We start from the raw sequence: 55,298 nt of genomic DNA on the forward strand, positions 1-55,298 counted from the left end.
CTACGCAGACCGGCGGGAGCGTGCGGCGCGCATCGGCCGCCACTTCGACCGCGCACGCACATGGGGCGCGGTCGAAGACGCCGAGCGGCTGCACCAGGCCGAGAAGGACAGTCGTTGATCTACCTGCTCGACACGTCCGGCCTCGTCCGGCTGCTCGGCGACCCCGCGCTCCAGTCGGCCTGGTGGGACGCCGTCGACGCCGAGGCGATTGCCTCCTGTTACCCGCAGCGCACCGAGTTCCTGCACAGCGCTCGAAGCGCTCGGGAGTACGACGAGATCACGGAGATGTTCACCGACCTCTACCCCGACGTGGCGGTGCCCAAGAACGCGGGGCGGTGGATCGGCTCCGTGCAGCATCGGATGGCGAGGGCCGGGGAGCACAGGAGCGCCTCGGCCGTCGACCTGCTCATCGCCGCCACGGCGGCCCACCATGGGCTCACCGTCCTGCACGACGACGCCGACTACCGCACGGTCGCCCGACACGCGGCCGACCTCGGCGAGCACAACGTCAACGACATCCCGTAGAGGCCGCGGGAGGCCGCCGCCCGGGGAGCGACCTCCCTAGGGCACCCAGAGCCCCTCCGGGGTCAGGCCGAGCAGGTCGATCGCGTTGCCGCGGACGATCCGCTCGACCACGTCCGGTGCCAGGTGGCCCATCTGGGCCTCGCCGACCTCGCGGGACTTGGGCCAGGTGGAGTCCGAGTGGGGGTAGTCCGTCTCGTACAGGACGTTCCCGACGCCGATCGCGTCGAGGTTGCGCAGCCCGAAGGCGTCGTCGAAGAAGCAGCCGTAGACGTGGTCCGCGAAGAGCTCCGACGGCGGGCGCAGCACTTTGTCGGCGACCCCGCCCCAGCCGCGGTTCTCCTCCCAGACCACGTCCGCGCGCTCCAGGATGTAGGGGATCCAGCCGATCTGGCCCTCGGCGTACATCACCCGGAGGTTCGGGAAGCGCTCGAACTTGCCGCTCATCAGCCAGTCGACCATCGAGAAGCAGCAGTTGGCGAAGGTGATGGTGGAGCCGACGGCGGGCGGGGCGTCCGCGGAGGTGGAGGGCATCCGGCTGGACGAGCCGATGTGCATGGCGACCACGGTGCCGGTCTCGTCGCAGGCGCGCAGGAACGGGTCCCAGTAGTCGGTGTGCACCGACGGGAGCCCGAGGTGGGGCGGGATCTCGGAGAAGGCGACGGTGCGCACGCCCCGGGCGGCGTTGCGGCGGACCTCGGCGGCGGCGAGTTCGGCGTCCCAGAGCGGGATCAGCGTGAGGGGTATGAGCCGGCCGCCCGCCTCCGGCCCGCACCACTCCTCGACCATCCAGTCGTTGTAGGCGCGCACCCCGAGGAGGCCCAGCTCGCGGTCGCTCGCCTCGGTGAAGGTCTGCCCGCAGAAGCGGGGAAAGGTCGGGAAGCAGAGCGCGGACTGGACGTGGTTGACGTCCATGTCGGCCAGCCGGTCGGGCACCGCGTAGGAGCCCGGCCGCATCTGTTCGTAGGTGATCACTTCGAGTCTGATCTCGTCGCGGTCGTAGCCCACGGCGGTGTCGAGCCGGGTGAGCGGCCGGTGCAGGTCCTCGTACACCCACCAGTCGCCGATCGGCCCGTCGTCGCCCTTGGCGCCCATGACGGGCGCGAACTTCCCGCCCAGGAAGGTCATTTCCTTCAGGGGCGCGCGGACCACCCGGGGCCCGGAGTCGCGGTACCGGGACGGGAGCCGGTCCCGCCAGACGTGCGGGGGCTCCACGGTGTGGTCGTCCACCGAGATGATCCTGGGGAAGGTCTCCATGCGCTTCACGGTAGCGCCGATCTGACGGGTCGTCAGCTAGTCTGGGCGGGGTTCCTTCGGCGGGTCTTGTGCAGAGGGTCACCCGATGCTGACGCGCTCGCTCCGGACAAGGCAGACTGTCCAGGGCGAAACCAGCGGCAGGGCAGGGGGAGCTATGGACCGTGGAAACGGCCCGCGAGTTCCGGAGCAGCGGGCTCCGTCGACAGGTGGTCCCGACGACGTCGGCAACGACCTGCGCTTCGGCGTGCTCGGCCCGGTCCGCGCCTGGCGGGCCGGCGAAGCGCTCCCCTCCGGATCACCGCAGCAGCGGGCGCTCCTCGCGGCGCTGCTGCTGCGCGACGGGCGCACGGCCACGGCCGCCGAGCTGATCGACGCCATCTGGGGCGACGAACCGCCCTCGCAGGCGCTGGCGGCGGTCCGGACGTACGCCTCGCGGCTGCGCAAGGTCCTTCCCGCAGGCGTGCTGGTCAGCGAGTCCGGCGGCTACGCCGTACGCACCGGGCACTCCGCCGTCGACGTGAACGTCGCGGTCGACCTCGCCGCCGAGGCCGAGAAGCTGCGGGCGGCCGGGGACCGCCGCGGGGCCCGCGCCCTGATCGACAAGTCGCTCGGACTGTGGGACGGCGAGGCGCTGGCCTCCGTCCCGGGGCCGTACGCCGAGAACCAGCGCACCCGTCTCGAGGAGTGGCGCCTGCAGCTCCTGGAGACCCGGCTCGACATGGACCTGGAGGTCGGCGCGCACGCGGAGGCCGTCTCCGAGCTGACCGCGCTCACCGCCGCCCACCCGCTGCGGGAGCGGCTGCGCGAACTGCTCATGCTCGCGCTCTACCGCAGCGGACGGCAGGCGGAGGCGCTGGCCGTGTACGCGGACACCCGCCGGCTCCTCGCCGACGAGCTGGGGGTCGACCCCAACCCCGAGCTCTCCCGCCTCCAGCAGCGGATCCTGCGGGCGGACACCGAGCTGGCCCGCCCGGTCGAGGAACCGGCCCCCGCCCCCGCCGTCGCCCGGCCCGCGCAGCTCCCCGCCACCGTCCCGGACTTCACCGGCCGCGCCTCCTTCGTCCGCGAGCTGGGCGACCGGCTCGCCACGGCGGAGGGCTCCGTGATGGCGGTCTCGGCCCTCGCCGGCATCGGCGGCGTCGGCAAGACGACCCTCGCCGTCCACGTCGCGCACGAGGCCCGCCCGCACTTCCCCGACGGACAGCTCTACGTCGACCTCCAGGGCGCCGGCGCCCGGGCGGCGGCCCCGGAGACCGTCCTCGGCGCGTTCCTGCGCGCCCTGGGCACCCCCGACTCCGCCATCCCGGACTCCCTGGACGAGCGGGCGGCGCTCTACCGCTCGGCGCTCGACGGCCGCCGGATCCTGGTGCTCCTGGACAACGCCAGGGACGCGGCCCAGATCCGCCCGCTGCTGCCCGGCACGGCCGGCTGCGCCGCCCTGGTGACCAGCCGGATCCGGATGCTCGACCTGGCCGGCGCACACCTGGTGGACCTGGACGTGATGTCCCCCGAGGAGGCGCTCCAGCTCTTCACCCGGATCGTCGGCGCGGAGCGGGTCTCCGCCGAGCGCGAGGCGGCCCTGGACGTGGTCGCCGCCTGCGGCTTCCTCCCCCTCGCCATCCGCATCGCCGCCTCCCGCCTGGCGGCCCGGCGCACCTGGACCGTCGCCACCCTCGCGGCCAAGCTCGCCGACGAGCGCCGCCGCCTGGACGAGCTTCAGGCGGGCGACCTCGCGGTCAAGGCCACCTTCGAGCTCGGCTACGGCCAGCTGGAGCCCGCCCAGGCGCGCGCCTTCCGCCTGCTCGGCCTCGCGGACGGGCCCGACATCTCGCTCACGGCCGCCGCCGCGGTCCTGGACCTTCCGGCACGGGACACCGAGGACCTGCTGGAGGCCCTGGTCGACACGTCCCTGCTGGAGTCCGCGGCCCCGGGCCGCTACCGCTACCACGACCTGGTCCGCCTCTACGCCCGCGCCTGCGCCGAGCGGGACGAACAGCCGCCCTCGGAGCGCGGTGCGGCGCTCACCCGCCTGCTCGACTTCTACCTCTCGACGGCGTCACGGGTCTACGCCCTGGAACGGCCGGGCGACCGCCTGGTCGACCACCTGGAGCCGACGGAGTACCCCGGTCTCGCCTTCACCGACCGCCACACCGCCCAGGACTGGCTGTACGCCGAGGCGAACTGCCTGCTGGCGTGCGTGCGACAGGCGGCCGGGGCGGGGGCGCCCCGGCGCGCCGTCGACCTGCTCTGGGTCTGCCTGGACCTCGGCGAGTCGGGCGCGAACGCGAAGGAGTTCGAGGCGGTGGCCGCCGGCGTCCGGGACGCGGCCCGCGCCGGGGGCGACGGGCACGCGGAAGGCCGCGCGCTCATGGTCCTCGCGGGCATCCACCACACCGCGGGCCGCTTCCAGGAGGCGGACCGGGACGCCGAACTGGCCCTGCCCCACGCCGAGGCGGCCGGGGACCCGCTGCCGGCCTGCTGGTCCGCCAACGCGCGGGGGATCATAGCCCTGTACCAGAACCGCTTCGAGGAGGGCGAGCGGCACCTCGCGCAGGCCATCGAGCGGTTCCGCGCCATCGGGGACCGGCCGGGCGAGGCCAGCGCGCTGTGCAACCTCTCCCGCATTCACCTGGCCACGGACCGGACGGCGAGCGCGATCACCCTCGCCGAGCGGGGCACCGAGATCTACGACTCCATGGGGCACGCGCTGCGCGGTGCCAACGGCCGGTACGCCCTAGGGCTCGCGCTCACCCAGGACAACCAGCTCGTCGCGGCGGGCGAGCGGCTGCGGCAGGCCCTGGCGGTCTTCGAGGACAGCCGGCAGCGGCTCTGGGAGGGCATGACGCTCTTCCGGCTGTCGGAGGTCGACCTGGCGGCCCGGCGCCACGCCCAGGCCGCGTCCAACGCCGAGATGGCGCTGACCGTCCTGCGCGGCATCGGCGGCGAGTGGCGGCGCGGCAACGTCCTGACCGTGCTGGGCCGCGCCCTCTTCGGGATCGGCCAGACCGGGCGCGCACAGGTCTGCTGGCGGGAGGCGCTGGAGATCTTCGACGGGATCGGAGCCGCGGAGGCGGGCGAGGTGCGGGCCCTGCTGGCCCCGGTGGCCGCGGCCTGAGAGCCGCCGGACCCGCCTCCGGGCCGGCCTCGGGCCGGCCGGCGCGCCGCGTCCCGGCCGCGTACCGAACGCCTCCCAGCCCCTCCCGGCCCTCGGGGCCTGCGCGTTCATCGTTCGTTTATCGCCGCCCGGCAGTCTTCTTCTCATCGATCCGTCGCGTCGGGGGGCAGACGGGTCGGCGATGAGGCCGTCACTCGGACGCATTAGGGTGAGCGGCCCTGAGAGGCCCGTCCGGCCGTCCACGGGGGAACAGCCGGACGGGCTTCCCGAACCATCCGTCTATGCACAGGAGTTGACGAGCATGAGCGACGCCACCGAGAAGGAACCGGTCATCAAGCCGCAGGACATGCACGCCACGGGCGGCACCGAGGGCGACGTCACCACCAAGGACATGCACGCCACGGGCACCGGCGACGGCCTCGTCACCAAGGACATGCACGCCACGTCCGAGCCGTTCAAGCCGGTCAAGAACACCTGAGACCTTCGCGCGGGGGGAGCCGGCCGCGGCGGCGCCATCGGGGGAGCCGCCGGGGCCGTGAAGGTCCGGACGCCACACCGCGCGCGCTCGGGGGACGCCCGACGGGCCCTGGGGGGACCCGCCGGGTCGGGCGCGCCACGCGGCGACCGGACACGGGACGGAGGGGCCGGGCATCACGCCCGGCCCCTCCGTCCCGTGCGTGTCCCGCGCGGGACCCGGGGTCACCCCGCCGCGCCCCGCAGCACCCCCTTGACCACCTTCCCCGAGGCGTTGCGCGGAAGTTCGGGCACGAACTCGACCTGCCGGGGGACCTTGTAGTTCGCCATCTCCCGCCGCGCCCAGGCGATCAGGTCGTCCCCCGTCACGCGCGCCCCCGCCCGCCGGACCGCGAAGGCCTTGCCCACCTCGCCGAGGCGCGCGTCCGGGACGCCGATGACCGCCACGTCGGCGATGTCCGGGTGCAGACCCAGGAGTTGCTCGATCTCCGCCGGATAGGCGTTGAAGCCGCCGACGATGAACATGTCCTTCACACGGTCGGTGATGCGCAGATTGCCCGCCTCGTCGAGGACGCCCACGTCGCCGGTGCGGAGCCAGCCGTCCGGGTCGACGGCCCGGGCGGTCTCCTCCTCGTCCTCGAAGTACCCCCGCATGACGTGGTGGCCGCGGACCAGGATCTCCCCGGTCTCCGAGAGCCGGACCTCGGTGTCCGGGATCGGCCGGCCCGAGGTGGTCGCGATCACCTCCGCCGGATCGCCCCGGCGGCACATGGTGACGATGCCGCTCGCCTCGGAGAGGCCGTACGCCGTGAGGACCGTGCCGACGCCGAGTTCGCCGCGCAGCCGCTCGACCAGCCGGAGCGGGACGACGGCGGCGCCGGTCACGACGAGCCGGAGCGCGGAGAGGTCGTACGCCGAGCGGGACGGGTGGTCCAGGAGGGACTGGTGCAGCGTCGGCGGGCCGGGAAGGACCGAGACGCGCTCCGCGGCGATGTGGGCGAGGACCGTGTCCACGTTGAAGACGGGCTGCGGGATCATCACGGCGCCGCGCATCAGACAGGCGATGATCCCGGCCTTGTAGCCGAAGGTGTGGAAGAAGGGGTTCACGATCAGATAGCGGTCGCCGGTCCGCAGACCGGCGAGGTCCGACCAGACGCCGTAGCAGCGCAGGGTCTGGGCGTGGGTGATCACCGCGCCCTTCGGGGCGCCCGTGGTGCCCGAGGTGTAGATGATGTCGGAGGGCGCCGAGGGGTCGATGGCGTCGGCGCGCCGCCGCACCTCCGAGGACGGGACGCCGTCCCCGAGGGCCAGGAAGGACTTCCAGGTGAGGTAGTCGTCCGGGGCGGCATCGCCGAGGACCACCACCCGTTCCAGGTGCGGGAGTTCCACCACGGCCCGCCGCAGGGAGGCGACGTAGGAGGTGCCCAGGAAGGTGCCGGTGACGAAGAGCAGCCTGGCCCGGGAGCGGGCCAGGACGGAGGCCGCCTCCGTCCCTTTGAAGCGGGTGTTCAGCGGGACGAGGACGGCTCCCGCGGTGACCGCGCCGAGGGCCGAGACGATCCAGTCCAGGGTGTTCGGCGCCCAGACGGCGACCCGGTCGCCCGGCGCGACCCCGGAGGCCATGCAGGCGGCCGCCGCGCGCTCGACCCGGTCGCCCAACTCCGCGTAGGAAACGCGGGTCCGGCCCTCGACGACCGCCTCGGCGGGTCCGTACCGCTCGGCCGCCGAGCGCACCAGCCTCGGGATCGTTCCCCACTCCAGGTCTCCGCGCATGCGCCGTCCTCCCGGCTCGCCAGTAGCTGACTATCCGTCAGATTAGCGGTAGCCTGACGCGCTGTCAGCAGCTCGCGATCGTGGAGGTTGCAGTGCTCAAGGACGCCACCGCCATCGTCGGAATCGGGCAGACACCGTTCGCCAGACAGCTCCCCGAATCCGAGAAGACCCTCGCCTGCCGGGCGATCCTCGCCGCCCTCGACGACGCGGGCATCGCGCCCTCCGAGGTCGACGCCTTCGCCTCGTACACCATGGAGGAGACCGACGAGGTCGAGGTCGCCAAGGCCGTCGGCGCCGGCGACGTCACCTTCTTCAGCAAGGTCGGCTTCGGCGGCGGTGGTTCGTGCGCCACCGTCGGCCACCTCGCCGCCGCCCTCGCCACCGGCCAGGCCACCGTCGGCGTCGCCTGGCGGTCCCGGAAACGCGGCTCCGGGCCCCGGCCCTGGAAGAACACCCGGGCGCAGCTCCCGACCCCGGGACAGTGGACCCGGCCGTTCGGGCTCCTGCGCCCCTCCGACGAGATCGGCATGCTCGCCCGCCGCTACATGCACGAGTACGGCGCCACCCGCGACCACCTCTTCAACGTCGCCCTCGCCTGCCGCAACCGCGCCAACCAGAACCCGGCGGCCGTCATGTACGACCGCCCCCTGACCCGCGAGATGTACATGACCTCCCGCTGGATCAGCGAACCGCTCTGCCTCTTCGACAACTGCCTGGAGACCGACGGCGCCCTCGCCTGCGTCCTCGTCTCCGCGGAACGGGCGCGGGACTGCCGGCGGAGACCGGTCTACGTCCACTCCGTCGCCCAGGGACTGCCCGCCCAGCACCACGGCATGGTCAACTACTGGAACGACGACCCGCTCACCGGCCCCGCCTGGACCGCCGCCCGGCAGCTGTGGAAGCAGGCCGACTTCGGTCCCGAGGACGTCGACGTCGCCCAGATCTACGACGCCTTCACCCCGCTCATCCCCCTCTCCCTGGAGGGCTACGGCTTCTGCGGGCGGGGCGAGGGAGCCGCCTTCACCGAGGGCGGCGCCCTGGAGACCGGCGGCCGGCTGCCCCTCAACACCGGCGGCGGCGGCCTCTCCGAGGCGTACGTCCACGGCTTCAACCTCATCACCGAGGGCGTGAAGCAGCTCCGCGGCACCTCCACCGCCCAGGTCCCGGACGCCGCCACCTGCCTGGTCACGGCCGGCGAAGGCGTCCCCACCTCCGCCCTGCTCCTGAGGAGTTGATCCCGTCATGCTCACACCCGTCGTCGACGAGGACGGCGCGCCCTTCTGGGAGTACGCCGCCCGGGGCGAGCTGCGCGTCCAGGCCTGCGCCGGCCCGGCCTGCGGCGAACTGCGCTTCCCGCCCCGGCCCTGCTGCCCGCACTGCCACTCCTTCGACAGCGAGTGGCGGCTGATGTCCGGCCGGGGCCGGATCTGGTCGTACGTCCTGCCCCATCCGCCCCTGCTGCCCGACTACGCCGCCCAGGCCCCGTACAACGCCGTCCTCGTCGAGCTCGCCGAAGCGCCCCGCATCCGCCTCGTCGGCAATGTGGTCGCCGCCCCGGACGCCCCGCTCGACTCGGTCGACCCGGCGCGGCTGCGGATCGGGGCCGCCGTGAAGGTCGCGTTCACCGAGACCGGCGGCGTCACCGTGCCGCGCTGGCTCCTGGAGCGCGGATGAGCGTCACCGTCGACCTCGACAAGGAGACCGGCGTCGCCGTCGTCACCCTCGACCGGCCCGCGAAGCACAACGCGATCACCGTGGAGATGGCGCGCCGGCTCGGCGCGGTGTGGCGGGGTTTCCGGTACGAGGACGAGGTGCGGGCCGTCGTGGTCACCGGCGCGGGCGGCCGGGCCTTCTGCACCGGCATCGACCGCGCGGCGGCCGCCGAGGTCCCCCAGCCCTCCTCCCCGTACACGATCGACGATCCGCTCCTCGCCATCGGACCGAAGGCGAACGACCTGTGGAAGCCGGTCGTCGCCGCCGTGGAGGGCATGGCCTGCGGCGGGGCGTTCTACCTGCTCGGCGAGGCGGAGTTCGTCGTCGCCGGCGAGGGGGCGACCTTCTTCGACCCGCACACCGCCTACGGCATGGTCAGCGCCTTCGAGACCGTCCACATGGCCCAGAAGATGCCGTACGGGGAGGTGGCGCGGATGGCCCTGATGGGGACGGCCGAGCGGACCTCGGCCCGCCGGGCGTACGAGACGGGGCTCGTCTCCGAGCTGACCGAGACCGGCGGGGCGCTGGCCGCCGCCGTCCGGGCCGCCGCCGTCATCGCCTCGTACCCGACCGAGGCCGTCCAGGGCACGGTCCGCGCCCTCTGGTCGGCCCACGAGGCCGCCCGCGCCCAGGCCCTCGCCCACGCCCCGCACCTGGTGGCGCTGGGAAACCTGCCCCCGGAGCGGCAGGCGGAGCTGTTCACCCGACGGAGGGACGGCCACCGGACGCGGTAGCCGCCCCTGGGGCCGGGGCTGCCGGCCGCTACTGCTCGCGGACGGAGCCGACGACGCAGCTGCGCACCTTGTCGACGGCCTTCGGGGTGTCCATCTCCACCTCGAAGGTCTTCGTCTCGCCCGGCTCGACCGTGACCCTGGTGTCGGCGTCGTCGACCTCGGCGCCGCCGGCGTCCAGGAAGCCCAGCTCGACGTCGAAGGTCTCGGTGAAGGTCTCGCGCGAGGTGATCCGCACCGTGGCGGTCGTGTCCGCCGTGCGGGCCGGCTTGCCCTTGCGCTTCTTCCGCGCCGGCTCGACGCAGTCCACGACCACGACCTCCACCGCCGAGGTGGAGGAGGCCGAGGCGGTGACGGTGGGCGTCGGCTCGTAGGTGGAGGTGTCGCCGCCGGAGTCACCGCTCCCGTCGTAGTCGTCGTTCTTCTTCTTGGAGCTGGAGCAGCCGCCGCCGCTGTCGCCGCTCCCGCCGCCCGAACTGCTGGAGCCGCCCCGGCCCTTGCCGCTGCTCTTGCCCGCGTGTGCGCTCGTCTGGAAGCCCGTCAGCGCGAGCACCACCACCGTGAGCACCGCCGCGAGCCTGAGCCGTCGCCGCACCATCGTCTCTCCTGTCCCCCGCTGATTCTGTCGTGTCCGCGCCACCCTAGGGCATCTCCCGGGGGACGCCCCGCCCCGCGTGGCGTGGCGGGCGCCCGGTACCCGGCGTAGCGTCGAGACCGAGAGCCGGACCGAAGGAGGCCGATCGATGGTCCGCAACGTCATCGGTTCGATCCTGGCGCTCGCCGGAGCGACGGCCGCCGTCTGGAGCCCCTTCCGTGCCTGGTACGACGGCCGTCACGGCAGCGATTACCGCATCGAGGACCTGTTCGGCGGCATCACCGACGCGCGCGCCGACTTCTATGTGTCGCTCCTGCTCCCGTTCGCCTTCGCCGCGCTGCTGACCCTGATCGGGCTGGTCCTGCGTTCCCGCCCGCTGGTGGCGATCGCCGGCGTGGTCACGCTCGGCTTCGCCGTCCTGTGGATGGTGCGGGTCGCGCAGGTCGAGGACGGCCTGTCGGTCGACACCGACGGCACGGGGCTGGGCATCGGGGTCGCACTCGCCCTGGCGGGCGGGGTGCTGCTCCTGCTGGCCTCGGCGGTCATGTCGGGCCGCCGCACCCGCCGGATCCGGGTCGACGACCACCGGGACGGCCAGGACCGCCACCCCTATGACGACGGCCGGGACCGCCACCCCTATGACGCGGACGAACCGCGCTGGGACCAGGGACAGCAGCCGCACGGCCCGTACCCCGACCAGCACGGCCATCCCGACCAGGGCGGCTACGGCTACCCCGACCAGGGAGGCCAGGGACCGCATCCGGGGCAGGGCAGCCCTTACCCCGAGCAGCACGGCTACCCCGACCAGGGTGGTCAGGGGCCGTACCCGGACGAACCGCCGCCCCCGCGCCGCTGACCCTGAGCACCGCCCCGACCCTGAGCCCCGACCCGGCGCCCGGTGCGCCGGGTCAGGCGCGCGGGGCCGCCGCGCCCCGGCCCGTCGCCGTGCCCTTCACCGCGTCCAGGGCGTAGACGCAGCGGTCCTTGCTGCACGCGTACACCACGCCGCCCCGCGCCACCGGCGAGCCGGTGATCTCGCCGCCGGTCGCGAGCTTCCAGCGCAGCTGGCCGCCGGACGCGTCCAGGGTGTACAGGACGTGGTCCGCCGAGCCGAAGTGCACCCGGCCGTCGGCGACGACCGGGGAGCCGATCAGTTCGCCGCCGGCCGCGAACCGCCACTTCGGCGTGCCCGTCACCGCGTCCAGGGTGTAGAGCGCGCTGCCGCTGCCCACATGGACGTTGCCGTCGACGACGAGGACGGGCTCGACCGACTGGCGGGCCTCCGTCGCGATCCGCCAGCGGTCCTGGCCGGTGGTCGCGTCGAGCGCGTACACCGTGCCGAGGTAGTCGGCGAGATAGACCCCGCCGCCGGTGACCGCCGGTCCCGGGGCGAAGGCCGGCGGCGAGAGGAAGACGGCGGGCGCCTCGAAGTGCCAGCGGACGTGCCCGCTCGCGACGTCGACCGACAGCACGCGCGTACCGGCCGCGACGTACACGCAGCCGTCCTCCGCCTGGGTCACCCGGACCGGGACGTTGCCGCAGGAGGCCGCGTCGCCGATCGGGTACGACCAGCGCTCCACGCCCGTGCGCGCGTCCAGCGCCTGGAGCCGGGCGTCCCGCCACACGTACACCGTGTCGCCGTGCACCGCGGGCCCCGCCTCCGGGGTCTCGAAGTCGCTCTGCGCGCCGGTGACCTCCCACAGCTTGGCGCCGTTCGAGGCCTCCCAGCCCTGTACCCCGCCGCCCCGGGTGCCGGTGACGACCGTGCCCCGGTCGACCTTCAGCGAGTACACCCAGGCGTCCGTCTGGAGCCGCCACCGCTCGCCGCCGTCGGTCGCGTCCAGCGCGTAGAGCGTCGGTCCGTCGGAGGCGTGGATACGGCCCTGCGAGACGGCCATCGCCCAGGCCACGTCCCGTGTCTTGAACTGGCGGCGGCCGCTCGCCACGTCGAGGGCGTGCACCTCGAAGGAGGTGACGTAGAGCAGGTCGCCGGCGACGACCGGGGTGCCCCAGACGTCGTTCGACATGCGGAAGCGCCAGGGCCGCCAGTGCCCCGGCTCGGGCGCGGCCTGGGCCCCGGGGGCGGCCGAGGGCGCGGGCAGCGGGCGGGAGCCGGGCGGCGGACCGGGTTCGGTGCCGTTCGCCCCGCCGGGCGGCCGGATCCAGCCGGTGGCCGGGCCCGCGTCGGCGCCGCGGCCGACACCGACGGCGGCCCGGGTGTCGGCGACCCGGGGGCCGGGACCGATCGGGACGGCCGCGCCCGCGAGACGTACCGGACCGCCGGACTCGGCCGGGCCGGCGTGCCGTCCGCCGCCCTGGGCGGGCCCCGCCTGCCCGGGGCCGCCCTGGCCGCCGCGCGGGTCGGCGCCCCACTCGGGCACCTGGCGCGGCGGACGCGGCGGTGCGGGAGGGGCGGGCGGTGCCGGGGCGGGCGCGGGGAGGCTGGTGCGGCCGCCGCGCCGGTGCTCGATCATGGCCGTGGCGCTCTGCGGCAGCCAGGCCGACGCCGTACCGCTGTCGTCGCTGCCCGAGCCGAAGAGATGCGGCGCGAGCTGTGCCTGCAGGTCGGCCGGGGAGGGGCGGCGCGAGACGTCCATCTGCATGCAGGAGTCGATGAGCGGCCGCAGCTCGTCCGGCAGGCCCTCCAGGTCGGGGCCCTCCCGGAGCAGCATGAAGACGGTCTCGACCGGGTTGGCGCCGTGGAAGGGCGCGTGGCCGGTGGCGGCGAAGACCAGCATGGAGCCGAGCGAGAAGACGTCGCTGGCGCCGGTGACGCTGCGCGAGTCGCGGGCCTGCTCGGGTGACATGTACGCGGGCGTGCCGACGGCGACGTTGGTCATGGTCAGCCGGGTGTTGGAGACGCCGGAGGCGATGCCGAAGTCGATCACGCGCGGTCCGTCCTCGACGACGAGGACGTTCGACGGCTTCAGGTCGCGGTGGACCAGGCCCGCGCCGTGGATGGACTGGAGGGCCTCTGCGACCCCGGCCGCCAGCCAGCGCACCGCCTGCGCCGGGAGCGGCCCGCACTCGTTCACTATCTCTTCGAGGGAGGGCGCGGGGACGTACGCGGTGGCCAGCCACGGCACGGCGGCCCGGGGGTCGGCGTCGACGACGGCCGCGGTGTAGAAGCCGGAGACGGCCCGCGCGGCCTCGACCTCGCGGGTGAAGCGGACACGGAACAGCTGGTCCTCGGCGAGCTCGGTCCGGACCGTCTTGATCGCCACGCGCCGGCCGGACGCCGAGCGCGCGAGATAGACCAGACCCATGCCGCCCGCGCCGAGCCGGCCCAGCACCTCGAAGGGCCCGATCCGTCTCGGGTCGTGCTGCGTCAGCTGCTCCACTTGCCTGCCACCTCCCCGTACGGGCCATGAGGGTACGGCCCCGTGGCCCTGATTCTTCCTGTCCGAGGCGGTGGTTGCGAACCCGGGGGCGGATCGGGGTGTCTCAGGTCATATACCCAGGGTCCGGGACACGCGCGGCATCGGGGTCGTCGGCGGGCCCGCCCGCGGGCCGCTCGGCGGGCTCACCAGGGGGCCGCCCGGCGTCTTCGCCCGCGGGCTCACGGGCGTCGCGCCCCTCGCGGGGCTCCTCCCCGGCGGGCTCGGCGGCGGCGTGCCGGCCGGCGGGCTCCTCCTTCGGCTCGGCCAGGACGGCGAAGCGGGCGCCCTGGTCGTCGCGCAGGACGGCGATCCGGCCGTGCGGGGTGTCGAAGGGCGGATTGAGGACGCGTCCGCCGAGGCGGACGGCGGTCTCACAGGTGTCGTCGCAGTCGTGGACGGCGAAGTAGACCAGGACGTGGCCGGGCATCTCGGCCGGGACGGCTCCGGTGAGGACGGCTCGGCCGCCGAAGGAGGAGTCCTGGCCGGGCCGGGACCCGGGCGGCGACCAGACGCGGTAGTCGAAGTCGCTCTCCCGCCCCTCGTCGGCCGGCTCGACCCGGCGGCCCAGGTAGCCGAAGACCGTGGCGTAGAAGGTGTCGACCGCGTCCCGTTCCCTCGTGTAGACCTCCATCCAGCAGAAGGAGCCGGGGAGCATCGTCTTCTCGAAGCCCTCGTCCTCACCCGCCTGCCGCAGGCCGAAGACCGCGCCGCCGGGGTCGGCGGCGAGCGCGAGGACCCCGAAGGGGCCGACCGGGTACGGCTCCATCACCATCTGTCCGCCGGCGGCCTTGATCCGTGCCGCGAGCACACCTGCGTCCTCGGTGGCGAGGTAGACCGTCCAGGTGGTGGGCATCCGGCCGTCCCGCTTCGGTACGAGCCCGGCGACGCGCCGCCCGTCGCTGAGGGCCTCGTCGCGGTCGGGGTCGAAGGTCCAGCCGAAGAGCTCGCCGTAGAACCGCTTCCCCGCCTCGAGGTCGGGGAGCTGCGCGTCCACCCAGCAGGGGGTGCCCTCTGTGAATGCGGCCATGGCACCACGCTAGGGCGGCGGACACCACCCCGCACGCCCCGTAATAGAACATATGCGCATGAATGACCTTGGCGCCCCTTGATTTCCTTGGGTTATCCACCGAAGTTGTCCACAGGCTGTTAATAAGCCTATCGGGGGAGCGTGACGGCCGGAGGGACGGGCGGACGAGGGGCGGGGGCGGGGGCGGACGAGGGGCAGGGGCGGAAGCGGGCGAGGGGCGGAGCCGGGAGTCGACGAGGGGTGGGCGCGGGGTGGACGAGGGGCGGGGGCGGGCCGGAGGGGGCGCAGGAGGGCCGCACCCCATTTGCAGTCGGCCGAATCGCGCGCCGATCACCCGTCGGTAAGCTGACGGCATGACAGGACAAGTACGCACCGTCGACGGCCGCGTGGCCGGACGACGCGGCCAGGCGACGCGGCAGAAGCTGCTCGACTGCCTCAGCGAGATGCTCAGCTCCTCGCCGTACCGGGACGTCAAGGTCATCGACGTGGCCCGGAAGGCGGGCACTTCACCCGCGACGTTCTACCAGTACTTCCCGGACGTCGAGGGTGCCGTCCTCGAGATCGCGGAGGAAATGGCCAAGGAGGGTGCCGCGTTGACCGAGCTGGTCTCCGGCCGCTCCTGGGTCGGCAAGGCCGGCTGGCAGACCTCCGAGGAACTCGTCGAGGGATTCCTGGACTTCTGGCGGAAGCACGACGCGATCCTGCGGGTCGTCGACCTGGGCGCCGCCGAGGGCGACAAGCGGTTCTACAAGATCCGTATGAAGATCCTGAACTCGGTCACCAACTCCCTCACCGACTCGGTGAAGGAGCTCCAGTCGAAGGGCAAGGTCGACAAGGACGTCAGCGCCGCGGCGATGGCGGGCTCCCTGGTGGCGATGCTGGCCTCGGTGGCCGGCCACCAGAAGGGGTTCCAGACCTGGGGCGTGAAGCAGAACGAACTCCGCCCGAATCTCGCCCTGTTGGTGCATCTGGGGATCACCGGCAAGAAGCCGACCAAGTAGCCGCGCCCTCCACTCCGTCCTGTCGCGCCGACGGCGGTCCCCCGGGACCACCGTCGGCGTTCCCCTTTTCTGAGCGCCCGCGCTCCGGGGACCGGCACCCGCGCCCCGGGACCCGGCACCCGCGCCCGGCTCCACGAAGCGCCCGCCGCCCCCGCGGCCACCCCCGCACCCGCCCTCGCCGTCACTCCGGCAGACGCCCGCGGGTGAGCCGGAAGAGCCGGATCTGCCGCTCCACCCGTGCCTGGTAGGTCGCGTACGGCGGCCAGAACACGAGCGCCGCCCGCCAGGCCGCCTCCCGCTCCTCCCCCGCGAGCAGCTCGGCCCGTACGGGAACGACCTCCCCGCGCCAGTCGATCTCCGCGTCCGGGTGCTTGAGCAGGTTCCCGGTCCACGCCGGGTGCCCCTCCCGGCCGAAGTTGGAACCGACGAGCAGCCAGGTCCCGCCGGGCTCCGGCATGCAGGCCAGCGGCGTCGCGCGCGGAAGGCCCGACCTGGCGCCCCGTACGGTCAGGATCACACCCGGCAGCATCCGGGCGCTGAGCAGGACCTTTCCCCGGGTCAGCCGGTGGACGGTCCGGTCGAGCGCCGGGATGACGTGCGGGGCGACCTTCGCGAAGGCCCGCGTGGACGACACCCGCTGGATCAGACGCGTGCCGACGGCCATGGCGCCCCCACCTCCCCGCCCTCGCCGAAGAGCCCCGTCGACTCCGCCGCCCGCGCCCGCAACCGTCGCGCGGGCCCGAAGAGCAGCTCGTCCGCCGTCGCCCGCTTGAAGTACAGGTGCGCCTCGTGCTCCCAGGTGAACCCGATGCCGCCGTGGAGCTGGACCGTCTCCCCCGCCACCGCCCGCAACGCCTCCAGGGCCGCCGCGAGGGCGAGGCCGGGACCGCCCGGACCGCCGCCCGCGTCCGGCTCGCGCGCCGCGCAGTACGCCAGCGAGTGCGCCGCCTCCACCTGCACGTACAGGTCGGCGAGCCGGTGCTTGACGGCCTGGAAGGAGCCGATCGGGCGCCCGAACTGTTCGCGGGTCCCGACGTGGTCGACCGTGCGGTCCAGGGCCGCCCGGGCCGCGCCGATCGCCTCGGCCGCGAGCATCACCGCCGCCGTCCGCCCCGCCCCGGCGAGCGCGCCGGGCACGTCGGCCGGTTCCTCGCCGAGCAACTCCGCCTCCACGTCCCGCAGTTGCACGGACGCCTGGGAGCGGGTGAGGTCGAGCGTGGGCTGCCGGTGGCGGACGACTCCTGCCGCGTCGCCGCGTACGAGGAACAGCAGCGTACGGCTGCGCGCGAAGCCTCCGGCGTGCGCGGCGACCAGGAGCAGGCCGGCGCTGTGCCCGTCGAGGACCTGCGCGGCCTCCCCGTACAGCCGCCACCCCCCGTCGGCCGACCGCGCCTGGACGCCGCCGGCCCGGCCGCCGCCGGCCCACCCGCCGTCCGTGTTGTCGCCGGTGAGCCCGAGGGCGAGCGCGAGGGAGGAGCCCGGGACGACGAGCGCGCAGGTCAGGGCTCCGTCGGCGAGGCGGGGCAGGAGGGCGGTCCGCTGCGCCGTGGTGCCGAGGGCGGTGAGCAGGGGTGCGGCGAGGCCGGTGGTGGCCAGGAGCGGCGAGGGCGCGAGGGCGCGGCCGGTCTCCTCGCAGACGAGGGCCAGCTCGACCGGGCCGCAGCCGACCCCGCCGTACTCCTCGGGGAGGGTGAGGCCGGGCAGTCCGAGCGCGGCGGACATGCGGTGCCACAGGTCGGTGTCGTACCCCTCGGGGGTCGCGACGGCCGCGCGCGTCCGGCTCGGTCCGGCCCTCTTGGCGAGCAGGTCCCGCAGCGTGCGACGGATCTCCAGCTGCTCTTCGGTGACGGCGGCGTGCATGGGGCTCCCCTCCGTATCTGACGGGCCGTCATGCTAGGGCGGGGCGGCATGGAAGCACAGAGGCGGGGCCGAACGGATCACGACACCGGCCCCGCGCACCACCCCCGCGCCTCGCCTCGCACGCCACCCCGCGCACCGCCTCGCACGCCACCCCGCGCGCCGCCCGCATCATCGGTCCGCCGCGCCGCCGGGCCTCCCGACCCCACCCCCGGCCCCCCACTATCTGATGTACCGTCAGATTTATGCCCTCCTCTTCACGGAACCGCGCCGGGCGCCGCGTCGCCGTCGTCGGCATATCCCTCTCCGACTGCGGCCGCGTCGACGACGCCACCCCCTACTCCCTGCACGCCCAGGCGGCCCGCCGGGCCCTCGCGGACAGCGGGCTCGACCGCTCGCTGATCGACGGCCTCGGCTCCGCGGGCCTCGGCACCCTCGCCCCGGTCGACGTGGCCGAATACCTGGGCCTGCGCCCCCGCTGGGTGGACTCGACCGCCGTCGGCGGCGCCACCTGGGAGGTCATGGCCGCCCACGCGGCGGACGCCATCGCGGCGGGCCACGCCAACGCCGTCCTCCTCGTCTACGGCTCGACCGCCCGCGCCGACATCCGGGCCGGCCGCCGCACCTCGAACCTCTCCTTCGGCGGACGCGGCCCGCTGCAGTTCGAGGTCCCGTACGGCCACACCCTCGTCGCCAAGTACGCGATGGCCGCCCGCCGCCACATGCACACATACGGCACCACGCTGGAGCAGCTCGCCGAGGTCGCCGTCCAGGCCCGCGCGAACGCCGCGCACAACCCGGAGGCGATGTTCCGCGACCCGATCACCGTGGACCAGGTGCTCGACGGCCCGATGATCGCCGACCCCTTCACCAAGCTGCACTGCTGCATCCGCAGCGACGGCGGCTGCGCGGTGCTGCTCGCCGCCGAGGAGTACGTACCGGACACGGCCAAGGCGCCCGTGTGGATCCTCGGCACCGGCGAGCACGTCTCGCACACCACGATGTCGGAGTGGGAGGACTTCACCGTCTCCCCGGCGGCGGTCAGCGGCCGGCTCGCCTTCGAGCGGGCCGGGGTGCGGCCCGAGGACGTCGACCTCGCGGAGATCTACGACGCCTTCACGTACATGACGCTGGTGACGCTGGAGGACCTGGGCTTCTGCGCGAAGGGCGAGGGCGGGGAGTTCATCGGGAAGGGCCGGCTGACCGTGGACGGCGGCGGACTCCCGGTGAACACCGACGGCGGCGGCCTGTCCGCCTGCCACCCGGGAATGCGAGGCCTGTTCCTGCTGGTGGAGGCGGTACGCCAGCTCCGCGGCGAGGCCCCGGGCGCCCAGGTCCGCCGAGCTGACGGCAGTCTTCCGGAGCTGGCGGTGGCCTCGGGGACGGGCGGCTGGTTCTGCTCGTCGGGGACGGTGGTCCTGGGCCGGCACTGACCACCGGGCGGCCGCGGACCGAAGCGCGGGGCCGACGGCCCGCGGGGTGTTTGAACGAGTTCGAATGGGACTTCCGAGGCGTGAGAGGCCGCTGTTACGATCCAGGTCCCGGCGGGGGGCCGCAGGAGCGGCCGAGCGAACGGCCGCGGGGAAGCCGCGCAGGCCACCGCACCACGAGCCCTCCCACGCCGGTCCAGGCATTCATGGGGAGGGACCCACCCTTGCAGTCCTTGCATCGCCCTGCGCGCACGCGCAGAACCGTGGCCGCGACCACCGCGTTCGGCATCGCCGCCGGCCTGTGCGTCGCGGGCGGCGCCGCCACGCCCGCCGTCGCCGACGAACCCGCCGCGACCGAGATCGTCGTCCCGGACCCGGGGAGCTACACCCCGCGCGAGGACCTCCTGAAGCACGCCGGCGCCACCGGTTACGCCCACACGCTGCAAGGCACGGGCACCGTCTGGACCGACTACGCCACCGGTACCCACACGCCGATCGGCGCCGAACAGGCCGCGGGCCACTCCGGCCTCTCCGCCGCGATCAGCGGCGAGCCCTTCGACCAGCCGCGCACCGTCACCGTCTCGGACCTGGCCACCAAGGCCCAGAAGACCATCACGCTGCCCGGCCGCCACATCTGGGCGAAGGCGTACAACGCCGACACGGCCGTCTCGTACACCACGGACGGCAGCAAAGTCGTCTCGCTGAGCCTGTGGCAGGCCGCGGCCGAGGGTGCTCCGGTGGAGCGCCCCGTGGCGGAGCTGCCCGCCGCCATCACCCCTCTGGTCGTCCTCGAACAGGACACCAAGGGCGCGCTGGTCCGGGTGAAGTCCGCCGACGGCGTCCACGTCTACCTGCTCGATTACGCTACCGCCACCCTGAAGCGGCTCCCGGACGTCATCAACCCGGGCAACTTCCTCGTCCTGGGCGACCGCCACGTCGTGGCGCACGCGCCCTTCGGCGAGCAGGTGTTCTCCGTGCCGCGCGACAACCCGGCCGCGAGCCCGGTGACGACGCCCCTGCCCGCGGCGACCGGCACCGAGGGCCCCGGCACCCTGTTCACCGTCGTGGGGGACTCCCTGCTCTTCCAGCGCACGCTGACCTACCCGCACAACGACTTCGAGCGGGGCAACAGCGTCCGCGCGATGCCCCTCGGCGGCGGCACGGTCACCGAGCTGCTCTGGCGCGCGGAGGAGGACGGTTTCGTCATCGCGCCCGACGGCAGCGTCCTCGTCGCCGGCGGTGACCGGGCCCGCGACTGGGCCGTCCGCCGCATCACCGCCGGCACCGGCGGGGCGGCGCCGCAGGTCGCCAGCGTCACGAAGATCCCGCAGTTCCCGGCGACGTACCGCGGCCTCGCCCTGGGCGGCGGACGTCTGAGCTACCTCGCCGACACCGAGTCCTACGGCATGACCGGCCTCTACGACGTCGACACCACCTCGGTCTTCCCCACCACCGCGAGGCTGCGGACCAAGGCGATCTCGCCGCGCCCCGGCCTCGTCTCCCTCGGCGACGGCTACACGGCCTACCAGGAGGGCAACGCCCTCTACTCCCCCCTCACCGACACGTCGATGCGCAGGGCAAGCCTGCCGGGCCCCGGTGAGGTCGTCGACGCGGCCGGGCGTTACGCACTCGTCCGCAGCGGCAGCACCATCTGGGTCGCCGACCTGGAGAACCACCACGTCTCCACACCGGACGTGCCGCTCACGCTCACCGACCCGGCCGCCGCGCTGTGGGACGCCAAGGTCTGGAAGCCCGCCGCCGCCGTCGGCCAGGTCAACTCCTACGACCTGACGACGAAGGCCACCTCCGCCCCCGTCGACCTCGGCTCCGGCTGCAAGCCCACCGAGCTCCAGGCCGTGGGGCGCTGGCTCTACTGGGCCTGCGGCGCCGGCAAGGCGGGTGTCCACGACCTGACCCTGAAGAAGGGCGTCACGGTCCCGACCGGGGAGGCCCTCCTCGGTGACGGCTTCGTCGTCCGCCACGAGGGCGACAAGCTCCGGCTCACCGACGCCGCCACCGGGCAGACCACGGACTTCGCCGACCTGCCCGCCTCGGCGTCCGGCTCGGGCCGCCGCGCCACCTGGACCGTCGACAAGTTCGGCGGCGACGTCGCGTACGTCGACGCCCAGAGCCGCATCCACGTCAGGAAGGTCGAGCTGCCCCGCCAGCCGATGACCGCCCTGCGCTCGTCCGTTCCCCCCGTCCTGTCCTTCACGGACCAGGTCGGCCTGGAGCCGGAGGTGTCCTGGTCGCCCGTGTGGCGGTTCTCCCGCCCGGTCGGCCCCTGGCGGATCGAGGTCAAGGACCGGAACGGCCAGATCGTGCACTCCACCGGCGGCTCCGTCGGAGACGGCGCCGGCGTCGAGACGAAGTGGAACGGTACGGGCGCGGGCCGCGGCCTGCTCGACGGCGACTACACCTGGTCGCTGCGGGTCCTCCCGGTCGGCGGTGTCGCCCCCGGCGACGAGCGGACGCTGACCGGCACGGTCCGGCTGGAGGGCAGCTCGCTGACGTCCGACCGGGGTACGTACGTGCCGATCACCCCGACCCGGATCATGGACACCCGCAGCGGCCTCGGCGTGCCCCAGGGCAAGCTCGGCGCCGGCGGATGGGCACGGCTGAAGGTCGCGGGCGCAGCAGGCCTCCCCAGCCTGACGGTCGCCTCCGTCGTCCTGAACGTCACCGCCACCAACCCGACGGCGTCGAGCTTCGTCTCCGTCTACCCCGACGGCACACCCGTCACCAGCGCCTCCAACCTCAACTTCAAGGCGGGCAGGACCGTCTCGAACCTGGTGAAGGTCCCGGTGGTCAACGGCTACGTCGACTTCTACAACAAGAGCGGTGAGGTCGACCTGGTCGCCGACATCGCCGGCTACTACTCCAGCCGCTCCGGCGGCTCCACCTACCAGCCGGTCACCCCGCGCCGCCTGATGGACACCCGGGCCGGGCTCGGCGTGCCGAAGGCCAAGGTCGGCGCGGGCGGCACGGTCACCCTGACCGTCGGGACGAAGTACACCGCCCTGGCCATGAACGTGACCGCGACCAACCCGACGGCATCCGGCTTCGTCTCGGTCTACCCCTACGGGACCCAGCGGACCTCCGCATCGAACCTCAACTTCACCGCCGGCCAGACCATCCCCAACCTGGTCGTCGTCCCGGTGAAGGACGGCAAGATCACCTTCTACAACCACGCCGGCACGGTCGACCTCATCGCCGACGTCGCCGGCTACTACACCCACTGACCCACCCGCGCAGAGCCGCAGGGCCTCATGATGAACGCCATGAACGATGCGCGTTTCCACGAGGCCCTGCGGTCTCTTCGTGTCTGGGACACCGAGCTGCCCGCCTTTGACCCCGAGGCCGCCCCCGACGCCCCCCTGGACCTCTTCCACCACTGGTTCGTCGAGGCCGCCGACGCCGGCGCCGTCGAGCCGCAGACGATGTCCCTGGCCACCGTCGACACGGCCGGCCGGCCCGACGTCCGGATCGTCATGCTGCACGACGCCGACGCACGGGGCTGGCACTTCGCCTCGCACGTCACCAGCGCCAAGGGCCGCCAGCTCGCCGCCCGCCCCGAGGCCGCGCTCCTCTTCTACTGGCCGAAGCTCGGCCGCCAGGTCCGGCTGCGCGGCCGGGTGACGACCGGGACGCCGGAGGAGGCGTACGCCTCCCTCCACGCCCGCACCACCGGCGCCCTCGCCTCCGCCCTGGTCGGCAGGCAGAGCGAGGTCCTGCCCTCCCTGGACACCCTCGCGGAGGCGAGCGCCGCCGCCTGGGAGCGGGCGAGCGCCGAGCCGGAGGCCGAGGCGAAGACCTGGACGCGGTACGTCCTCGACCCGACCGAGGCCGAGTTCTTCCAGGGCGACGTCCGGCGACGGCACGTCCGCCTGCGCTACCGCCGGGAGGGCGCGGCCTGGGTCCGCGAACTGCTCTGGCCGTGACCCGGAGCGGGGCGCACGGACGAGATCCACCCCGTGCCGCTCATGGTGCGAGGGAGCACCGGCGCCCCCGCCTCACCGGGCGTGGCGCCGTGCCGACCCGGCACCGGCGAGCGCCCGCACCCGACCCGCTCCGCCGGGCTCAACGCGGAGACCAGCGCTCGTTCTTCATGAGGTTGCCGAGGCCCGCCCAGGAGAAGTTCATCAGCGTGGTCGCCGCCTCCCTGGCCGTCATCCCGGACGTCTCGTTGACCCACCCGGCCAGCGACTCCGCCGCACCGGCGAGCGCCTGCGCGAGCCCGGCCACGTCCCGCTCGGCCAACTCCGGGTCGCGGTGCGTCTCGCGGTGCGTCTCCCGCGCCGCGGCCCCGATCAGCGTCCCGACGTACGCCACGATCTCCCCCCGCATCCGCGCCGCCTCCCCGGCGAACGGCTCCCCCTGGGTGCGCGCCTGCCGGTTCAGCACCGCCCAGCCGTAGGGGTGCTCGGCGGTGTGCGTGAAGAAGGCGAGCAGCCCGGCCCACAACTGCTCCTCGGCCGTCAGCTCCGGATCGACCGCACCGGCCACGGCCTCCAGCAACGCCTGTGCCTCGCGCCGGATGCAGGCGGTAAAGAGGTCTTCCTTGGAGTTCAGATACAGATAGACGAGCGGCTTGGAGACCCCGGCCAGCTCGGCGATGTCGTCCATGGACGCCGCCTGGTACCCCCGCTGCCCGAACGTCTGCACGGCAGCGTCCATCATCTGCCGCTCACGCACGGCGCGCGGCAGCCGCTTCGCCTTCGTGGCACCCACGTCGGACATCCTTCCACCCCCGGCTGGCTGACTCGCGGGGTAGAGCCTACGTCTCCTCGCGCCGGCCGGGTGCGGGCGAGGAGAGGCGGGCTTTTCGGAACGGGTCCCGGAACGCCGCGATGCCCGCACCCCCGAGGGGCACGGGCATCGCACTGCGGAAACGGTCAGGCCGTGACCGGGACCGGGACCTTCCGGTCGGTCTCGCGGGACTCGGGCTCGTCCACCGGGGACGAGGTGGCCGCGTTGTACTTCTCGACGTCCAGGATCTTCTCCCGGGCGGCGACCACGACGGGAACCAGCGCCTGGCCTGCGACGTTCGTAGCCGTCCTCATCATGTCCAGGATCGGGTCGATCGCCATCAGCAGGCCGACGCCCTCCAGCGGGAGGCCCAGGGTCGAGAGGGTCAGCGTCAGCATGACCGTCGCGCCGGTGAGGCCCGCGGTGGCCGCGGAGCCGACGACCGAGACGAAGGCGATCAGGAGGTAGTCCTGGATGCCGAGCTGAACGTCGAAGATCTGCGCGATGAAGATCGCGGCGAGCGCCGGGTAGATCGCGGCGCAGCCGTCCATCTTGGTGGTGGCGCCGAACGGGACGGCGAAGGAGGCGTACTCCTTCGGGACGCCGAGGCGCTCGGTGACCTTCTGGGTGACCGGCATGGTGCCGACCGAGGAGCGGGAGACGAAGGCCAGCTGGATGGCCGGCCAGGCGCCCTTGAAGAACTGGATCGGGTTGACCTTGGCGACCGTGGCGAGCAGCAGCGGGTAGACGCCGAAGAGGACCAGGGCGCAGCCGATGTAGACGTCGGCGGTGAAGGTCGCGTACTTGCCGATCAGCTCCCAGCCGTAGTCGGCGATGGCGAAGCCGATGAGGCCGACGGTGCCGATGGGGGCGAGGCGGATGACCCACCAGAGGGCCTTCTGCAGCAGCTCCAGGACGGACTCGGAGAGGTTCAGGATCGGCTGGGCCCGGTCGCCGAGCTTCAGTGCGGCGATGCCGGCGACGGCGGCCATGAAGACGATCTGCAGGACGTTGAGCTCGGTGAACGGGGTGATGACGTCGGTGGGGACGATCCCGGTCAGGAAGTCGATCCAGGTGCCCTCGCGCTTCGGCAGCTTGCCGTCCTGCGGGGTGAGGCCGGTGCCGGCGCCGGGGTTGGTGAGCAGGCCGATGGCGAGGCCGATGGCGACCGCGATCAGCGAGGTGATCATGAACCAGACGAGGGTCTGGGCCGCCAGCCGGGCGGCGTTGTTGACCTTGCGCAGGTTGGTGATCGACACCAGGATCGCGAAGAAGACGAGCGGGGCGACGGCCAGCTTCAGGAGCTGGACGAAGATGTCGCCGACCTGGCCGAGGGTCTCCTTGAGCCAGCTGATGTCCTGGCTGCGGGCGAGCCAGCCGAGCAGGACGCCGAGGACGAGACCGGCGACGATCTGGGCCCAGAAGGGGACCTTGGGTATGCGGGACGGGGACTTCGTCTCGGACGTGGTCGCGGACGCGGACACAGACACACTCCACAGGTGCGTATCGGGGTAATACGGGGACGGGGGTGCGGTACACACGCGCTCGGGCGGTACCGCTGCATGATGCCGGGGTCAGAGCTCGCGGCAACAGACCGCGGACATACAGCGGCACAGATCGACATGCAGGCGCGCCACGAGCGGGACGCTCACGGCATCGGGGAGGCGCACTGCGGTCTTCATGCCGAACACGTTAACACTTGAACTTTGAGAACCTCAAAGCACTTCTTTGGGGGTAGGACCCCGGCTCGGGCCTGGGAAACGAAGAACACCCCGATCAGGAGCCTTCGAAGCTCTCGATCGGGGTGTGCTCGTGTGGTGCTGTGAGGAACCTACGGCGGGCCGTGCGGCCGGCGGGGGCTCGTTACGCCGCGTCCTCCTGCGACCGGTTCGCCTCCAGGCGCCCCTTGGCGCGGTCGACCTTGGCGACGATCTGCGCCGACATCGCGTCCCGCTGCCGGCGCAGCAGCACGAAGCTGAGCGGCGCGGAGATCACGACGGAGAGGGCGAGGACCCAGAGGAGGTTGGAGTCGCCGAGGCCGCGCGGCAGGACGCCGAGGTAGACCAGGCCCCAGAGGGCGAGGAAGCAGCCGGCGAAGACGCCGAGCCGCATGAGGGTGTAGCGGAAGGTGGCGGCACCCGTCCCGTTCTCGGACACGACGGCCCCTTTCTCTGCTTGCCCGGCTGCACGGGAGTGCCCGGAGCGCTGGATTGCCCGACTAGTGAAGCACGCTACGAAATGGCGGGGTCCAGCGGGAGCAGCATGAGGATGTCGTCGCGGTCGTCGCCGTCGGCCACGCGGATCGCGCCGGGCACCCGTCCGACCTCCTTGTAGCCGCAGGAGGCGTAGAAGTGCTCGACGCCGGTGCCGCCGCGGCAGGAGAGCCGGATGGCGTCGATCCCGTCGAAGCCGCGGACCTCGCGTTCGGCGGCCGCCATGAGGTCGCGGCCGTATCCCTTGCCCTGGTGGGAGGGGTGGACCATGACGGTGTAGAGCCAGACCCAGTGCTTCATCAGCCGGTGGGTGTTGTACGCGACGAAGGCGGTGGCGGCGACGGTGCCGTCCCGCTCGAAGCCGACGACGACCCGCATCCGCCCCTCGGCCATGGCGACCAGGTGCTTGACCAGCTGGGGCCGCACCTCGTCGGGCGTGACCGGCGGCACGAAGCCGACGGCGCCGCCCGCGTTGGAGACGTCCGCCCACAGGCGCAGGATGCCGTCCCGCAGGGCGGGGGTGACCGGGGATCCAGCTCATAGGTAAGGGGCATGGAAAAAGATTAGCCATTACCTCCCGGCTCGCTCAAGAGCCGCGGGACCCGCCCGGGCAGAGGCGCAGGGCCACCCGGGCGGATCCACAGGACCCGCCCCGGCCGCCCGGGCGGCTCCGAAGGACCCGCCCCCCGCCCGCCGCCCCCGGCCGCGCGTCAGACCCGCATCGGCTGCGGCGACTCCCGGAGCCCGGCGTCCGGACCCGGGTACTCGCGGATGATCTCGTACCGCGTGTTCCGCTCCACCGGCCGGAAACCGGCGTCCCGGATCAGTTCGAGCAGATCGTCGCGGGTGAGCTTGTTCGGCGTGCCGTAGTTGTCGGCGTCGTGCGTGATCTTGTACTCGACGACCGAGCCGTCCATGTCGTCCGCGCCGTGCTGGAGCGCCAGTTGGGCGGTCTGGACGCCGTGCATCACCCAGAAGACCTTGACGTGCGGCACGTTGTCGAAGAGGAGCCGGGAGACCGCGAAGGTCTTCAGGGCCTCGGCGCCGGTCGCCATGGTCGTGCGCGCCTGGAGCTTGTTGCGGACCTTGCCGTCCTGCATGTCCACGAAGTCGTGCTGGTAGCGCAGCGGGATGAAGACCTGGAAGCCGCCGGTCTCGTCCTGGAGTTCCCGCAGCCGCAGCACGTGGTCGACGCGGTGACGGGGCTCCTCGATGTGCCCGTACAGCATCGTCGAGGGGGTCTTGAGGCCCTTCTCGTGCGCGAGGCGGTGGATCCGGGACCAGTCCTCCCAGTGGGTGCGGTGGTCCACGATGTGCTGCCGGACCTCCCAGTCGAAGATCTCCGCGCCGCCGCCGGTCAGGGACTCCAGGCCGGCCTCGATCAGCTCGTCGAGGATGTCCGAGGCGGACATGCCGGAGATCGTCTCGAAGTGGTGGATCTCGGTGGCGGTGAACGCCTTGAGCGAGACGTCCGGCAGCGCCTTCTTCAGCTCGGAGAGCGAGCGCGGGTAGTAGCGCCAGGGGAGGTTGGGGTGGAGCCCGTTGACGATGTGCAGCTCGGTGAGGTTCTCGCCCTCCATCGCCTTGGCGAGGCGGACGGCCTCCTCGATGCGCATCGTGTACGCGTCCTTCTCGCCCGGCTTGCGCTGGAACGAGCAGTACGCGCAGGACGCGGTGCACACGTTGGTCATGTTGAGGTGGCGGTTGACGTTGAAGTGGACGACGTCGCCGTTCTTACGGGTCCGGACCTCGTGCGCCAGGCCGCCGAGCCAGGCCAGGTCGTCGGAGTCGTAGAGGGCGATCCCGTCCTCACGGCTCAGCCGCTCACCGGCGCGGACCTTCTCCTCCAGCTCGCGCTTGAGCCCAGCGTCCATGAACGGCCGCCTCCCATGTATCAATCGTCAAACAGGCTCCACCACCGTACTCCCCCGCCCTCCGGCCGAGGTGACCCCCATGGAGGCTCCGTGTCGCTCCCCCGGGAAGCTCCGCGTCGCCCGGCCACGGCGGGCCCGGTGTCACTCCTCCTCGGGGAGGTCTCCGACCCGGTTCTCCCACTTGGTGGAGAGGACGATCGTCGTACGGGTCCGGGAGACGCCCTTGGTGCCGGAGAGGCGGCGGATCGTCTTCTCCAGGCCGTCGACGTCGTTGACCCGCACCTTGAGCATGTAGGAGTCGTCGCCGGCGATGAACCAGCAGTCCTCGATCTCGGCGAGGTCCTTCAGCCGGCGCGCCACGTCCTCGTGGTCGGCGGCGTCGGAGAGGGAGATGCCAATGAGGGCGGTGACGCCGAGGCCGAGCGAGGCGGCGTCGACGGTGGCGCGGTAACCGGTGATGACGCCGGCCGCCTCGAGACGGTTGATGCGGTCGGTGACGGAGGGGCCGGAGAGCCCGACGAGCCGGCCGAGCTCGGCGTACGAAGCCCTGCCGTTCTCGCGCAGAGCCTGGATGAGCTGCCTGTCCACGGCGTCCATGAGTATGAAGCCTTCCATTGTCCAGCGATACCGCGAGTTAAGTATGAAATCTAAGGTACACAGGATGTATCACCCTGCGATCTTTCAAGCGTGGCGATCTTTCACCCGTGACGAAGCGTAAGGAAGAGCGCCGAAGCGCGAGCGGGCGGGAGCGGGTGGCGGCGGGGCGGCGGGCTCCGGCCGGCCGGGGGCTAGTCGGGGCGGGAGGCCCCTCCGAGCTCTCCCTCCCAGCGGCGGTACAGCCGGTGGGGCACCCCCGCCGCGTCGAGGACCCGCCCGGCGACGAAGTCCACCAGGTCCTGGATGTGCGTGGCCCCCGCGTAGAACGCCGGGGACGCGGGCAGCACCACGGCGCCCGCCTCGTCCAGCGCGACCAGGGCCTTGAGCGTCTGCCCGCTCAGCGGGGTCTCCCGTACGGCCACCACCAGCGGCCGCCGCTCCTTGAGCGTCACGCTCGCCGTCCGCTGCAGCAGGTCCTTGGAGAGGCCCAGGGCCACGCCCGCGACCGAGGCGGTCGAGGCCGGGACGATGAGCATGCCCTTCGCCGGATACGACCCCGACGAGGGGCCGGCGGCCAGGTCCCCGGCCGCCCAGTACCGGACGTCGCCCAGGTCGAGCGCGTCCCCCGCGAAGGTGTCCGGCTTGCCGTCGGCGCCCCGGGCCAGCCACGTCGCCAGGTCCTCGCGCCAGTGCGCGTCCCGGAACGCGATCCCCGTCTCGTCGAGCAGCGTCAGCCGCGACGCCCGCGACACGACCAGGTCGACGCTCTCCCCCGCTGCGAGCAGCCCCCTCAGCACGGCGGCGGCGTACGGGGTCCCCGACGCGCCGGACACCCCCACCACCCAGGGACGACGCTGCTGTTCCTCTACCGGCTCCACACCCACGAGCCTATCCGGCCCGCCCGGCACGGAACTGAGTAAGGTGGCCCGGACGTTTCCGGGGGGAAGCGCACGACCGCAGGGGGGCTGCGATGACCGACCCGCACACCCGTCGCTGGACCTCCGCCGACCGGGGCAAGGCCGCCGGCAAGATGATGCTCGTCTGGGTGGCCGCCCTCTGGCTGCTCGAAGCCGTCGACCACGCCACCGGCCACGCCCTCGACGCGTACGGCATCGTCGCCCGTGACCCCGACGGGCTCGGCGGGATCATCACCGCCCCGTTCCTGCACTTCGGCTTCGACCACGTCGCCTCCAACAGCGTGCCGCTGCTGGTCTTCGGCTTCTTCGCCGCCCTCGGCGGCATCCGCCGCTTCCTCGCCGTCTGCGCCCTGATCGTCGTCGCCGACGGCCTGGGCGTCTGGCTGCTCTCCCCGACGGACTCCATCACGGCGGGCGCCTCGGGCCTCGTCTTCGGCCTCTTCGGCTATCTGGTGATCCGGGGCTTCGTGGAGCGCAGGATCCTCGGCATCGCCGTGGGCGTGACGATCGCCGCGATCTGGGGCGGCACCATGCTCCTCGGCGTGCTGCCCAGCGACAGCGCGGTGAGCTGGCAGGCCCACCTCGTCGGCCTGGTGGCCGGCGTGGGCGCGGCCTTCCTCTTCCGCCCGGCCGACCGCAGCCCGGCCCTCACCCCCTGAGGCTCGGCCCCCGAGGCCCTAGACCGTCAGGCCGCGCACCATCAGGTCGAGCAGCGCGCACACGAAGAGCGAGATCCCGATGAAGCCGTTCGTGGTGAAGAAGGCCCGGTTCAGCCGGGACAGGTCGTGCGGCTTCACGATCGTGTGCTCGTAGCAGAACGCCACCACCACGATCACCAGGCCCGCCCAGAAGAACAGCCCCGCCTGTGTGAGCAGCGCGTACCAGACGAGCAGCCCCGTCGTCACGACCGCCGAACCCCGCGCCCCCCAGAGCGCCGCCGGGATACCGAAGCGCGCCGGGACCGACTTCACGCCGTGGGCGCGGTCGGCCTGGACGTCCTGGCAGGCGAAGATCAGGTCGAAGCCGCCGATCCAGACCCCGACCGCGAGGCCGAGGACGACCGCGTCCCAGGACCACTCCCCGGTCACCGCGATCCAGGCTCCGATCGGCCCCATGGCCTGGGCGAGTCCCAGGATCGCGTGCGGGAAGTCCGTGAACCGCTTCCCGTACGGATAGATCACCATCGGCACGACGGCGAGCGGCGCGAGCGCCAGGCAGAGCGGGTTGAGCAGCGCCGCCGACCCGAGGAAGACGACGACGGCGATCCCCGCGCCGGTCCACGCGGAGCGCACGGAGACGGCTCCGGTGACCAGTTCCCGGCCGGCCGTACGCGGGTTCCGGGCGTCGATCTCCCGGTCGATGATCCGGTTGCAGGCCATCGCGAAGGTCCGCAGACCCACCATGCAGACGGTGACGAGCAGCAGCGTGACCCAGTGGACGCTCCGGTCCAGCCGGAACATCGCCGTGAGGGAGGCGATGTACGCGAAGGGCAGCGCGAAGACCGAGTGCTCGATCATCACCAGCCGGAGGAAGGCCTTCGTGCGTCCGGGGGCCGGGACGGCGGCGGCGGCGCCGGTCACAGGCCGTACTCCTTCCAGCGCCGGTCCACGAGGGCCGCCGTCGCCGGGTCGGACTCGACCATGTCCGGCCAGCCGCCGTCGCGGGTGTAGCCCTCCTCGGGGAGCTTCCTGGTCGCGTCGATGCCGGCCTTGCCACCCCAGAACTGCTGGTAGGAGGCGTGGTCGAGGTGGTCCACCGGGCCCTCCACGACGGTGAGGTCGCGGGCGTAGTCGGTGTTGCCGAGCGCGCGCCAGGACACCTCGTGCAGGTCGTGGACGTCGCAGTCCTTGTCCACGACGACGATGAGCTTGGTCAGCGACATCATGTGCGCGCCCCAGATGGCGTGCATGACCTTCTGCGCGTGCTTCGGGTACTTCTTGTCGATCGAGATGATCGCGCAGTTGTGGAAGCCGCCCGACTCCGGCAGGTGGTAGTCGACGATGTCCGGCACGATGATCTTGAGCAGGGGGAGGAAGAAACGCTCCGTCGCCCGCCCCAGCGGCCCGTCCTCGGTCGGCGGCCGGCCGACCACGATCGACTGGAGCAGCGGGCGCTTCCGCATCGTCACGCAGTCGATCTTCAGCGCCGGGAAGGGCTCCTGCGGCGTGTAGAAGCCGGTGTGGTCGCCGAAGGGGCCCTCCGGCAGCATCTCGCCCGGCTCCAGCCAGCCCTCGACGACGACCTCGGCGTGCGCCGGGACCTGGAGCGGGACCGTCTTGCAGTCGACCATCTCGATCCGCTTGCCCTGCACGAAGCCGGCGAAGAGGTACTCGTCGATGTCGCCGGGCAGCGGCGCCGTCGAGGCGTACGTCACGGCCGGCGGGCAGCCGAAGGCGATGGCGACCGGCAGCCGCTCGCCGCGCTCGGCGGCCACCGCGTAGTGGTTGCGGCTGTCCTTGTGGATCTGCCAGTGCATGCCGATGGTGCGCTTGTCGTGCCGCTGGAGGCGGTAGAGACCGAGGTTGCGCACGCCGGTCTCGGGGTGCTTGGTGTGCGTGAGGCCGAGGTTGAAGAAGGACCCGCCGTCCTTGGGCCAGGTGAAGAGCGCGGGCAGCGCGTCCAGGTCGACGTCGTCGCCGGTGAGGACGACCTCCTGGACGGGGGCCTGGTCGGACTTCACCTTCTTCGGCGGTACGTGGACCATCGAGCCCAGCTTGCCGAAGGCCTCCCGGACACCGACGAAGCCGTGCGGCAGCTCGGGCTTGAGCAGCCCGCCGATCTTCTCGCCGATCTCGGCGTACGACTTCAGACCGAGCGACTTCAGGAGCCGCCGGTCCGTGCCGAAGACGTTCATCGCGAGCGGCATGGCGGAGCCCTTGACGTTCTCGAAGAGGAGCGCCGGGCCTCCCGCCTTGTTCACCCGGTCGACGATCTCCCCGACCTCCAGGTACGGGTCGACTTCGGCCTTGATGCGCTTGAGGTCGCCTTCGCGTTCCAGGGCCCTGAGCAGCGAGCGGAGATCGTCGTAAGCCATAGGGGTCAGTATCCGCCACCGGCTAGGCTGGGCTCGTCACCGGGGCCGTCGAAACGGGCCCCGCCATTGCTTCCAGGGGGCTGTCCCACATGCTCAGGGCACTGATGTACATCCTGCCGCTGGCGCTGACGATCTACGCCTTCATCGACTGCCTCAACACCCCCGAGGACGAGGCCAAGCACCTGCCCAAGGTCGTCTGGGTCATCATCATCCTGCTGTTCTGGATCGTCGGACCGATCGTCTGGTTCGCCGCCGGCAAGACGCGCCGTGCCCGCGCCGGAGGCCGGACGCCCTCCGAGTGGCACCGCGAGCACCGCTCGGAGTGGGTCGCCCCCGACGACAACCCCGACTTCCTCGCCTCCCTCCGCGAGGAGAACCAGAAGGACGAGGCCGTCCTCAAGGACTGGGAGGCGGACCTGCGCCGCCGCGAGGAGGAGCTGCGCAAGCGCGAGCAGGGTGACGAGGGCGAGAAGTCCTGACATGGAGTTGCGGCTCCTGGCCACCTTCGAGAAGGTCGCGACGGTCCTCTCCTTCACCCGCGCCGCCTCCGAGCTGACGTACGCCCAGTCCAGCGTGACCGGCCAGATCCGCTCCCTGGAGGACTCCCTCGGGGTGGAGTTGTTCGAGCGGCTGGGCAGCCGGATCCGGCTCACCGAGGCGGGCGAGCGGCTGCTGCCGTACGCCCGCCGGATGCTGGAGCTCTCCGAGGAGGCGCGGGCGGCGGTCGTGGCGGCCGACGAGCCGTCGGGGACGATCGCCGTCGGCACGATGGAGTCGCTGACCTCCTACCGTCTGCCGCCGCTCCTGGAGCTCTTCCACCACCGCTATCCGCGGGTGCGGCTGACCCTGCGCCCGACGCTCGGCGACGAGACCCGGCAGGCGCTGCGCCAGGGGACGTACGACATCGGTTTCCTCATGGAGCCGGAGACCGCCCACGCGGGCCTGGAGAGCGAGGTCCTCGCGGCGGAGCCGCTGGTGCTGGTGGCCGCGCCTGGCAGTCCGCTGGCCGGGCGGGCGGGGCTGACCGGCGCGGATCTCGCGGCGGCGCGGCTGGTCGGCACGGAGCCGGGCTGCCCGTACCGCGACCTCTTCGAGGAGGAGCTGCGGCAGTGGGCGCCGCCGTTCATGGAGTTCGGCACGATCGAGGCGACCAAGCGGGGGGTGGCGGCGGGCCTGGGGATCGCCCTGCTGCCCCGGGTCGCCGTCTCCGAGGAGCTGGCGTCCGGGGCGCTGGTGGCGCTGGACTGGGAGCCGCCGTTCACGCTGTTCACGCAGATCGCGTGGCGGCGGGGGAAGCGGCTTCCGGCGCATGTGCGGCTGTTCGTGGAGCAGGCGCGGCGGCTGGTGTCCGAACAGCGAGGGTGACCTTGAGGCTGGCGAGGACGATCAGCGGGACGCCGAGCGCCTGGACGAGGCCGATGTGGTGCCCGTACACCGCCCAGTCGGCGACCATCGCGACGGCCGGGTAGGTGAAGGCGAGCACGGCGATCTTGGCGGTGGGCAGCTTCTGGTAGGCCGCGTACATCAGGACGTACATCAGGCCGGTGTGGATCAGCCCGAGGCCGACGAGCCAGCCCCAGCCGCCGCCGAGCCGGGAGGCGGCGCCGAAGTCGGCGAAGGGCAGCAGCAGGGGAAGGCCGACCAGGACCTGGATCAGGGCGATCAGGTGGGGCCGGACCCCGGTGATCCGCTTGGTGACGATCGTCGACAGCGCGTAGAGCACGGCGGCGGCGAGGGCGAGCCCGAGGCCCTTGAGGGAGGCGGTGTCCCCGGGGCGTATCCCGGAGACGAGGACCAGCCCCACGAACGCGACGGCGAGCCAGCCGACCTTGCCGGCGGTGATCCGCTCCCGGAACAGCACGGCGCCGAGGACCACCAGGAAGAACGGCTGGGTGTGGTAGACGACGGTGGCGAAGGAGATCGAGGTGGCCTCGTACGCCTCGAAGAGGAACACCCAGTTGAAGACGATGAAGACCCCGCCGAGGGCGGCGAGCCCGAAGGTCCTCGGGGTGAGGCCGTGCCCGGTGAAGTACCCGCGTGCCAGGCTGTACGCCCCGAGGGCGACCGCCCCGAAGAGGCACCGGAAGAACACCACGTCGAAGGGCGAGGCCCCGGACTCGACGACGAAGATGCCGAGGGTGCCGGAGAGCACCATGGCGAGGGTGAGTTCGAGGGTTCCCCTGGTTTCGTTTCGCATGCCCATGACGCTACGAAGGGGGACGGGGGCGGTCCACGGGCCAGTGGGGCGTCCTGCCGATGGGGGCATCGGCGGAGCCGATGAGCCGTGCGGGGCGTCACGTAGGGGGCGCCGGATGGCACGGGCAGTCGCACGGGAGGTGGCGCACTCCCGGTACGTCCGTCTCGCGCGGCACGCCGTCCCGGCAGCGGTCGTGGCGGCCGACGACGCAGCGCGGGGAGCGGAACTCCGGCTCGGGATCAGCCGCGAGGGCCCGGGTCGTAAGGGACGCGCTCAGCGCCCACCAGCCGTCGCCCGCGCGGTCGCGGTGCTGGCCGTCGTGTCCCGCGTCGAGGACGCAGACCGCACCGGCCCACACCGGCCGCACCACCTCCCCCACCGCGAACACGGACCGCCGGATACCGCAGCGGCTCATCCGGCGCTCCCGGCGTGGATGTTCCGCTGGTCGACGTCCACACCGACCGTGGCCAGCCACAACGCCCGTCGGCGCCTGCGCTGCGCGCGTGCGGCGGCCCCCGGCAGGTAAGGGCGCTCCAGCGGCGAGCGTGCGCCGTCGAGGAGCGTCGCCTGCTCCCGGGCGTAGGGAGAGCGGCGGGCGGGCGCGGCGCGATGGCGTGGTGCCGGAGGGGGCGGCAGCGCGGCGGCGCGGAGAAGGGGGCGGGGGCAAGGGCGGTGCCTGCCGGTGGGGGGCAGCGCCAGCATGAGCAGCCAGAGGACGACCGGGACCCAGGCCCGGCCCAGCACGCGCGCGATAGGGTTCCGCACGTCATCAACTCCTGTGTCAGTTGGTGGCCATGCCCCGGGACCGTTCCAGCGGTCGCCGGGGTCTTGCGTCCGCCCAAACGTAGACGCGTGATGCACAGTGATGCATCACTGTGTAGCTAGAGCCACCCCATCGTGTATTTGTACGACTATCTACTGTGGAACGATGAGCCTTGATCCGCAGTCGGCACGCCCGCTCTACACGCAACTGGCCGATGTGATCGCAGCGAAGATCACCTCCGGGGAATTCGCCCCGGACCGGATGATCCCCACGCCCGGCCGCCTCTCCGAGGAGTACGGCATCGCCGTACTGACCGCCCGCCGCGCGATGCGGGAGCTGCGCGAACGCGGACTGATCGTCACCGTGCCGGGCAAGGGCTCCTACGTCCTGCCCACCCCTGGAAAAAACCACTCGCCCGCCGACGGGTGACACCCCCACCCCACCGGGAAAGATCCCCCCGTGGACCTGGAACTCGCGCGGCAATGGCTCGGCACCGCCCTCGGTGAGGCGCGGGCCGGGCGGGGCGAGGGCGGGGTTCCCATCGGGGCCGCGCTCTACGGCGCCGACGGGACGCTGCTCGGGCGTGGGCGCAACCGGCGGGTGCAGGACGGGGACCCCTCCGCGCACGGGGAGACCGCCGCCTTCCGGGCGGCCGGCCGGCAGCGTTCGTACTGGGGGACGACGATGGTGACGACCCTCTCCCCCTGCTGGTACTGCTCCGGGCTCGTCCGGCAGTTCGGGATCTCCCGGGTGGTCGTCGGTGAGGCCCGGACCTTCCACGGTGGTCACGAGTGGCTGGAGGAGCACGGGGTCGAGGTCCTCGTGCTCGACGATCCGGAGTGCGTCGCTCTCATGCGGGAGTTCATCGCCGCCCGTCCGGAGCTGTGGAACGAGGACATCGGCCACGAGTGAGACGCGCCGTCCGGCACCGGCCCGGCTCCGCCCGTCCGGCGGAATAGCCCTGGCCACAGGGAGGTTGGAAGCGTGGCACCCACCGATTCCCCCGGTGGCGGCCGGGCGACCAGTCCGCCGGCGGCCGGGGGTCCGAGCCCGGAGCGGACATGACCACGGACACGCCTGCCACAGCAACGATCTCCGTCACGACCGGCGCGAAGCCCACGACCGACGCGCCGCGGCCCACGACCACGCCCGCCCCGACCGGCGCCACGACCGGCGCCCCCTCCGCCGCGCCGGGCCGCTCGTTCCTCTTCGTCCTCGGCAGCTCACGCTCCGACGGCAACACCGAGATCCTCGCCCGCGCCGCCGCCGCGCATCTGCCCCCCGGCACCCCGCAGCGCTGGGTGGACCTGAACCGGTTGTCGCTCCCCGACTTCCAGGACGGGCGGCACGAGACCACCGGGTGGCCCTCCGAGGGGGACGAGGAGCTGCTGAGGCAGGCCACGCTGGAGGCCACCGACATCGTCATCGCCTCGCCCCTGTACTGGTACACCGTCTCCGCGCAGACCAAGCGCTACCTCGACTACTGGTCGGGCTGGCTGAACGTGCCCGGCTCGGACTTCGCGGAGCGGATGGCGGGCCGGACCCTGTGGGGCGTGACGGCCATGGCGCACGACGAGCACGTCGTCACCGACGGCCTGACGACCACCCTGCGCTTCTCGGCGGCCTACCTGCGGATGCGCTTCGGCGGAGTCCTGGCCGGAACCGGCTCCCGCCCCGGCCGGGTGCGCGCCGACGAGGAGGCGATGCTCCGCGCCGAGACCTTCTTCCAGGGCGAGACCCCCCTCGCCGTCTTCCCGTACGAGCGGGAGACCGCCGGAGTCTGACCCCCGCCCCACCCGTCCCGGCCGCCCCCGCTTCCCCCACGGCGTCCCGCCCGACACCCCGTGGAGAGCGACACGTTCGCCACAGGACGACAACACCCGCACAACAGTGTCGAAAAGCCTGACGCTTTGCCAACAACCTGTCGATACCCTGGACTTGGGATGTGACGGGGCACGTCTGGTGGGGATGCGGGGGCGCGGTGGACAGAGAGCTGTACGGCAGGGAAGCGGTTCTGCACCCGGCCGGGCTGGCGGCCCGGCTGACCGGGCTGGCGCCCGAGACCTTCGAGCGGGTCGCCTACGAACACGGCGACGACCCGCCGGTCACCGTCTTCACCGGCAGCCGGGGCATGGGCAAGACGGCCCTGCTCAAACAGGTGCGCAACGCCTACCGGGGAGCGACACCACTCGCCCTCCTGGACTGCGCGCACATCGACCGCCCCGCCGACCACGGCCCCGGCTGGAACCCGCTCACCGGGGCCCTCGCCGAGCTGGCCGTACAGCTGGCGCCAAGGGTGCACGCCGCCAAGCCCGTGCAGTTCCCGCGCCTCTCGCTCGGCCTGGTCGCCGTCGCCTCCATCAGCTGGTCGCAGGAGGACGACGAGCGGGCCCGGCGCGATCTGCAGCGGCTCGGCCCGGTCCTGGCGACCGTCGACGCCGCGAAGGGCACCGCGTCCACCTGGGTCAGCAAGGTCCTCACCAAGCTCGCCGCCAACTTCGCCGAGGCGACCGCGCCGATGGCCGGACTCCTCGCCGAGGCGACCGTCGAGACCGTCCTGGAAGAGGTCTTCGGCCGCTTCCAGCAGAAGTCCGAGAGCTGGTACGGCAGTTACCGCAACGCCGGCGGACGGGGCAAGGCCGGGCTCCAACAGCTCGCCGTCGACTTCGAACAGGGCGGCCGGCGCCGCGGCGAGGCCGAGGACTTCCTCGTCGGCGCCCTCATCGAGGACCTGTGCCGCGCCTACACCGGCCTCACCCGCCTCGGCACCCGCCGCGGCCGGCCCGTCCTCCTCCTCGACAACGCGCACGAGCCGCTCGGCCGCCGCCTGGTCGAACCGATTCTGCGCGCCCGCGCCGCCGGCCGCAGGGACCACGTCGTGGTCATCGCCGCCTCCCGGGTCCGCGACCACGAGGGCGTCCGGCACGCCACCCGCGTGCGGCTCCCCGAGACCGCCCACCGCGCGCCCTGCCCGCGCGGCACGGATGTCACCTCGGGCATCCTCGCCGTCGAGCTGACCCCGCTGAGCGCCGCCCAGACACAGAGCGCCTTCGACCGCTTCGACCCGGCCGGCCGGACGCCCGCCGAACTGGCCCGGGGCGTCCACCGGCTGACCGGCGGCCGGCCCCTCGGCGTGGCCCTGCTCGGCCGCGCGGCCGGCGAGGCACCCGCCCGGCTGGCGTCCTCGCTGACCCCGGGCGCCCTGCTCGACCTCACCGTGGAACTGCGCGAGGACGCCCCTCCGGTGCCGGTCGCCCCCACCCTCCTCGCCGAGCTGCTGCCCGGCCGCAACCTCGGCCCCTTCACCGTCCTCGCCGCCGCCCACGACGAGGAGTCGGCGCGGCTCCTGGCCCGGACCCGGTTGCGCGGCGAGTCCCTCGACGGGGACATGGCGCTGCGCGTGCGCGACCGGCTGCGCGCCGAGGACTGGCCGGAGAGCCCCGACCACTTCGTCGCCGATCCGCTGCTGCGGGCGCTGCTGCTGCACCGGCTGCGCTTCCACGACGCCGACCACCCCGCCTACGCCGCATGGCGGGCGGTCCACGAGACCCTGCACCGGCACTACGGCCCCGAACCGGACCCGTACCGGCTGCACCAGGAGCTGGCGCTCGGCCGCACCGAGGAGGCCGTGGCCCATCTGCGCTCCACCTTCCCCGAGCCGGACGTGGTGGGCTGGCTGGGGCGCCTGCGGTTCATCGCCTCGGCGCCGTACCCGCGCGAGCAGCACCGCGCCGGACCCGATCCGCGCCGCGCGATCGCCCTCGGCCAGGAGCCGGCCGAGCGGCTGCCCGCGGGGCTCGACGACGAGCGCACCGAACTCCACCTCTGCGTCCGGCGGTTGCTGCACGCCGCCTGGTTGCTGACCGACCCGCTCGCCCTGCCCGACGACGAGGTGACCGACAAGCTGGCGCACGAGCTGCGCCAGCTCTCCGGGCGCCACCGCACGGGCAACAGACCGCTGTGGGACGCGGCCACCCACTGGCCGCGAGACATCCGTGCCTGGCGGAGCCTTTCGCTCCCGCCGGGCGCGGAGAACGGAGGCTGAGGTTCCCATGGCCAACCGGCTGCGCTACCGCGTCTTCTACACCACCCGTCAGAAGCTCCTCACCTCGCTGGTCGCCCTCGCGGTCGTCGGCGCCCTCATCGGGTACGCCGTGAACCGCGTGACCACCCCGGAGGACCGTTCCTGCGCCCCGGGCGTCGAACGGCCCGCGGGCAGTACGGAGTGCATCGGCGTCAACGGCTCCGGATACGACTTCGGCGTCCCCTCCCTGACGGACGTGGCTCGCGCCGTCAGCCGGGAGAACGCCACCCTCAAGGAGGGCGAGTACGCCACGGTCGCCCTGCTCCTGCCGCTGACGTCCACCGACACCGGGATGCGGGTGAAGGTCCGGCACGAGGTGCTCGGCGCCCTCGCCCGGCAGTACCGCGCCAACCACGAGTCCAACAGCGAGACGCCCAAGATCCGTCTCGTCCTCGCCAACACCGGCAAGGGCAACGCCCACTGGAGCACCACCGTGGAGCGGCTGAAGACGATGACGGCCGCCCCGGACCGGCTGCGCGCCGTCTCCGGCGTCGCCACCAGCTCCACCGAGGTACGGCTGGCGGTGGGCGCCCTGACCAGTGCCGGGATCGCCGTCGTCGGCACCACCATCACCGCCGACGACATCGCCAACGGCCCCGGCCCGGGCAACAACCGCTACCCCGGCCTCGCCAGGGTCTCCCCCACCAACGGCGACGAGGCGAAGGCGCTGGCGCACTTCGGCCGGGTGGAGGCGTCGAAGGCCCTGCTCGTCCAGGACACCCGCACCGGCGACCACTACACCGACACGCTCAAGGCGGCGTTCACGGCCTCGCTCAAGGGCGCGCCGTACGAGCCGCAGCTCTTCACCTCCCCGGCCGACCCGACGGAGGAGGGCACGACGGCGAACACCTTCCGGCAGATCACCCACCTCATCTGCGACACGCGGGCGGAGACCGTCTTCTTCGCGGGCCGCCACACCCAGCTGCGGCAGTTCATCAACGCGCTGGGGGCCCGGGGCTGCGCCGAACGCGCCTTCACCGTCCTGACCGGCGACGAGGGCTCCTACCTCGGCGCCGACGTCCGTCTGAACAAGGCCGCGCTGAAGGCGAAGCTGACCGTCCGCTACGCCGCGCTCGCCCACCCGGACGCCTGGAAGCCGGCGGCGGGCCGGCCGGTGCCCCGGACGGGCGGCGGGACGGCGGCGTACGGGACGTTCCTCGCGGACCTCGCCCGGGTGTCGAAGACGCCGGTGCCGCTCGCCGACGGGCAGGCGATCGTCTCGTACGACGCGATGGCGACGGCGGTCCACGCGATCCGGCAGGCGACCCCGCAGGGCAGGCAGTACCCGGCCCTGGCGGACGTGGTCACCCAGTGGCCCCAGGTGAAGGGGTCCCTCCGGGTCGAGGGCGCGAGCGGCTGGATCTGCCTGGACAACTTCGGCAACCCGTTCAACAAGGCGGTCCCGATCGTCGAACTCGCCCCGGACGGCACCCAGAGGTTCGTCCAGATCGCCTGGCCGGAGGGCCGCCCGCCGACGGACGACTGCCTTCCGCCGCGCAGGGGATGACCGTCCGCGCGCATGAGTGAGGGCCCGCCCGGCGGGCGGGCCCTCGGCTCGGCTCAGACTCCGGCGTACGAGTGCTTGCTGCTCACGAAGATGTTGACGCCGTAGTAGTTGAAGAGGAAGCAGCCGAAGGCGATCAGCGCGATGTACGCGGCCTTGCGGCCCTTCCAGCCCGCCGTCGCGCGCGCGTGGAGGTACGCCGCGTAGCCGACCCAGGTGATGAAGGACCAGACCTCCTTGGCGTCCCAGCCCCAATACCGGCCCCACGCGTCACCGGCCCAGATCGCGCCCGCGATGATCGTGAAGGTCCACAGCGGGAAGATCGCCGCGTTGACCCGGTAGGAGAACTTGTCCAGGGAGGCCGCCGACGGCAGCCGCTCCATCACGGACCGGGCGAAGGCGCCCGGCTTGCCGCCGGTCACGAGCTTGTTCTCGTAGGAGTCACGGAAGAGGTAGAGCAGGGTGGCGACCGCGCCGAGGTAGAAGACGGCGCCGCAGAAGATGGCGGTGGAGACGTGGATCCACAGCCAGTAGGAGTCGAGCGCCGGGACGAGCTGGTCGCTGTCGGTGTACAGCCACGTGGTGGCCAGGCCCAGGTCGAGCAGGACCGTCGTCACCAGCGGCAGACCGATCCACCGGACGTTCTTCTTCGCGACCAGGAAGCCGAGGTACGCGCCGACCGCCACCGTGGAGAAGGTGGTGGAGAACTCGTACATGTTGCCCCAGGGGGCGCGCTGCACGGCGAGGGCGCGGGAGACCACGCCCGCCGCCTCGACCAGGAACGCGAGGACGGTCAGCGAGACGGCGATACGGCCGTACAGATCGCCCTTGACGGTGCCTCCGGCCGCGCCGGGGCCGTCGGGGACGTCACGGGCGCCGGAGGCGGAGCGGGTGACGACCGTCGGCTTGTCCAGGACGGCGGTGGATCCGGCCGCGCCGCGCACGGTGACCGCCGGGGCGGCGGTGGTCACCGCCGCGGGCCGGGTCAGCGCGGCGGCCGTCCGGCCCACCTTGCTGCGGCTGCCGAACACCCACTCGGCGATGTGGGCCAGGAAGGCCAGGGTGTAGACGGCCATCGAGGAGTAGATGAGCGTGTTGCTCATCTGCGCCAGGCTCTCGTTGGTCTCGGCGGCGAGCATCACTTGGTCTCAGCCCCTTCGGCAGGTACGTCGGCAGGTTCTTCCGCGGGTTCTTCCGTGCGCGCCCCAAGGTCGCCGTCCGGCGCGGCGGGGGCGGTCGGCGCCTGGGCGTGCAGGGTGGCGGCGAGGTCGGCCAGCTCCTCGGGGAGCTTCGCGGACTCGCTCCGGCCGAGGCCCGCCATCTCGACGACGGTGACGCCGTCCTTCCCCCGGACGGCCCGGACCCAGACCCGGCGGCGCTGGATGAACAGCGACCCGGAGAGTCCGGCGATCGCGGCGATCGCGCCCGCGAGGGCGAGGCCGTTGCCGGGCTGCTGGGAGACCTGGAAGCTCGCCCACTCCTTGATCTCCTTCTCGAAGGTGATCGAGCCGGCGCCGTCGGGCAGCGTCATGGTCTCGCCCGGCAGCATGCGCTGCGCGAGCTTGTTCCCGTGCGGGTCCTTGAACTGGGTCATCTTGGACTTGTCGAGCTGGTACACGTTCTGCGGCAGCCCGGAGTTCACGCGCAGATCGCCGTGGAAGCCGGTGAGCGCCATGACCGGGAAGTCCAGCGCGGGGAACTGCGAGAACATGTCGCCCTTGCCGGCGCCCGCGAAGGTCGGCACGAAGAAGGCCTGGAAGCCCAGCTGCTCCTTCTTGCCGTTCTTGTCGCGGTAGCCGTCCATCACCTTGATCGCGCCGGTGGAGGTGATGTTGTTGTCGAACGGCAGCAGCGGGACGGCGCCGTGGAAGACGACCTTGCCCCGGCCGTCCTTGACGGTGACGACGGGCGCGTAGCCGTGGGAGATCAGATAGACCTTCGAGCCGCCGACCTCCAGCGGCTCGTTGACCCGGATGACCGCCTTCTTGTCCGGGCCGCCGGCCTCCGCGTAGGTGACGGCCGCCTCGAAGGTGCGCGGGGTGCCGCGCTGCGGGCCGTTCTTCTCGTACGTACCGGTGAAGCGGTCCAGCTGGAAGCCGAACGGCGCCAGGTCGTCGGTGTCGTAGAGGGAGCCGCGCTTGAAGTCGTCGTACTGCGTGAGCGTGTTGGAGAAGCCGTCGCCCTCGACGATGAGCTTGCCGCCCTCGGACTTGAACAGCTGGCCCCAGGCGAAGGCGACGAGCATCACGATCAGCGCGATGTGGAAGAGGAGGTTCCCGGTCTCGCGCAGATAGCCCTTCTCGGCGGCGACGGCGTCCCCGGCGGTGTGGGAACGGAACCGGCGTCCCTTCAGCATCGAGAGGGCCGCCTCGCGGACCTGCTCGGGCTCGGTCTCCGTCCGCCACGTCGTGTACGCGGGCAGCCGGTCGAGGCGCCTGGGCGCGCGCGGCGGGCGGCCGCGGAGCTGGCCGACGAACTGCCAGGTGCGGGGCACGATGCAGCCGATGAGGGAGACGAACAGCAGTATGTAGATCGCCGAGAACCACACCGAGCTGTAGACGTCGAAGAACTGCAGCTTCTCGTAGACCGGCGCCAGGGTCGGGTGGGCCTCCTTGAAGGTCCGCACCTTCAGCTCGTCCGCGCTGTTCTGCGGGATGAGGGAGCCGGGGACGGCGCCGAGGGAGAGCAGGAAGAGCAGGATCAGCGCGACCCGCATGGACGTCAGCTGCCGCCAGAACCAGCGGATCCAGCCGACCACCCCGAGGGCGGGGCCGCTGACGGCGGTCTCCTCCCTGGGGGCGGTGGAGAGCTGCGCTCCGGCCTCGCCGAGATCGTGTGTTTCGGTTTCGGTCTTGCTCATCGGAACTCTCAGATCCCCACCGTGAAGCCGTTGGACCAGCCCTGCATCGTGGACACCATGCTGTCCCACACGCCTGTGAGCATGAGCAGCCCGGTCAGGATCATCATGCCGCCGCCGATCCTCATCACCCACGCGTAGTGCTTCTTGACCCACCCGAACGCCCCGAGCGCCTTGCGGAAGGCGACCGCCGCCAGGATGAAGGGCAGGCCGAGACCCACGCAGTACGCGAAGGTCAGCAGCGCCCCGCGGCCGGCGCTGGCCTGCTCGGTCGCGAGCGCGTTGACGGCGGCGAGCGTCGGGCCGATGCAGGGCGCCCAGCCGATGCCGAAGAGCGCGCCGAGCAGCGGCGCGCCGACCAGGCCCGCGGCGGGCTTCCGGTGGATGCGGAACTCTCGCTGGGTCGCCCACGGCATCAGACCCATGAAGAAGACGCCCATGAGGATCATGAGGACGCCGAGGACCTTGCCGAGGACGTCCCGGTGCTCCTGGAGGGTCCAACCGAAGTAGCCGAAGAGCGCGCCGCCGGAGACGAAGACGGCGGAGAAACCGAGGACGAAGAGGGAGGCCCCCAGGGCCATCCGGCCGCGCCGGGCCTCGGCCAGGTCGGTGCCGGTGACGCCGGTCACGTACGAGAGGTAGCCCGGCACGAGCGGCAGGACGCAGGGCGAGAAGAAGGAGACCAGGCCGCCGAGCACGGCGATGGGCAGAGCCAGCAGCAGGGCTCCGCTGAAGACCGTCTCGTTCACCGGATCACTTCTCCGCGAGAAGCGGCTCGATCATCGAGCGCAGCTTCTTCTCGTCGAGTGCCATGAGCGAGCGGGCGGCGATCTTGCCGTCCTTGTCGAGCACGACGGTGGACGGAATGGCCTGCGGGTTCAGCGTGCCCTTGGGGAACCCGCCGAGGATCAGCTTGCCGGAGGGGTCGTAGAGGCTCGGGTACGGAACCTCGTAGTCCTCCTCGAAGGTGATCGCCTGCTGCTTGTTGAAGTCACGGGTGTTCAGGCCGACGAACTCCACGCCCTTGGGCTTGAGGTCGTTGGCGACCTTCGTGAAGTGGGACGCCTCGGCGCGGCAGGGGCCGCACCACGAGCCCCAGACGTTGAGCACCACGACCTTGCCCTTGAGGTCGGCGACGTCGAGCCGCTCGCCCTCGATCGTCTCGCCGGCGATCGTGTGGGGGGCCGTGCGCTCGCCCTTGGCGACGGTGGAGATACCGCCCGTGTTGGTGACGAAGTTGGTGTCACCGCCGCCACCGGAGGTGCCGTTGGTGGACGAGCCGCAGGCCGACAGAGCGAGGGCGGCCGACAGCGTTCCGACGGCGAGCAGGGTGCGTCGAGGGGCACGGTCAAGGCTCATGTGAAAAGTTTCGCATGGACGTTTGGGAGATCTTGGGCGCCCCCCTACGTGCCCGGAAAGCCGCTTGTCAAGGTTTCCTAAACACCCGGCCGGGACGGGAGGGGGGCCGGGTGGGGGCCCGCTGGGAGTCGGGTGGGGGCCGGCCGGGAGCCGTCGGGCGGGGCCCTGGCCCGGGTGTCAGGCGGGGCGGAGGAAGGTGTTCCAGCCGCCCGCCGGCGCCTGTCCGACCTCCAGCGTCCGGAGCTTGGCGAGGATCTTGGGGTCCTGCACGTCCAGCCAGTCCGTGAACTGCCGGAAGGAGACCAGCCGGACGTCCTTCTTCCCCGCCATCCCCTTGAGCGCCTCTTCGACGGCGTCCATGTAGATGCCGCCGTTCCACTGCTCGAAGTGGTTGCCGATGAAGAACGGCGCCCGGTTGGACTCGTACGCCCGCTTGAACCCGGCGAGGTAGGCCCCGGCGGCCTGCTTGCGCCAGCCCGGGTAGCGCGAGGGCATGCCCTTGGTGGAGTTCTTCGACTGGTTGGCCAGCATGTTGTAGTCCATGGAGAGGACCTCGAAGGAGTGGCCGGGGAACGGCACGGCCTGAAGCGGGAGGTCCCAGACGCCCTGCCGCTTGGCCGGCCACATCTGGCGGCCGCCGGGCGAGCTGGCGTCGTAGCGCCAGCCGAGGCGCTTGGCGGTGGGCAGCAGCTTGTCCTGGCCGAGGAGGCAGGGGGTGCGGCCGCCGACGAGCTCCTTGGAGTAGTCGAAGGGCAGCGGGTCGAGGTCGGTCCAGCCGCTGTTCGTCTTCCACTCGGTGACGAACTTCATCGCCTGGTCGATCTCGTTCTGCCACTGCGCCGGGGTCCAGTTGCCGACGGAGCCGGAGCCGCCGCAGAAGTGGCCGTTGAAGTGCGTGCCTATCTCGTGCCCGTCGAGCCACGCCTGGCGGACGTGCTTGAGGGTGTCCTTGATGTGGTCGTCCGTGAGATAGCCGATGTCGGAGGCGCCGACGCGGTTGTTCGGGGGGCGGTAGAGGTGCTTCTTCGACTCGGGCAGGAGGTAGATCCCGGAGAGGAAGAAGGTCATCGCCGCGTCGTGGTTCTTCGCGAGTTCGAGGAAGCGCGGGAAGAGCCCGTTGCCGACCTCGCCCGCGCCGTCCCAGGAGAAGATCACGAACTGCGGCGGGGTCTGGCCGGGCTGGAGGGGTACCGGGGCGTCGGGCTGGTGCGGCTGCTTGCCGGTGTCGGCGGTGGAACCGTCACCGATGAGCTTGACGTCGTCCTCGGTCGGGGCGGGGCTGCTCGGTCCGCCCGACGCGTCGCCCCCCTTACCGGGAGCAGAACCTCCGCTTTTGTCCGGATTGTTGGTGCTGCACCCGGCGATCCCGATCGCCGCGGCGGTCCCTACGCCCGCCCCCAGAAGTCCCCTTCGAGTGATCCCGCGCATGTCGTTCCCCATTCGCGCTTACGTATGACCCGAAGGTCATCCAAACCGACAATCAGTGAGATGCCGGGAGGAACGCGAAGGTTCCGGTTATTCGCACAAAAATTTCAGGGCGACCGGATGACGTCCTGTCATCCGATCGCCCTGGGGGGTGTACCCACCGCACGAAACTCGAACACACTCGCGCCGATGGCGCGGATCACCGAGGCGACGAGCCCGAGGCGGCCGGGTCGAGCGCTTGGGAGCCGTAAGTCCGAGGCGGCGGCCGGGTCGCGCGCCTACGCTCCGAACGCCTTCGACTTCCCCTTCACCGGCTTCGCGCCCGCGAGCAGATGCGGCGGTACGAGATCCCGGGCCGGCTCGCTGTACCCGACCGACACGATCCGGTCGCCCTGGTACGTGAACGAGGTCAGCGAGGCGAGCGTGCACTGCCGCCGCCGCGGGTCGTGCCACAGCCGCCGCTTCTCCACGAAGCTGCGCACGATCCAGATCGGCAGCTGGTGGCTCACGCAGACCGCCTCGTGCCCCCGGGCCGCGTCCTTCGCCGCGTCCAGCGCGCCCATCATCCGGACGACCTGCTCGACGTACGGCTCGCCCCAGGACGGCTTGAACGGGTTGGTGAGGTGCTTCCAGTTGCCGGGCTTGCGCAGCGCGCCGTCTCCGACGCCGAAGGTCTTGCCCTCGAAGACGTTCCCCGCCTCGACCAGCCGGTCGTCCGTGGCGAGGTCCAGGCCGTGGCTCTTGGCCACCGGCTGGGCCGTCTCCTGGGCGCGCTCCAGCGGCGAGGCGACGACGTGGGTGACGTCCCGCCCGGCCAGGTGGTCGGCGACCCGGTCGGCCATCCGCCGCCCCAGCTCGGACAGGTGGTAGCCGGCGCGGCGGCCGTAGAGGATGCCGTCGGGGTTGTGGACCTCGCCGTGCCGCACCAGGTGGACGACGGTGATGTCACTCGCGGAGCCGGTCATGCGGTGGCCTCCGCGGCGGCGCGGGCGGCGGCGGGCAGCGCGGCGGCGATCCGCTCGACCGCGCGCTCGTCGTGGGCCGTCGAGACGAACCACGACTCGAAGGCGGACGGCGGGAGGTACACCCCGTCGGCCAGCATCGAGTGGAAGAACGCGTTGAAGCGGAACGCCTCCTGCGTCTTCGCGTCGTCGTAGTTCCGCACCTCGTCCGCGGTGAAGAAGACGGAGAACATGTTGGAGGCCGTCTGCAACCGGTGCGCCACGCCCTCCTTGGAGAGCGCGTCGGTGACCAGGCCCTGGATCTCCTTCGACACCGCGTCGACCGTGTCGTACGCGGCCTGGTCGAGCAGCCGCAGCTGCGCGAGCCCGGCGGCGGTCGCGATCGGGTTACCGGAGAGCGTGCCGGCCTGGTAGACCGGACCGGCCGGGGCGAGGTGGCCCATCACGTCGGCGCGGCCGCCGAAGGCCGCGGCCGGGAAGCCGCCGCCCATGACCTTGCCGAAGGTCATCAGGTCGGGCGCGACGCCGTCCACGCCGTACCAGCCGGCGCGGGAGGTCCGGAAGCCCGTCATGACCTCGTCGGAGATGTACAGGGCGCCGTTGTCGGCGCACAGTCCCTTCAGGCCGGCGTTGAACCCGTCCGCCGGCGGGACGACGCCCATGTTGCCGGGCGAGGCCTCGGTGATGACGCAGGCGATCTCGCCCGGGTGCGCGGCGAACGCGGCCCGGACCGCCTCCAGGTCGTTGTACGGCAGGACGATGGTGTCCCCGGCCTGGGCTCCCGTCACGCCGGGCGTGTCGGGCAGGCCGAAGGTGGCGACGCCGGAACCGGCGGCGGCGAGCAGCGCGTCGACGTGACCGTGGTAACAGCCGGCGAACTTCACGACCTTCGCCCGGCCGGTGAAGCCGCGGGCGAGCCGGATCGCCGACATCGTCGCCTCCGTACCGGAGGAGACCAGCCGGACCTGCTCGACCGGCTCGATCCGGGCGACGATCTCCTCGGCGAGCGCGACCTCGCCCTCCCCCGGCGTACCGAAGGAGGTGCCGCGGGCGACGGCGGCCTGCACCGCCGCGATCACCTCGGGGTGGGAATGGCCGAGGATCATCGGCCCCCACGAGCAGACGAGGTCGACGTACTCCCGACCGTCCGCGTCGGTGAGGTACGGACCCGTACCGGACACCATGAACCGGGGCGTTCCACCCACGGCCCGGAAGGCGCGCACCGGTGAGTTCACGCCGCCGGGCGTCACAAGGGAGGCGCGGTCGAAAAGCGTCTGTGAGACTGGGGCTTCGTATGAATACGGCACTGTGGTCCTGACCTGCGAGTACGGCTGCGAGTACGGAGGGAAGGCGTGGGCTCCCTGTGCGCTACGCCGAGGCGTCGCTCCTCCGGGTCTGCGAAACTGGGGCGTCATAGGGATGGCTCACGGAATCCATGGTGTCAGAGCGTCGGACGTTCTTGCGGACAGGTGTTTCACCGCGAGAGCGTGGGGGAGGTCACTGACACGATGATCGGGTTGCGCGGCGGGGGTCGTGCTGCCTAAAAAAGCAGTCGGGTGGAGATATGCATCGCGGTGGCGGACTGGGCGAGGGGACCGACGACCTGGGTCCCGAGCCTGCCCGGCGGGGGAGGCACCGGCGACGGCGTACGGAGGAGACCGCCGAATCCACGGGGCCGACCGGGTCGGCAGGATCCATGGGGCCGCTGGGGCCGACGGGATCGACGAGTTCCACAGGATCGATGTCAGGGAGCGGGAGTGGCCGGTTGGGGGTGACGTACAAGTACTTCGGCGCACCCGACGGCGCCACGGCGGCCCGCGTCCCGATCTCGATGCGCCCCGAGGAGCTCGGCGGCGACGAGCTGGGCATGGGCGGCATGTTCACGAAGATCAAGCCCGAGACCATAGCCGCCATGGTCCTCACGGGCATCCAGGGCATGCCCCTGCACAAGGTGCCCCCGCTGGAACTGGTCGTCCTGCACCCCGACTACGCCGTGGTGAAGCTGCCCATGACCGTGGTCGACCCGCTGCGCGGCATCGGCGAGGAATCGGTCGGCGCGGCCGCCTTCATCTGGTCCACCGTCCCCGACCGCGGCGGCCCGCGCGACGCCTTCAACGTCTACCAGCTGCTGCACGAGTGGCAGGACTTCTCCCACCGGCTGCACGAGGCGGGACACCAGCCGTACTGCCTGGTCTGGCCCTGACCGAAGGCCCGACCCCGCGCCCCGCCCGGCTGGGGCCGCCCCGTACCAGACGCCTCGCACGCGCAAGCGCCCCGCACACGCAGGCGTTGCGTCGCACTTCGCGGTCACATAAGTGATGAAGTGGGACAAAACGGTTTGCGGTGCGCGGAGTCGTGTCCGGTGGCGCGCGCCCGCGCGAGGAAGGACGGACGACGTGAGCGGTATGCGCGGTGTGCGCGTGGCGGACGAGCCCATGCAGATCGGAGAGGTCGCCGCACGGACGGATCTCTCCCTGCGGGCCATCCGCCAGTACGAGGACAGCGGCCTGGTGGTCCCCTCGGCCGCTTCGCAGGGCGGCTTCCCGCTCTACACCGAAGACGACGTGGACCGGCTCCTGGTGATCCGCCGGATGAAGCCGCTCGGCTTCACCCTGGAGGAGACCCGCGAACTGCTGCAGGCCATGGACCGGCTCACCGCGGACCGCCCCGGGACCGACGGTGAGCTCTCCCCCGAGGACCGGTCCGTGCTGGTCACCCGGGTCCGCCGCTACGAACGCGCCGCCACCGAGCGCGTCGCCGAACTCCGCGCCCAGCTCTCCCACGTCGAGGAGTTCGCCGGCTCCCTCCGCTCCCGCCTCGCGGCGACCGCGGCGGACGCCACGGCGTGAGCGAGGGAGGCGGGAGCGGAGGGGACGGAGGAGACGGAGGGGGCCACGGGTGGGGTCGGCTCAGTTCGGCCGTGAGACCGGGGCGGGGTGGGACGTCCGGGATTGCAGGGCCCCGGCGAGGTCGTGGAAGAAGCGGGCGTACGCCGCCGGGCTCGGCGGGGTCTCCGGGTTCCAGGGCGCCACGCGCGCGTGGCCCACGGGCGGGAGGTCGGCGCCCTGGACGGCGTGAGCCCGGCTGTCGGAGAGCACCAGGCCCGGCCCGAGCCGTGCGGCGTGCTCCCAGTCGGCGGTGAGCCAGTTCGCGCCGGGACCGGGCCCGGGGTCGAGGAGCCGCACCCCGAGGTCGACGAGGCGCGCCAGCTCGGGCCAGGCCTGCGGACGCGCCAGATGGACCTGGTCGGGCCCCGCGCCGGAGAGCGCGACGACGGCGACCTCCGCCCCGCCCTCGGCGACGGCGGCCCGCACGGCGCTCTCGGCCACCGCCATCGGATCGGCCTCCGGGCCGGTCGCCGCGCATTCCCGGTCCGCGCCCAGGGCGGCGCCCAGCTCGGCGAAGCGCCCGATGATCGCCGCCAGTCCCGGCTCGTTGCCCACGGACAACGCGACCAACGGCACCCCGAGCCGCTCCGCGACCGCCTCGTCCAGCGCGTAGGCGCTCTTCCCGTCGTACGTCACGTCGACCAGCAGGTCCGGGCGCAGCCTCCGCAGCGCCTCCTCGTCCAGGCTCCGCCCGGGACCCAGGTACGGCACACCGGCCGCCGTCAGGTCGCCCCCCTTGACCGGATCCGGTACGGCCCCGTCGTGCCCGGAGCCGTACACCGCCACCGGCGTCACCCCGAGGTCCCGCAGCGCCGCCCCCGCCCGTATGTAGGCCGCCACCCGCTGGGGCCTGCGCGCGGCCGTCACCGCCGCGCCTCTGTCGTCCACGAACTCCCACACCCGTGCGTCCGACATGCGGTCGCTCCCTCCCGGCCGGAATTCTCCCTTTCTCCCGCCACCTTGGAGCGCTTCCCCCACCGGCACAAGGGCGCCTCCCGCGATGCCCGCGGGGCCTGTTCGAAAGCCGTGGGGCGGGTGTTTACTGAACGAGTCGGGAGGAAGCGGGAGGAAGAGCCTCGCGCGGGCGCGCGGGCCCGTACGGCCGCGTGTCCGTACGACGTGGCCGTGACGGCCTTGTCCGTACGACGATGTGTCCGTACGACGACGTGACGTGCGTACGACCGCGTGGCCTGTTCGCCGCCGCGTACCGGTCCTGCGCCCGCTCCGCCCGCACGGTTCACGGGCCGTGGCGCGTCGGCGTACCGGCCTTCTCGCCCTGGAGTCAGCCATGTCGCCATCCCCCGGCCCCTTCCCGGACCGTCGTCTGATCCCGTTCCTCGGCCTGCTCGCCGTGTCGGCGGTGGTGGGGGTCTCCGCCGGTCTCCGCTTCCGCGCCCGCCGCGCCCGGGCGGGGGCGCCCCTGGACCGGGTCTGGCACCCGAGGGAGACGATTCCGCTCACCGCCGCCGAGGAGGACGCCTTCGGCCAGGTCGTCTCGCGCCTCTCCCTGGGCTCGGCGGGCCGACTGCGCTGATCATCCGACGGGACCCCGGGCGACACGGTCGGCTGCCGGCCCAGGCCGCCCGGGTGCGCTCGTCCGGGTCCGCTCGGTCGCCGTCCGGGTCCGCTCGGTCGCCCCTGGCGAAAAGTTCCGGAGACGGCCTAGAGTCCCGGCATGGATCCGGACCTTCCCGCCTCACCCGTACGCCTCGAGCCGTGGGCCGCCTCCGACTTCGGGCTGCTGCGCGCCATGAACGCGCCGGAGTTGATGGAGCATCTCGGCGGCCCCGAGACGGAGGAGGCGCTGGTCACGCGGCACCGGCGGTACGTCGATCTGAGCGCCGACACCACCGGCGCGGGGCGGATGTTCCGGATCGTGCTGCTCCCCGAGGAGGTCGCGGTCGGCGGCATCGGCTTCTGGAAGAAGGAGTGGCGCGGGGAGACGGTGTACGAGACCGGCTGGGCGGTCCTGCCCGGGTTCCAGGGTCGGGGGGCGGCGACCGCCGCCACGCGCGCGGTGGCCGAGCACGCCGGGGCCGAGGGCACGTACCGCTTCCTGCACGCCTTCCCCGGGACGGACAACGGCCCGTCGAACGCGGTCTGCCGCAAGGCCGGCTTCGAACTGCTCGGCGAGGAGCCCTTCGAGTACCCGCCGGGCCGCCCGATGCGCTGCAACGACTGGCGCCTCGAGCTGCGCGCCGTCGTCTAGGAGCTCTATACCTCCTGGGTGCCCAGGGCTTTGCTGAAGTGGAAGGCGACGATGTCGAGGCGCTCGCGGAGGTAGAAGCGGTGGGCGCCGGTGCGGTGGGTGCCGGAGTCGAGGCTGAACTCGTGGCAGCCCTCCACGCGCGCGTGCGCCTCCAGATGGGCGAGGAGGCGGCGGCCGACGCCGGCGGAGCGCGTGGAGGCGGCGGTCACCAGGTCGTCGACGTACAGCTTGCGCAGCGTGCTGGTGGTGTCCATGATCCGCCAGCCGGCGACGCCGACGCAGGTGCCCGCGTCGTCGTAGGCGGCGGAGAAGCGCAGCCCCTGGGCGTGGCCGCGGTCGTACACCTCGGCGAAGAGCCGCGGGGTCAGGTGCGGGCGCAGCTCGCGCAGGACCGGCAGCAGCTCGGTCTCCAGACGCGGGTCACCGGGCGGGAGGTCGACGATCTTCATGCCGGGACGGTACCGCAGGGGCCCGGCCGGCCGGTGGCGGTATCGCAGGGGCACGGAGGGCCGGTGGCGGTACGGGACGGGAGCTCGGACGGCCGGTGGCGGGTGGCTCGCGGAGCCGGTCCCGGGAAGGCGGCCCGGGGGAATTCCCTGGCCGGAGGCGGGCGCCGGTGACATCCTGTCACCGTGAACGGACCGGAGATCCAGATCAGCTTCGCCCCCGGCCTGCGGCTCTTCGTCTCGGCGGAGCGACGCCCGGGGCGCACCACCGTGGTGACCGACGGCGTCTCGACGCTCGGCCATGTCGTGGAATCGCTCGGCGTTCCGCTCACGGAGGCGGGGCGGCTGTTCGTGGACGGGGTTCCGGTCGAGGTCTCCCACGTCCCGGCGGCGGGCGAGACGGTCGAGGTGGAGAGCGTCGACCGCCCCCAGGCGGTGCCGGGCGCCCCGCTCCGTTTCCTGCTGGACGTCCACCTCGGGACGCTGGCCAGGCGGCTGCGGCTCCTCGGGGTCGACGCGGCGTACGAAAGCGAGGACATCGGCGACCCCGCGCTCGCCACGCTCTCCGCGCGGGAGCGACGGGTGATGCTCTCCCGTGACCGCGGCCTGCTGCGGCGCAGGGAGCTGTGGGCCGGGGCCTATGTGTACAGCGACCGGCCGGAGGACCAGCTCCGGGACGTCCTGGAGCGGTTCGCTCCGGCCCTGCGGCCGTGGACGCGCTGCACGGCCTGCAACGGCGAACTGACCGACGCCGACAAGGACTCGGTCCGCGAGCGTCTGGAGCAGGGCACGGAGAAGACGTACGACGTCTTCGCCCGGTGCACGGCCTGCGAGCGGGTGTACTGGCGGGGCGCCCACCACGCCCGCCTGGAGGCGATCGTCACCGACGCCCTGCGCGAATTCGGCGGCGCGACGGCACGCTGATCGGCGCCGGCACGGGGGCGGGCATCCCTAGGGCGTGTCCGGAAAGTAGCGCCGTCTGCCCGCAGGGCAGGGCCCGCGGCGTCTGGTGCGTGCGATCGCAAGGCGGAGGGTCGCCCTCGTACTGGGCGTACTCGGGCGATCCCGACAACGCAGCGTGGGGGCACCTCCCGTGCCCGAAGGGCTACGGGGGAGTGCGTGCCAGGCGTCGCGGGCCAGGCGGGACTTTCCGGACACGACCTACGGCGCCTCGGCGGTCAGGTAGCGCTGAACGGTCGGCGCGAGCCACGCGATGATCTCGTCGCGGGACAGCTCGACGGCCGGCGGCAGTCGCAGCACGTAGCGGGTCAGCGCCATGCCGAGGATCTGGGAGGCGACGAGCGCGGCGCGCCGGGGCGCCTCGGCGGGGTCGGGGCAGACGCCGCGCGTCACCGGGCCGAGCTGCTCGGCGAAGATCGTCTGCATGCGCTCGGCGCCGGTGGCGTTGGTGGCGCAGACCCGGAGCAGCGCGGTGAGGGCCTCGTCCTGCTCCCACCGGTCCAGGAAGTGCGTGACGAGGACGGCGCCGATGTGCCGGTCGGGCAGCGCGCCCAGCTCGGGCAGGCGCAGGTCGAACGCGGACGCGGCCGCGAAGAGCCCCTCCTTGTTGCCGTAGTAGCGCATGACCATCGAGGGGTCGATGCCCGCGTCACGGGCGATGGCCCGGATGGTGGCGCGCTCGTACCCGTCGGAGGCGAAGCGCTCGCGGGCGGAGTCGAGGATCGCGGCGCGGGTGGCGTCGGAGCGGCGGGCGGTCGTCATGTCCACAAGTGTAGGCCTACGGGTGTTGACACCGGCGAGGGTCGAGCCTAGCGTTGCCAACAAGCGTTGACCAACAGCCGTTGGCCTACGCCCGTTGGCTACGTCCGGTCGCCCTGCGCGGCGACGGGTCGTCGCGCCCCGGTTCCCGGCCTTGGGAGGCAGCCATGAATCACCAGCTGGACACGGACGTGCTCGTCGTCGGAGCCGGCCCCACCGGCCTGCTCCTCGCCGGCGACCTCGCCGCCTCCGGACTGCGCGTCACCCTGATCGAGCGGCGCCCACCCGGCGTCGGCAACCTGACCCGCGCCTTCGCCGTCCACGCCCGCACCCTGGAGCTGCTCGACGCCCGCGGCCTCGCCGACGACCTCGTCGCCACCGGCAGCCGGATCACCCGGATGCGGCTCTTCCGCCGCCTCACCCTCGACCTGGGCCGGCTGCCCACCCGCTTCCCGTACCTCCTCGTCACCCCGCAGTACGAAGTCGAGAGACTGCTCGAACGGCGCGCGGGCGACACCGCGGTGGACCTCCGCCACGGCACCGAGCTGCACGGCCTGCGCCAGGACCCCGACGGCGTGACCGCCGAGGTCACCGGACCCGACGGGACGGCCACCACCCTCCGCGCC

General features: G+C 72.6%; 54 protein-coding genes and 1 pseudogene (2 of these 55 only partly in view). 26 read left to right on the forward strand and 29 right to left on the reverse strand.

Going from position 1 to position 55,298, the window contains the following annotated elements; all coding sequences use genetic code 11:
• Both ACFZBD_RS30615 and ACFZBD_RS30620 read left to right on the forward strand, forming a co-directional pair.
• Nucleotides 1-118, forward strand: partial view of a type II toxin-antitoxin system VapB family antitoxin gene (locus tag ACFZBD_RS30615; RefSeq protein WP_391145922.1) — the 3' portion only. It extends 104 nt beyond the left edge of the window; 118 of the gene's 222 nt are visible here — the last part of the coding sequence; its start codon lies off the left edge, out of view; its stop codon occupies nt 116-118.
• Complete coding sequence (locus tag ACFZBD_RS30620; RefSeq protein ID WP_391145925.1) at nt 115-525, forward strand: PIN domain-containing protein; 411 nt, start codon at nt 115-117, stop codon at nt 523-525. The genes ACFZBD_RS30615 and ACFZBD_RS30620 overlap by 4 nt, the downstream gene beginning before the upstream one ends.
• A gap of 36 nt (nt 526-561) precedes the next feature.
• Here the strand turns inward: ACFZBD_RS30620 and ACFZBD_RS30625 are convergent, their stop codons facing one another.
• The gene (locus ACFZBD_RS30625) at nt 562-1,779 is read right to left on the reverse strand and encodes an amidohydrolase family protein (protein WP_391145928.1); all 1,218 of its coding nucleotides are present in this window, start codon (nt 1,777-1,779) and stop codon (nt 562-564) included.
• A gap of 154 nt (nt 1,780-1,933) precedes the next feature.
• Between ACFZBD_RS30625 and ACFZBD_RS30630 the strand changes: the two genes are divergently transcribed.
• The gene (locus tag ACFZBD_RS30630) at nt 1,934-4,894 is read left to right on the forward strand and encodes a BTAD domain-containing putative transcriptional regulator (RefSeq protein ID WP_391145930.1); all 2,961 of its coding nucleotides are present in this window, start codon (nt 1,934-1,936) and stop codon (nt 4,892-4,894) included.
• Nucleotides 4,895-5,195: 301 nt separating this feature from the next.
• Entirely contained in the window at nt 5,196-5,372 is a 177-nt protein-coding gene (locus tag ACFZBD_RS30635) for a hypothetical protein (RefSeq protein WP_391145931.1), read from the forward strand.
• A gap of 221 nt (nt 5,373-5,593) precedes the next feature.
• On the opposite strand, the gene ACFZBD_RS30640 is transcribed toward ACFZBD_RS30635, so the two are convergent.
• On the reverse strand, nt 5,594-7,141 hold the full coding sequence (locus ACFZBD_RS30640) for a FadD3 family acyl-CoA ligase (RefSeq protein WP_391145934.1): 1,548 nt from the start codon (nt 7,139-7,141) through the stop codon (nt 5,594-5,596).
• Nucleotides 7,142-7,221: 80 nt separating this feature from the next.
• Here ACFZBD_RS30640 and ACFZBD_RS30645 point away from each other — a divergent pair, with 80 nt between their 5' ends.
• The 3 genes from ACFZBD_RS30645 to ACFZBD_RS30655 are packed head-to-tail and all read left to right on the forward strand — an operon-like array spanning nt 7,222 to nt 9,588.
• On the forward strand, nt 7,222-8,376 hold the full coding sequence (locus ACFZBD_RS30645) for a lipid-transfer protein (protein WP_391145937.1): 1,155 nt from the start codon (nt 7,222-7,224) through the stop codon (nt 8,374-8,376).
• A 7-nt stretch (nt 8,377-8,383) separates the two neighbouring features.
• Nucleotides 8,384-8,815: an OB-fold domain-containing protein gene (locus tag ACFZBD_RS30650; protein ID WP_391145939.1), complete on the forward strand. Its 432-nt coding sequence runs from the start codon at nt 8,384-8,386 to the stop codon at nt 8,813-8,815.
• Nucleotides 8,812-9,588: an enoyl-CoA hydratase-related protein gene (locus tag ACFZBD_RS30655; protein WP_391145941.1), complete on the forward strand. Its 777-nt coding sequence runs from the start codon at nt 8,812-8,814 to the stop codon at nt 9,586-9,588. Before ACFZBD_RS30650 ends, ACFZBD_RS30655 begins: the two co-directional genes overlap by 4 nt.
• A gap of 28 nt (nt 9,589-9,616) precedes the next feature.
• Here the strand turns inward: ACFZBD_RS30655 and ACFZBD_RS30660 are convergent, their stop codons facing one another.
• Entirely contained in the window at nt 9,617-10,183 is a 567-nt protein-coding gene (locus ACFZBD_RS30660) for a hypothetical protein (protein ID WP_391145943.1), read from the reverse strand.
• A 145-nt stretch (nt 10,184-10,328) separates the two neighbouring features.
• On the opposite strand from ACFZBD_RS30660, the gene ACFZBD_RS30665 reads away from it, so the two are divergent.
• Nucleotides 10,329-11,036 carry a hypothetical protein gene (locus ACFZBD_RS30665; RefSeq protein ID WP_391145946.1) on the forward strand — a complete coding sequence of 236 codons (708 nt, stop codon included), beginning with the start codon at nt 10,329-10,331 and terminating at the stop codon, nt 11,034-11,036.
• Between the two features lie 52 nt (nt 11,037-11,088).
• Here the strand turns inward: ACFZBD_RS30665 and ACFZBD_RS30670 are convergent, their stop codons facing one another.
• Entirely contained in the window at nt 11,089-13,521 is a 2,433-nt protein-coding gene (locus ACFZBD_RS30670) for a PQQ-binding-like beta-propeller repeat protein (protein WP_391145948.1), read from the reverse strand.
• 103 nt (nt 13,522-13,624) lie between these two features.
• Complete coding sequence (locus ACFZBD_RS30675) at nt 13,625-14,587, reverse strand: VOC family protein (RefSeq protein WP_391145950.1); 963 nt, start codon at nt 14,585-14,587, stop codon at nt 13,625-13,627.
• A gap of 353 nt (nt 14,588-14,940) precedes the next feature.
• On the opposite strand from ACFZBD_RS30675, the gene ACFZBD_RS30680 reads away from it, so the two are divergent.
• Nucleotides 14,941-15,588, forward strand: a complete 648-nt coding sequence (locus ACFZBD_RS30680) for a TetR family transcriptional regulator (protein WP_391145952.1) — start codon at nt 14,941-14,943, stop codon at nt 15,586-15,588.
• A gap of 181 nt (nt 15,589-15,769) precedes the next feature.
• Here the strand turns inward: ACFZBD_RS30680 and ACFZBD_RS30685 are convergent, their stop codons facing one another.
• Together ACFZBD_RS30685 and ACFZBD_RS30690 are read right to left on the reverse strand one after the other, a co-directional pair.
• Nucleotides 15,770-16,252 carry a nitroreductase family deazaflavin-dependent oxidoreductase gene (locus ACFZBD_RS30685; RefSeq protein ID WP_391145955.1) on the reverse strand — a complete coding sequence of 161 codons (483 nt, stop codon included), beginning with the start codon at nt 16,250-16,252 and terminating at the stop codon, nt 15,770-15,772.
• Entirely contained in the window at nt 16,231-17,448 is a 1,218-nt protein-coding gene (locus tag ACFZBD_RS30690; protein ID WP_391145958.1) for an acyl-CoA dehydrogenase family protein, read from the reverse strand. Before ACFZBD_RS30690 ends, ACFZBD_RS30685 begins: the two co-directional genes overlap by 22 nt.
• Before the next feature lie 242 nt (nt 17,449-17,690).
• On the opposite strand from ACFZBD_RS30690, the gene ACFZBD_RS30695 reads away from it, so the two are divergent.
• The 3 genes from ACFZBD_RS30695 (at nt 17,691) to ACFZBD_RS30705 (ending at nt 22,816) form a co-directional block, all read left to right on the forward strand.
• Nucleotides 17,691-18,878, forward strand: coding sequence for an acetyl-CoA acetyltransferase (locus ACFZBD_RS30695; RefSeq protein ID WP_391145960.1), 1,188 nt, complete (start codon nt 17,691-17,693; stop codon nt 18,876-18,878).
• Between the two features lie 260 nt (nt 18,879-19,138).
• On the forward strand, nt 19,139-22,117 hold the full coding sequence (locus ACFZBD_RS30700; protein ID WP_391145963.1) for a hypothetical protein: 2,979 nt from the start codon (nt 19,139-19,141) through the stop codon (nt 22,115-22,117).
• A 39-nt stretch (nt 22,118-22,156) separates the two neighbouring features.
• Nucleotides 22,157-22,816 (forward strand): pyridoxal 5'-phosphate synthase, encoded by a 660-nt coding sequence (locus ACFZBD_RS30705; RefSeq protein WP_391145966.1) that lies wholly within the window; start codon nt 22,157-22,159, stop codon nt 22,814-22,816.
• Nucleotides 22,817-22,955: 139 nt separating this feature from the next.
• Here the strand turns inward: ACFZBD_RS30705 and ACFZBD_RS30710 are convergent, their stop codons facing one another.
• The 7 genes and pseudogenes from ACFZBD_RS30710 to ACFZBD_RS30740 form a co-directional block, all read right to left on the reverse strand.
• Nucleotides 22,956-23,606 (reverse strand): TetR family transcriptional regulator, encoded by a 651-nt coding sequence (locus ACFZBD_RS30710; protein ID WP_391145969.1) that lies wholly within the window; start codon nt 23,604-23,606, stop codon nt 22,956-22,958.
• Between the two features lie 164 nt (nt 23,607-23,770).
• Complete coding sequence (locus tag ACFZBD_RS30715) at nt 23,771-25,108, reverse strand: cation:dicarboxylate symporter family transporter (RefSeq protein WP_391145971.1); 1,338 nt, start codon at nt 25,106-25,108, stop codon at nt 23,771-23,773.
• Nucleotides 25,109-25,487: 379 nt separating this feature from the next.
• Nucleotides 25,488-25,736: a DUF4229 domain-containing protein gene (locus tag ACFZBD_RS30720; protein WP_391146150.1), complete on the reverse strand. Its 249-nt coding sequence runs from the start codon at nt 25,734-25,736 to the stop codon at nt 25,488-25,490.
• A gap of 119 nt (nt 25,737-25,855) precedes the next feature.
• Nucleotides 25,856-26,391, reverse strand: a pseudogene (locus ACFZBD_RS30725) (GNAT family N-acetyltransferase).
• 156 nt (nt 26,392-26,547) lie between these two features.
• Nucleotides 26,548-27,711 (reverse strand): aminofutalosine synthase MqnE, encoded by a 1,164-nt coding sequence (gene mqnE / locus ACFZBD_RS30730; protein ID WP_391145973.1) that lies wholly within the window; start codon nt 27,709-27,711, stop codon nt 26,548-26,550.
• Nucleotides 27,712-27,852: 141 nt separating this feature from the next.
• Nucleotides 27,853-28,308 (reverse strand): Lrp/AsnC ligand binding domain-containing protein, encoded by a 456-nt coding sequence (locus ACFZBD_RS30735; RefSeq protein ID WP_391146152.1) that lies wholly within the window; start codon nt 28,306-28,308, stop codon nt 27,853-27,855.
• Nucleotides 28,309-28,499: 191 nt separating this feature from the next.
• Complete coding sequence (locus tag ACFZBD_RS30740; protein WP_391145976.1) at nt 28,500-29,186, reverse strand: UbiX family flavin prenyltransferase; 687 nt, start codon at nt 29,184-29,186, stop codon at nt 28,500-28,502.
• 92 nt (nt 29,187-29,278) lie between these two features.
• On the opposite strand from ACFZBD_RS30740, the gene ACFZBD_RS30745 reads away from it, so the two are divergent.
• Complete coding sequence (locus tag ACFZBD_RS30745) at nt 29,279-29,884, forward strand: rhomboid family intramembrane serine protease (RefSeq protein WP_391145977.1); 606 nt, start codon at nt 29,279-29,281, stop codon at nt 29,882-29,884.
• Between the two features lie 18 nt (nt 29,885-29,902).
• Here the strand turns inward: ACFZBD_RS30745 and mqnP are convergent, their stop codons facing one another.
• Nucleotides 29,903-30,805, reverse strand: coding sequence for a menaquinone biosynthesis prenyltransferase MqnP (gene mqnP / locus ACFZBD_RS30750; RefSeq protein WP_391145979.1), 903 nt, complete (start codon nt 30,803-30,805; stop codon nt 29,903-29,905).
• Entirely contained in the window at nt 30,802-32,259 is a 1,458-nt protein-coding gene (locus ACFZBD_RS30755) for a menaquinone biosynthesis decarboxylase (protein WP_391145981.1), read from the reverse strand. Before ACFZBD_RS30755 ends, mqnP begins: the two co-directional genes overlap by 4 nt.
• An 89-nt stretch (nt 32,260-32,348) precedes the next feature.
• Between ACFZBD_RS30755 and ACFZBD_RS30760 the strand changes: the two genes are divergently transcribed.
• Together ACFZBD_RS30760 and ACFZBD_RS30765 are read left to right on the forward strand one after the other, a co-directional pair.
• Complete coding sequence (locus ACFZBD_RS30760) at nt 32,349-32,738, forward strand: PLDc N-terminal domain-containing protein (RefSeq protein ID WP_391145984.1); 390 nt, start codon at nt 32,349-32,351, stop codon at nt 32,736-32,738.
• Between the two features lies 1 nt (nt 32,739).
• Nucleotides 32,740-33,624: a LysR substrate-binding domain-containing protein gene (locus ACFZBD_RS30765; RefSeq protein ID WP_391145987.1), complete on the forward strand. Its 885-nt coding sequence runs from the start codon at nt 32,740-32,742 to the stop codon at nt 33,622-33,624.
• Here ACFZBD_RS30765 and ACFZBD_RS30770 read toward each other — a convergent pair.
• The 3 genes from ACFZBD_RS30770 to ACFZBD_RS30780 form a co-directional block, all read right to left on the reverse strand.
• A complete protein-coding gene (locus ACFZBD_RS30770; protein ID WP_391145990.1) occupies nt 33,527-34,456 on the reverse strand; it encodes an EamA family transporter in 930 nt (309 codons plus the stop codon). The two genes, ACFZBD_RS30765 and ACFZBD_RS30770, sit on opposite strands and share 98 nt — an antisense overlap.
• 97 nt (nt 34,457-34,553) lie before the next feature.
• Nucleotides 34,554-34,871 carry a hypothetical protein gene (locus ACFZBD_RS30775; protein WP_391145992.1) on the reverse strand — a complete coding sequence of 106 codons (318 nt, stop codon included), beginning with the start codon at nt 34,869-34,871 and terminating at the stop codon, nt 34,554-34,556.
• Nucleotides 34,868-35,221, reverse strand: coding sequence for a hypothetical protein (locus ACFZBD_RS30780; RefSeq protein WP_391145994.1), 354 nt, complete (start codon nt 35,219-35,221; stop codon nt 34,868-34,870). The genes ACFZBD_RS30775 and ACFZBD_RS30780 overlap by 4 nt, the downstream gene beginning before the upstream one ends.
• 163 nt (nt 35,222-35,384) lie before the next feature.
• Here ACFZBD_RS30780 and ACFZBD_RS30785 point away from each other — a divergent pair, with 163 nt between their 5' ends.
• From ACFZBD_RS30785 to ACFZBD_RS30805, 5 genes are all read left to right on the forward strand, one after another.
• On the forward strand, nt 35,385-35,648 hold the full coding sequence (locus ACFZBD_RS30785; RefSeq protein WP_391145997.1) for a GntR family transcriptional regulator: 264 nt from the start codon (nt 35,385-35,387) through the stop codon (nt 35,646-35,648).
• Nucleotides 35,649-35,678: 30 nt separating this feature from the next.
• Entirely contained in the window at nt 35,679-36,131 is a 453-nt protein-coding gene (locus ACFZBD_RS30790) for a deaminase (RefSeq protein WP_391146000.1), read from the forward strand.
• Between the two features lie 149 nt (nt 36,132-36,280).
• Nucleotides 36,281-37,003 (forward strand): NAD(P)H-dependent oxidoreductase, encoded by a 723-nt coding sequence (locus ACFZBD_RS30795; protein WP_391146003.1) that lies wholly within the window; start codon nt 36,281-36,283, stop codon nt 37,001-37,003.
• A 197-nt stretch (nt 37,004-37,200) separates the two neighbouring features.
• Nucleotides 37,201-39,264: a hypothetical protein gene (locus ACFZBD_RS30800; protein ID WP_391146005.1), complete on the forward strand. Its 2,064-nt coding sequence runs from the start codon at nt 37,201-37,203 to the stop codon at nt 39,262-39,264.
• A 7-nt stretch (nt 39,265-39,271) separates the two neighbouring features.
• Nucleotides 39,272-40,810 (forward strand): hypothetical protein, encoded by a 1,539-nt coding sequence (locus ACFZBD_RS30805; RefSeq protein ID WP_391146008.1) that lies wholly within the window; start codon nt 39,272-39,274, stop codon nt 40,808-40,810.
• A 53-nt stretch (nt 40,811-40,863) separates the two neighbouring features.
• Here ACFZBD_RS30805 and ccsB read toward each other — a convergent pair whose 3' ends face one another.
• From ccsB to hemL, 7 genes are all read right to left on the reverse strand, one after another.
• Nucleotides 40,864-41,949, reverse strand: a complete 1,086-nt coding sequence (gene ccsB / locus ACFZBD_RS30810; RefSeq protein WP_391146011.1) for a c-type cytochrome biogenesis protein CcsB — start codon at nt 41,947-41,949, stop codon at nt 40,864-40,866.
• Nucleotides 41,946-43,667, reverse strand: a complete 1,722-nt coding sequence (locus tag ACFZBD_RS30815) for a cytochrome c biogenesis protein ResB (RefSeq protein WP_391146015.1) — start codon at nt 43,665-43,667, stop codon at nt 41,946-41,948. Before ACFZBD_RS30815 ends, ccsB begins: the two co-directional genes overlap by 4 nt.
• Nucleotides 43,668-43,675: 8 nt before the next feature.
• Entirely contained in the window at nt 43,676-44,413 is a 738-nt protein-coding gene (locus tag ACFZBD_RS30820; RefSeq protein WP_391146016.1) for a cytochrome c biogenesis protein CcdA, read from the reverse strand.
• Between the two features lie 4 nt (nt 44,414-44,417).
• On the reverse strand, nt 44,418-45,023 hold the full coding sequence (locus ACFZBD_RS30825; RefSeq protein ID WP_391146018.1) for a redoxin family protein: 606 nt from the start codon (nt 45,021-45,023) through the stop codon (nt 44,418-44,420).
• Nucleotides 45,024-45,200: 177 nt separating this feature from the next.
• Nucleotides 45,201-46,451, reverse strand: a complete 1,251-nt coding sequence (locus ACFZBD_RS30830) for a hypothetical protein (RefSeq protein ID WP_391146154.1) — start codon at nt 46,449-46,451, stop codon at nt 45,201-45,203.
• Between the two features lie 275 nt (nt 46,452-46,726).
• Nucleotides 46,727-47,413 carry a histidine phosphatase family protein gene (locus tag ACFZBD_RS30835; RefSeq protein WP_391146020.1) on the reverse strand — a complete coding sequence of 229 codons (687 nt, stop codon included), beginning with the start codon at nt 47,411-47,413 and terminating at the stop codon, nt 46,727-46,729.
• Nucleotides 47,410-48,717 carry a glutamate-1-semialdehyde 2,1-aminomutase gene (gene hemL, locus ACFZBD_RS30840; protein WP_391146023.1) on the reverse strand — a complete coding sequence of 436 codons (1,308 nt, stop codon included), beginning with the start codon at nt 48,715-48,717 and terminating at the stop codon, nt 47,410-47,412. Before hemL ends, ACFZBD_RS30835 begins: the two co-directional genes overlap by 4 nt.
• A 257-nt stretch (nt 48,718-48,974) precedes the next feature.
• On the opposite strand from hemL, the gene ACFZBD_RS30845 reads away from it, so the two are divergent.
• Nucleotides 48,975-49,613 (forward strand): hypothetical protein, encoded by a 639-nt coding sequence (locus tag ACFZBD_RS30845; RefSeq protein WP_391146026.1) that lies wholly within the window; start codon nt 48,975-48,977, stop codon nt 49,611-49,613.
• A 202-nt stretch (nt 49,614-49,815) separates the two neighbouring features.
• The gene (locus ACFZBD_RS30850; RefSeq protein ID WP_391146157.1) at nt 49,816-50,259 is read left to right on the forward strand and encodes a MerR family transcriptional regulator; all 444 of its coding nucleotides are present in this window, start codon (nt 49,816-49,818) and stop codon (nt 50,257-50,259) included.
• Between the two features lie 60 nt (nt 50,260-50,319).
• Here the strand turns inward: ACFZBD_RS30850 and ACFZBD_RS30855 are convergent, their stop codons facing one another.
• Nucleotides 50,320-51,213 (reverse strand): ABC transporter substrate-binding protein, encoded by an 894-nt coding sequence (locus ACFZBD_RS30855; RefSeq protein WP_391146028.1) that lies wholly within the window; start codon nt 51,211-51,213, stop codon nt 50,320-50,322.
• A 373-nt stretch (nt 51,214-51,586) separates the two neighbouring features.
• On the opposite strand from ACFZBD_RS30855, the gene ACFZBD_RS30860 reads away from it, so the two are divergent.
• Both ACFZBD_RS30860 and ACFZBD_RS30865 read left to right on the forward strand, forming a co-directional pair.
• Nucleotides 51,587-51,832, forward strand: a complete 246-nt coding sequence (locus ACFZBD_RS30860) for a hypothetical protein (protein ID WP_391146030.1) — start codon at nt 51,587-51,589, stop codon at nt 51,830-51,832.
• A 141-nt stretch (nt 51,833-51,973) separates the two neighbouring features.
• A complete protein-coding gene (locus ACFZBD_RS30865; protein WP_391146032.1) occupies nt 51,974-52,507 on the forward strand; it encodes a GNAT family N-acetyltransferase in 534 nt (177 codons plus the stop codon).
• Nucleotides 52,508-52,512: 5 nt separating this feature from the next.
• Here ACFZBD_RS30865 and ACFZBD_RS30870 read toward each other — a convergent pair whose 3' ends face one another.
• Nucleotides 52,513-52,956, reverse strand: a complete 444-nt coding sequence (locus tag ACFZBD_RS30870) for a GNAT family N-acetyltransferase (RefSeq protein WP_391146034.1) — start codon at nt 52,954-52,956, stop codon at nt 52,513-52,515.
• 183 nt (nt 52,957-53,139) lie between these two features.
• On the opposite strand from ACFZBD_RS30870, the gene ACFZBD_RS30875 reads away from it, so the two are divergent.
• Nucleotides 53,140-53,877, forward strand: a complete 738-nt coding sequence (locus tag ACFZBD_RS30875) for a Mut7-C RNAse domain-containing protein (protein WP_391146036.1) — start codon at nt 53,140-53,142, stop codon at nt 53,875-53,877.
• Nucleotides 53,878-54,114: 237 nt separating this feature from the next.
• Here ACFZBD_RS30875 and ACFZBD_RS30880 read toward each other — a convergent pair whose 3' ends face one another.
• On the reverse strand, nt 54,115-54,675 hold the full coding sequence (locus ACFZBD_RS30880; RefSeq protein ID WP_391146038.1) for a TetR family transcriptional regulator: 561 nt from the start codon (nt 54,673-54,675) through the stop codon (nt 54,115-54,117).
• A gap of 164 nt (nt 54,676-54,839) precedes the next feature.
• Here ACFZBD_RS30880 and ACFZBD_RS30885 point away from each other — a divergent pair, with 164 nt between their 5' ends.
• Nucleotides 54,840-55,298, forward strand: partial view of an FAD-dependent oxidoreductase gene (locus tag ACFZBD_RS30885; protein WP_391146041.1) — the 5' end (the start) only. Its footprint extends 948 nt past the window's final position; 459 of the gene's 1,407 nt are visible here — the first part of the coding sequence; the start codon lies at nt 54,840-54,842; its stop codon lies off the right edge, out of view.

This window comes from Streptomyces sp. NPDC008121 (assembly GCF_042957155.1).
Taxonomy (GTDB): Bacteria; Actinomycetota; Actinomycetes; order Streptomycetales; family Streptomycetaceae; genus Streptomyces.

Bases quoted from the DNA above. Each gene is read 5' to 3' on its own strand.
- ACFZBD_RS30680 (WP_391145952.1), top strand. From the start codon at position 14,941: ATGACAGGACAAGTACGCACCGTCGACGGCCGCGTGGCCGGACGACGC.
- ACFZBD_RS30755 (WP_391145981.1), bottom strand. From the start codon at position 32,259: ATGGCTTACGACGATCTCCGCTCGCTGCTCAGGGCCCTGGAACGCGAA.
- ACFZBD_RS30650 (WP_391145939.1), top strand. From the start codon at position 8,384: ATGCTCACACCCGTCGTCGACGAGGACGGCGCGCCCTTCTGGGAGTAC.
- ACFZBD_RS30795 (WP_391146003.1), top strand. From the start codon at position 36,281: ATGACCACGGACACGCCTGCCACAGCAACGATCTCCGTCACGACCGGC.
- ACFZBD_RS30640 (WP_391145934.1), bottom strand. From the start codon at position 7,141: ATGCGCGGAGACCTGGAGTGGGGAACGATCCCGAGGCTGGTGCGCTCG.
- ACFZBD_RS30815 (WP_391146015.1), bottom strand. From the start codon at position 43,667: ATGAGCAAGACCGAAACCGAAACACACGATCTCGGCGAGGCCGGAGCG.
- ACFZBD_RS30770 (WP_391145990.1), bottom strand. From the start codon at position 34,456: ATGCGAAACGAAACCAGGGGAACCCTCGAACTCACCCTCGCCATGGTG.
- ACFZBD_RS30695 (WP_391145960.1), top strand. From the start codon at position 17,691: ATGCCCTCCTCTTCACGGAACCGCGCCGGGCGCCGCGTCGCCGTCGTC.
- ACFZBD_RS30635 (WP_391145931.1), top strand. From the start codon at position 5,196: ATGAGCGACGCCACCGAGAAGGAACCGGTCATCAAGCCGCAGGACATG.
- ACFZBD_RS30690 (WP_391145958.1), bottom strand. From the start codon at position 17,448: ATGCACGCCGCCGTCACCGAAGAGCAGCTGGAGATCCGTCGCACGCTG.
- ACFZBD_RS30630 (WP_391145930.1), top strand. From the start codon at position 1,934: ATGGACCGTGGAAACGGCCCGCGAGTTCCGGAGCAGCGGGCTCCGTCG.
- ACFZBD_RS30745 (WP_391145977.1), top strand. From the start codon at position 29,279: ATGACCGACCCGCACACCCGTCGCTGGACCTCCGCCGACCGGGGCAAG.
- ACFZBD_RS30735 (WP_391146152.1), bottom strand. From the start codon at position 28,308: ATGGACGCCGTGGACAGGCAGCTCATCCAGGCTCTGCGCGAGAACGGC.
- ACFZBD_RS30845 (WP_391146026.1), top strand. From the start codon at position 48,975: ATGCATCGCGGTGGCGGACTGGGCGAGGGGACCGACGACCTGGGTCCC.
- ACFZBD_RS30720 (WP_391146150.1), bottom strand. From the start codon at position 25,736: ATGCGGCTCGGCGTCTTCGCCGGCTGCTTCCTCGCCCTCTGGGGCCTG.
- ACFZBD_RS30880 (WP_391146038.1), bottom strand. From the start codon at position 54,675: ATGACGACCGCCCGCCGCTCCGACGCCACCCGCGCCGCGATCCTCGAC.
- ACFZBD_RS30625 (WP_391145928.1), bottom strand. From the start codon at position 1,779: ATGGAGACCTTCCCCAGGATCATCTCGGTGGACGACCACACCGTGGAG.
- ACFZBD_RS30655 (WP_391145941.1), top strand. From the start codon at position 8,812: ATGAGCGTCACCGTCGACCTCGACAAGGAGACCGGCGTCGCCGTCGTC.
- ACFZBD_RS30705 (WP_391145966.1), top strand. From the start codon at position 22,157: ATGAACGATGCGCGTTTCCACGAGGCCCTGCGGTCTCTTCGTGTCTGG.
- ACFZBD_RS30660 (WP_391145943.1), bottom strand. From the start codon at position 10,183: ATGGTGCGGCGACGGCTCAGGCTCGCGGCGGTGCTCACGGTGGTGGTG.
- ACFZBD_RS30765 (WP_391145987.1), top strand. From the start codon at position 32,740: ATGGAGTTGCGGCTCCTGGCCACCTTCGAGAAGGTCGCGACGGTCCTC.
- ACFZBD_RS30870 (WP_391146034.1), bottom strand. From the start codon at position 52,956: ATGAAGATCGTCGACCTCCCGCCCGGTGACCCGCGTCTGGAGACCGAG.
- ACFZBD_RS30785 (WP_391145997.1), top strand. From the start codon at position 35,385: ATGAGCCTTGATCCGCAGTCGGCACGCCCGCTCTACACGCAACTGGCC.
- ACFZBD_RS30830 (WP_391146154.1), bottom strand. From the start codon at position 46,451: ATGCGCGGGATCACTCGAAGGGGACTTCTGGGGGCGGGCGTAGGGACC.
- ACFZBD_RS30760 (WP_391145984.1), top strand. From the start codon at position 32,349: ATGCTCAGGGCACTGATGTACATCCTGCCGCTGGCGCTGACGATCTAC.
- ACFZBD_RS30685 (WP_391145955.1), bottom strand. From the start codon at position 16,252: ATGGCCGTCGGCACGCGTCTGATCCAGCGGGTGTCGTCCACGCGGGCC.
- ACFZBD_RS30675 (WP_391145950.1), bottom strand. From the start codon at position 14,587: ATGGCCGCATTCACAGAGGGCACCCCCTGCTGGGTGGACGCGCAGCTC.
- ACFZBD_RS30865 (WP_391146032.1), top strand. From the start codon at position 51,974: ATGGATCCGGACCTTCCCGCCTCACCCGTACGCCTCGAGCCGTGGGCC.
- ACFZBD_RS30775 (WP_391145992.1), bottom strand. From the start codon at position 34,871: ATGAGCCGCTGCGGTATCCGGCGGTCCGTGTTCGCGGTGGGGGAGGTG.
- ACFZBD_RS30805 (WP_391146008.1), top strand. From the start codon at position 39,272: ATGGCCAACCGGCTGCGCTACCGCGTCTTCTACACCACCCGTCAGAAG.
- ACFZBD_RS30850 (WP_391146157.1), top strand. From the start codon at position 49,816: ATGCGCGGTGTGCGCGTGGCGGACGAGCCCATGCAGATCGGAGAGGTC.
- ACFZBD_RS30825 (WP_391146018.1), bottom strand. From the start codon at position 45,023: ATGAGCCTTGACCGTGCCCCTCGACGCACCCTGCTCGCCGTCGGAACG.
- ACFZBD_RS30665 (WP_391145946.1), top strand. From the start codon at position 10,329: ATGGTCCGCAACGTCATCGGTTCGATCCTGGCGCTCGCCGGAGCGACG.
- ACFZBD_RS30835 (WP_391146020.1), bottom strand. From the start codon at position 47,413: ATGACCGGCTCCGCGAGTGACATCACCGTCGTCCACCTGGTGCGGCAC.
- mqnE (WP_391145973.1), bottom strand. From the start codon at position 27,711: ATGGACGCTGGGCTCAAGCGCGAGCTGGAGGAGAAGGTCCGCGCCGGT.
- ACFZBD_RS30855 (WP_391146028.1), bottom strand. From the start codon at position 51,213: ATGTCGGACGCACGGGTGTGGGAGTTCGTGGACGACAGAGGCGCGGCG.
- ACFZBD_RS30860 (WP_391146030.1), top strand. From the start codon at position 51,587: ATGTCGCCATCCCCCGGCCCCTTCCCGGACCGTCGTCTGATCCCGTTC.